We start from the raw sequence: 57,671 nt of genomic DNA, 5'->3' as shown, positions 1-57,671 counted from the left end.
TTATTACTACTTTTAATCAGCCTATTTCTTTTTACCGAATATCTTATACCAAAAACTTGATTTGATTTTTGTATTTTCTTGTTCAACATTTTTTAATTTTGTATCAAGATTTAGGATATCCCCCTTATACAAATTAATATCTTTATTAAGCAGTCTTATCTGTTCTTTAAGTTCTTTATTTTCGTCGATAACTAGCTCATACAATTTCTTAACATGATGCAGTTCTGTTATCGTTTGTTCCTTTTCTTTCTTTTCTTCTTCATACAACTTAGTTCTAAAATATTTTCCGGAAATAGGATCTACCAATAGTTCACCATAGATATATCCCGCATTGTCACCTTCTAATTTATTTTTTATATCAATAATCTGTTTTTCTTCATCTTCAGCATCACTAAAGTTTTCTCTAATCCGCCACTTATTGACAGTAAATTCAAAACATGCAAGTCCCTTCTGTTTCATTTGATTTATCTTTTTATTATCTACTGGATGAGTATCATTAATTTCAATCGCTAGCTGCCCTTCCCATTTTTGTACATAAATGGATGGTTCTGCGTGTTTAAAATGTACAAGTAAATCTACAATACGCCTACTTCCATTATCCATAATGACAGTTTCCTCTTGCAGTATTTCGTCAGGATATATTGTCAATGCTTCACCTTTCCATCTAATTTCAAGATGCTTGATTCTAGAAATACATTCTTTAAAAAATTCATGTCTATAGGACTCTTCACTTCCCTCTCCTCTATGTTCAAAATCCGCATTATAATATCGAAAGTAACTATTCTCAACTATCCCATGCTTTCCTGTTTGAAAAATCAACCTTACCTTGTTTTCGGATTTCTTACTTATACTAAATATTTTATCTTTATATTTTTCCCAAAGTACTGGACGATTTTGTTTCATATCTAAAGCATCCCAGATAGTAATTCTTTTATATTTTCCGTCTATTAGCAGATCTGCTCTTGTTTTCAAAAATAGTCATCTCCTTTTGTAAACTCTTCTTCACAATCATTACTATAATACATTTCTCTTCAATGAAAATCTCTTGTCAATATGTTCTATATTCATCTAACATCTTTTTTAATACCATTGCATTTTCATATTCCTCTTTAAAAGCATTCTCCCGATAATTATCAGGTAGTTCCATATATAGTAAATATACATCTTTCAAATACCCCTTCCCATTTGCCCATTTTGAAACCGCATACTTCGTAAAATTTTCTTTCTCTTTCGATGATGAAAACAACAATATGCATTCTTCAAATTTTTCTCGTGCATATTTTTCTCCGTCGTTTGTAAACATTTAAGCAAATTTTCTCTTAAGTTCATCGTATCACAATTCTTATAACCGAAATGTAAATCCGAAATAACTACCCAATGCACTAATCTCCACTTTCTTTCCTACATAGTTACCTCAAAACCACATTCTTCAAATTTAGCTCTAAGTCTTCTTTCAAAACCAACTACATCCTTCCTATTAATAATGACACATAAATTTTTCCTTGCTCTAGAACATCCTACATAAAACAATCTATACGCACTTAATGGACCATATACTAGATTTTCCCTAAGGCATTCCCTTGCTTTAGTCACACCTTTTTTACTAAAATATGTTGTAAAATTAGGTTGTAATAAGACATTAAAATATCCATTATCAGAATACTTATCTTCAAATTGTTTTAACTTTGCGTATATATCGTTCATATAAATATTATATTCATTGCTTTTCATATCTGTACATTTCATTCCAACCACTTCACTTATTTCTTGTATTAAATTTTTATACTCATAATAAAACTTTTCAAATTCGGACAAATTAACTTCTGTTGAACTCCATAGTTCAAAAAACTTAGTCATATTTACAACGGGATTACGGCTACTATTTGCTGCCAGAAATATAACCGTATCATGACTCTCTCCTTTTACCCCATGCTGTGTAGATATATGAGGTTCTTCAAGATATTTCACTAAATTATGAAATTCTTCCATTGATACTCCTATTACATCAGAATAGTCTTCTTCTCCAATAATTTCATCTAAGTATTCATCGTCAACAAAATCCATTTCTTTGATATCTATTAGAAATTCGGCAATGCTCTTTTCTCCATCTTCATATTGCATCATTACTTTTTCCAATAATTCTTTTACTTTCTTTTTATCACCATGTTGTTTTACTGTGTATTTTGAGACGTTTAAAATCTTTTTATTATTCTTAATGAGTCTTATGACATTTCCATATAGACCGCATCTATAAGCCACATCTATTCGCTCACATAAGAACAGCAAAGAAAAAAGATTATCTGGATTTTCCTCATCATAATTTGATAATATATCTACTGCTCCATATTTTCTACCAAAACCATACTTCTCCATACTTTGAACTGCTTCATATAGTTTTCCTGCGCCAATACTGTAAAACCGTTCCCTATTAAGCAAATACAAGACTAATGCTTTTGGATATTCTTGCTTTATCTTCATACATATTTCTTCTGGCGAAGACGAAATAATAACCTTTGGTAAAAAACTCATATTCTCATCTTTGTTCTTTCCATAAGGAATTTGCTCATATGATTCGTCATTATAAATATAATTTAAGATGGATACTATATATGGTGTTGTTCTATAATTTGTTTGCAAATTCATCTCCCGATTTAAACTCAAAAATTCTTGTTCAAAACTTCCATCATATGTCTTATATATCTGTTGCATTTTGTCGCCAAGCAAATATAGTTTTCCCTTTCCACCTTTCATAGCTTCGTAGAAAATATGCAAAACATCTGCTGATGTATCTTGATATTCGTCAATAAAAACAAGTTGATATTTATCTCTTATTTTTCTTTTTACGATAGGAAATTTTTCAACAACTGCTCTGGTAAATGTTATTAAATCATCATGAGATAAAGCCCCTCTATATAATGAATTATAGGGAGCCTCAGTATAAGAGATTTCTTGAATATTTCTATACACAGTCTCAGCATCAAGTTTCCCATATTTTTCTATATATCTCTGATTACCTTCTTGTATATTTTCTTTTCTCTCTATATTTTCAATTCTTTCTTGAATTTCATTTTTATAAATTTCCCAATAAAGTTCAATAACCTCCTTATGAGAAAAGAAACTACTTACAAAATAATTAATAAATGAATGTATTGTGCCAAAAAAAACATTCTTGCTATCTATATCCTTCCCCAATTCTTCTGCTGCTCGGTTGGTATATGTCACACATAAAATATTATCATTTGGATTTTCTCGTAAATGTCTTTCCACCATTCTTCTTATTGTTGTGGTCTTTCCGCTACCAGCCGGAGCATTTACTAAAAAAATATTATTCTTTATTCCATCAGCCATTTCAATCCCTCACTTATATAATTAGGTTCCATTTTTTCAACGAAACCATTTAATATTACTGAATACATAAAATCTGTTTTATTTCCCGATGTTGAATTCAATATATTTCGTAATGAAAATTCTGAATCTTTTTCGCCATTCAAATTATTAGGAACAGAATATTTTAATTTTGATTCCTTTTTCTTTTTTCCCCATTCACTTCGTCTCAATTTCATTGAAACATCAAAATCAAAGAACTTTCCCAACATGGCTTCTTCAAGGGTTCTGGAATATCCATCAACAGCAGCTTGATATGCAACATATATTAATCCATCATCTAGAATATTCTGCTTTTCCTCATACCATTTATATAGTTTTTCAACATTTGGATCGTCCGAATTAAACTCTTGATAAAAATTCTTTATTGTGGAATTAGTAATATCTGATTTTTTGATTTCATCTGGATTTATTAACTTTTTATTATAGTCTAAATCGGTTATAATAAGCGTTTTTATATTCAACAAATTAATTAACTTACGATAATTGTATGCATACGCACCTCCCACCTGAATATAGGCAATGTATTGTTGACTTAATTTTTTATACTTTGGCAGTGTCATTAATTTTTTTATTAATAATCTTTCCGTGTCTCCTTCATACAGAATTGCCTTATCTGCAAATACAATTTCCGAATATCCAATTTCAAAGAACCAGTCAAAAAAGTTTGCAAGTTCTTTATCTTCTGCATCGTCTGACTGTTTTAATGTTTCAACCAAAAGCGCTGGATTGTATAAATTACTTGTAAACGTTCCAATTTTTCGTATTACTCTCAAATGGGATATTCCAGCTACTCTTACCATTTCATTAGAATGAGTTGTTATAACTCCTTGCAATATCTTTTTTTGATAATACTCTAATAGGTATTTTATAAATACTTGTTGCATTTGAGGATGCATGTGAGATTCTGGTTCTTCAATAAAAAATATGTTTACTTTCAGAGGATCCATACTTTTTTCGTATTCTTGTAATTGGAGATGCATATAAATCATATTACTATATCCCAATCCCTGAGAAGCTTCCCCTAAAAAATAACCGTCAACATTATAAGTTGTTTTCGTAATACGTTGTAATAAATCACTTATATCCTCCTCTGAAACATTCATATCAAGCATCAGTTCTCCTGTCTGTCCCCCATTTGTTTGTTCCAATGCTGTAATAGTATCTTGTAAAGAGTTTAACGAAGTTTCCCTCACTCGTTCCTGTATTTCTTTCTCCTGTATTGGCTGGAGTAATTCATCTGGCAAATTTCCTATCAAATCATTCCATTTATCATCCATTTTGACCATCTTAATCATTTGTTTACTTAGCATATGTGAGTGATCATAGTCTTCATCATCTAATGGTCTGCTAGCCATAATAGATTTAATATTAAATAAATTCTTTAATTCCTTTGCGTCATCCATTTTACACTTATTGGCATATGAGCTATCGCAAAAATAACAAGTAGGCTTAATAGAGTTTATATATAGCTTCACCAATAATTCTTTCAAGTAACGTTTTTTTAAATCAATATTTGGATCTGTCAATTCCTTAAAACGCTTTTTTATTTTTTCAAAATTTTCCGCAATATTCTTTCCGAATATGTTCCTGCTTATTTCATAACAATAAATAAAATAGAACGAATGCTCATTTTCATCTAAATCCATAATATAATCTGCAAACAGCTTAATGTCATCTGTATTTATATCATAGTCCACCTGAATATATATTTCCGTGTTTTCCAATACTAACTTTTCCTCTTCTTCAGATTCAGGTAATATTTTATCAAGTAAATCTGTTTCTATCTCTTCTACATTTTTCTCATCACAAAAAAATTTTTCAAACAAAGGATATACTTTATCAATCCATTTTTTTATATTTTTTGCTGGAATATCTGTCTCTTTATATATTGTTTTTTCACTGGAAAGCACATTTTTTATCAATGTAATCAATGATGTTTTTCCACTATTATTAGCACCCGCCACAATAGTTACATCATTATCAAATTCAAGTTCAGCATGCTCGAATTGCCTGTAATTTTTTATAATCATTTTTTCTAGTTTCATTTGTATACCTCCAATATTTCTACGCACTCGAAAGATTTTTTAGTTTATTGCCTATGCTCTAACATAAAAAAGCAATAGACAGCACCCAAATCTACGAGAGACTATTTCTCGTTAGATTCAGATACTGTCTATTGCTCTTAAATAGAAACTTTATTAATTAACCACTACCTAATAAACAGCATCATCACACTACTCCCCCGCAAATTTTTCTTTCATCAATTGACTTCATTTTACAATATTTAGCTAAAAGTGTCTACCTATGTGATAAAATTTTTCAACTTATTTTTGATAAGTTTGGATTACATTTTCTTTTTGCAAAATGTAAAAATATATATCCCTTTCCTTTAACTAGCTAGATTATTTGAAATTCTTTCATCATCACTTTTCCTGCATTACTGATTTCATAATCTAGAATCTCCATAACTTCCTCCGTCCAAAGACTTGATTTTCATCTAATACTTCAAACAACTTCACAATATTATTTTTCATAATTCGTGTTGTTGCAGAATTTTCTAATACGGAATTAGTTTACCAAATAACACTTTTTGCTGAGTATTTGACACTTTTATAGTATCGTTTAACACTTTTTCTATTCCAACAGGCACTTTTTTGTCATTTAAAACAACACTCTTATTTTTTACCGTCATGTAAAACATAAAATCCTTCTGCTAAAATTCTGATACTAGCAATCCTTCTTTTTCCAATTTCCGATACATACGATCAACACCTTCTCCAAACTCCTTGATATACTTATATGCCTTACAAAACTCTGCAATTTTCGTATCTCTTGAAAAATAAGTGGTGAGGACATTTGCTTTTCTGAAACTTACAGAAACTTAAATTCTTTTCAATATTTTATATTTCCCCCTATTTTAAGCCCTTTTCACGTTCCCATTTCACGATTTAAGTATTTTTTGCAACTTAGCGAAACTTAATGAAACTTAAATTACGCCCAATGAGGTATATATTTCATATATCTCGGTGCCGTATTAGGATCTAATGGCTTAATCAGACCTTTTTCAATAGTATCCTTAATAACTCTTGATATTTTCACTTTATCTTTATCAGAAAGTCCAAAAATTTCCCTTATATCTGCATTACTAATTGCTGAAAAATTGACATATGCTAAGCATGCCTGCATATAGCATGTCCTAATTCTATCTTCTTTTGTAGTAATATTAAACGGAACCTTTGCAAATAGGACAACTTTTGTAAATTGATTATTTTGATTTTCTATTCTCGGTGCCAGCATCTCGTTATGACTTGTAGCCGCAACGATTTTGTCAAATCCACTTCCACGTTCTTCGCAAATACCACATTTATGCATAAACCCTGCCATATTCTCATTTCTCGATACCGGAACAGTATCAACAATACGCTCAATAGACACCAATGGCGAACCTGCATTAGAGAATTCAATTCTGTCACTAAAAATCTCAACCATAGGATTGGTTCCCCTCTGTTCCAGTGACTGGTGTATCATCGTATTTGCCAACAATTCACGAATCGCAATTTCTGGGAAACTCAGAACAGACTTTCTTGTAGATTCAACTATCACTTCTTCCTGTGGGATAATAGTCATAATATACTGTATAATATCTTCATATGCTATTGCATATCCACTAACAAATTAACGATTTAAAATCTTCATAGACTTCTGGTGCAATTCCAAATTTATTTTGAATAAAATCTACATCACACAACATTGTTTTCTTTCCTCTGTAACGCAGAACATTCACTGACTCATTGATTAACTGAAAATAATCACTGTCTCAAGATGAAATCAGACAGGAAATTTTTCTACTATATCTTATCACATAACTGGCAATCACATCATCCGTTTCATACCCAATGACCTCTGTGTGTTTGATTTTCATAAAGTCCAAAGCCTTATACACATATGGTAGTTGAGAGAAGGGATTTTCTTCCTCTGGAACATCTGTATAATCAATTCGATTTGCTTTGTACTCCTCCACAATATCTTTGCGGTCATTATGCTGCTCACTATCCAACAAATCCTCATTCAATCCCGGAACTCGTCCTAATGCATTTTTCGCTTCTAATATCATAAAAATCATATCGTCACGATATTTTTCTTCATACTTAATTATTTTCATCCTCAAATCCTTTTACCGTAAACCATTACTGAAAACCCAAGAATAAAACAATTCTTTTTTAGGTTTTACATAGTCATACTCCATTTTTATTGCCTTATGTTCAATTATCTCTAACGCTTCTATGAAAACCTGCTCAACTGTTTTTTCTGCAATATCCAGTTCAAACTCATTCACCAAGCATTTTCTTGCATTAATTTTTTGACTCATTTTCTCTAACAATTCAAAATCTATAAGTCCATTTCCTCTATTTTTCATCTGTTCATAATTTTGTCTATAATCACTGCAAACAAGTTTTATCGTAATATAATTAAATCCTTTGAACACCTCTGGAATATCTCTTGTTCTTAAATCGTCAAAGTCTAGGGCAACAATATTTCTTATGCCAAGTTCCCAGAACTTCTTCACTTGAGCCACACTGGACTCCCAACAAACCCGCTCTTCAAACAAACCCTCATCAACACCTTCAGGCACTCCGAACTCTGGAATCATACTCATTTCAACATACGCTCCCTTATAATGTTCATATAATTTCTTTGCTAGTGTTGTTTTTCCAATACCACTGGCTCCTATAATAAAGATAAAATCTCTCATATTAAAATCATCCTTTTTGTTCAAAAACTAAAACTAACTTTTGTAACATCTCTTCTGTAAGATTTTTTGTTGATGGAATATGGACAAAGACTACATGTCCATTCATCTTTTTGAACATATAAAAGTAGGCTTCATTACATAAATAATGCGTCGGATTGTGCGATACACTGTATAGGATTGCATTATTTTTCAAACTTTCTTCTATTCCATGTAACTGCATTTGCGTATAAAGTCGTTCTCCTTCTTTCTCTGCACATTTTTCTATACGAACCGAATCCTTTAATGCTTTATCCAATCCAAACATATAAACCTGTTCATATTCTCCCACCAGATTTTCAATATCCCTTTTTAATCCCTCAAAGGAGTTTGTCAGAAAATATTTTTCTCCTTGAAGATTCTGAACTAATTTGTTAGAAGAATTATGAATACCTTTAAATCCTACATATAATGTTTTCAAATAACCTACTCCAATCTCAACTTTTTTGCAAAATTTATCTGCTCCTTCTTCTTTTCAAAACCAATACTACTATAAAACTTGTGTAATTCTTCTTGTTCTTTTCCAGATGTAAGCCTGATAGCATCTGCACCAATATTCTTCGCCCATTCTTCAACCGAATCCATCAGTTTTGTTGCAATTCCATTGTGTCTATATTCCTCTAACACTGCCAATCCCATAGTGTTTACCATTGAATTTGCGTACAATAAATCATACTTTGTTGCATGAACATAACCAACCACTAAATGTTCTATTTCAGCCACAAAAATTTTTGGGTTACCATCACACAAAACTTTCTTTAATTAATATTGTGTCTTTTCTTCTGGATAGTCATATCCCATTGTATATTTATTGATTCTGCAAATAAATTCCGTATCTTTGTTCGTCGCCTCCCGAATGACATATTTCATTTCGCAATTTCCTTTTTCCTTATTTGTACCATAATTTTCATAAACTTCAAATCCTCTGAATTAGGATTGTCAATTCTAAAAGTACATCCGCAAACTTTTTCAAACTCTTTTCAAAAAATCACTTTCCGTGTACCACCACTACACGAACCGCAATTTCCACATAAATCTACATGTTTCCAGGCAAGTTCCTTAATTTCTTCATCCTCAGAAATTTCTTTCAACCATTTTGAATCCATATCATCTGACCATACAGTCCAATGATTTTCCGGTTCTTCTGGATCTTTTATTAAAATAAAACAGATACCTTCATTCTTATATTTTATCAAATAATAAATTTTATCTTTCCAATAGCCATTGTCCTTAACAAATATAAATTTTTCTTTTTCCAAATAATCAACAAAGTCTAGGGCGATTTTTTGTTCATCTAAAGACAATTTTTCACAGATATAATCTTCAATCTTTATTTCATTGATTTATTATTTCTCCCATTATATGTTAAATTTTCCTTTTCAAATATCCACATGTAAACGGGAAGAATTCAAATCCTTCTGGCAAATCTTGCAATCTCTTCCACAGTTTCATCAATCGTCAAATATGTATTATCTATGTAAAACTGAAATTTTCCCGCATTTTCTTTAAACCAATTATTATACTGAATCTGCCCTGTGATAAACTCATCACTTCCGCACATTCTCTCTGCCGGTCTGGCTTTTAACCGTCTCGTAATTTCATCATCAGAACAGGTCATCCCAATAAAGAACGTAGATGCTATTTCCGATGGAATATGAACCTTTCCATAGAAATCATAGGGATTCATACAAGTTACAAAAAGCAGATTTTTCTCGCCTGACATTCTTACTGCCTCGGCAATACAATCATCACTGAACTTTGCTTCATTTTCCGTTCCTGCATAATCCCACCAATTAATGCCAACTTCATCGGTGTCAATACAGGCATAATTTTCTAATAATTTTTTCTTATTGAGTTTCTCTTTTATTGTGGATTTTCCAACACCACATGCAGAACTTAGCACTATTAATTTCTTCATGATTTTCCTTTCAATTTCGCATTTACTTCACTAAAATATCTAACGTATGATTACTTAACCCTATCACATCACTTCTTTCGCATATAGAAAAATGGTATTTTAAATAGATCTCATATACTTCATCGGACCATTCCTCAATCCGCTCTTTGATATAGTTCGAAAACATATCTGTTCCAATAAACTTAATTCTAGTTAATTCACATTTTTCACTTAGTCTTTCAATATCTTCTACTCTAACTAATTCAAATAAATCAGCTGGTTTGGAAATACAAGCAAAATCGTCCGTCAACATATTATTTGACAAACTCTCCAGCATATTATTGCCATCGTCAGCAAATGCCCATTGGATTATCGTTGGTTCATTCATGCAGTAAGCCACGAAAATATATCCATCCTTCTTCAAAATCCTTTTTGCTTCGTTCAATACTTGTACTTTATCTTCTTCGTTGTATAAATGATACATTGGGCCCAAAATAAGTATCGCATCAAAGTAATTATTGTCATAGACTGATAAGTCTAAGGCATTTCCCTGTTTGATATCTATATGTTCATTATCCGTCAACTTAGATTTGAAAACTTCAATATTATGTTCTATTAATTCCATTGCCTGCACCTGATAGCCTTCACGTGACAATGCAATAGAATATCTTCCGGTTCCCGCTCCAACCTCAAGAACTTTTGCTCCCGGCTTTACATAATCATGTATGTATTTCATCGTAGTAATGAATTCAACCTTACCATGCTTTGATGACAATCTTCCATCTTCATCATATAAATTATAATATTGCTCCAAAAAATTATTTTCCATCATTCGTCTCCTGCATTTTTCAAAGTGATATTTTTTGTTTTTCAACATCATTTATTGTTTAATCTATTTCTTCCGATATATCTTATACCCCTTGCAAAATAATTCGACTACATTTTCTTTTCTCACAGATACCTTCCCTGTACTTCTTGTAGCATCTATAATAATTATTTCTTTTTTCTCATCATCCACAAACTCTTTGAAAAACATAACATGACTTCCTATTTTAGCTAATACATCTCCCTGCTGAATTTCATCAATGCTTTCAATTACATTTGCGTAATCAGGAATAATTCTCGTAGATATTTTTTTAGGCAACTCCCAACACACAGTCAACAAGCCAGAGCAATCTACTCCTACACAATCGTAGCTTACGTCTCTTGATTTATCTTCCGGTACATTTCCAACATATTTTCCTTCGGAAATTCCTTTTTTAAACTCCTCTATAGTAGAAGCTAATCCCCATCCGTATGCCACACCTATATTTTTTTGATTCGGTTTCCACCAACCACAGTTCAAAATTTTACCTTTCCAAGTGGTATCCGGTGTATCTACTTCTACACCATTAGAATCTGTCCCATGCTTTAAATTCTTTTCTGTTGCAATCCATTCGTAGTTAGCATATTCTAATGCTTTCTCAATAACTTTTTTACCCCATTCCATATAAATATCCTCCCGATAATAAAATCTTTTATTTTTGTATTTTCTTTCTTGCAATCAAAGCATTAGGAATTTCAATAATATCAAATCCCTTATTTACATACATTGATTCAGAACCACCACAATCGTTTATAGAAAACTCTCCTCGTGACGGATACCCTTCAATATAATCGTATCCATTTTTCTTTGCATACTGACAGGCACAATCCAGCAGTGCTTTTGCAATTCCTATCCTACGCATATCTGGCTCAACGGTAAAGCATACAATAGAAAGTATTTTATCCCTTTCATCAACACCATTCCAACTATATGGATCCGTTTCCCTGCTTAATCGAAAATAATTATCTTTTGTGTCTGCATTACAAAATCCAACAATTTGATTATCATAGACGGCTACAAAGCCATTCAAGATACCATTTTCTATCAATTCTTTTGCATAATCTCTTTTACGATACGGTCTTTCATTCTCCGGCATTAGACTCCGCTCCTGCTCATGCTTATCCGTCCAATGATGCCAGACGCAATAACAGCCTTTTTGAATGTTTCCATCAGAAAATGCTCTATGCTCAAAATAGTCAATGTAATCATCTGACATATCTTTTGTGAGTTTGCACACTTTGAAATTCATAAAAAATACCTCCTTGCTTGGATATTCATGTAACAAACTAATTCTTTCCATTCTCAAGAAATGATAGGTAATTCAAACCATTCCATATCCACTGCTTCAATTCTACCATACGCATCAATACATTCACACCCTAATTTTACCAATCTTGCATCTTCATTTCCCAGTTTTTCGCTTTAATAAAATTTTTCAAAAATTACCCATTTTTCCCCTTACTGTCCTTGGCAAGATACGCACTTTGTAAAGAAAAGTGCCTCTTGCTAGGGGAACAGCCCCTAATACCCCTGCTCCATACGGAAATATAGTGATATCCATATAGGAATAAATTTTCCACTATAAATTTTCCACTATAAATTTTCCACTATAAATTTTCCGCACGGATTCCATATGATTTTCCAATTTCCACTACTAATAAACTTTAACAACCATACGGTTAAACCATACAACAATGGATTTTCCGCTATTGGATTTCCGGATGGTTTCTATACAGAAATCTGAAATGCACTACATAAAAAGAAACAGCCAAAATTTCACCTTTGACTGCTTTCATTTCTTATTTTATCTTCATTTTCCTATGAGCAATTACTTACCAATTCTATTGTTTTTCGTCACGGAATTTTTTTGGGTAGTTGTCACTCACCCCGTTTTCCTTTCTTTTTAATTTATGAGGCTTTTACCTCATTTTTTGTTTTTTTTTTGTTTTTGATTTAACCATTCTTCTTCTAAAAAACTCCAGTCTTTTTTTTGCCATCGCTTCGGATGACTTTTCCTTGCCTCTTCATAGACCTTCTTCCTAATTGTCAGAAAAAAGGCATCCCCAAACAACTCTGGGAATGCCATTCATTCATGCATACATTTCTTAATGATTGCTCTGCAATCCTTAAGCTCGCGGCATTCATAGAATGCCCACTTAAATTTATACAAGCAATTCTCTTATCATCTTTGCGTTAAATTCAACTGAATCCACGTCATTTACTTCTATCTGATATAAAGCGTTTGCAGCTATATGTTCTGCTGCCTGCTCTAAATCTCTTATACCACTTGTATTCTTATAAATTTCAATAACTTCATCTAATGCTTCATCTGTCATAATGCATTCATTTTCCTTAAGACTCATACGTTTCAATACTTTTGGAAGTGCAAATTTAGAAAAAATAATCTTCTTTTCTTCTGATGTATAATCAGGAATATCTATAACTGCAAATCTTGACATTAATGGAGCACTAATCTGATCCTTTTCATTTGCTGTAGCAATAGGATAAACACCTACTGTAGGAATCATACATTCCATGTAATTGTCTGTGAAGCCTAAATTGTCAAGAAGCGTAAGCAATACATCTGCAGGATTTCCATTTCCTTTTCCTGATGATGCCTTATCTAACTCATTAATAATAAATACAAGATTAGACTCTCCTGCCATTGAAAATGCATCCATAATAATTCCCGGTTTCGCATTTGAATATATACGTGAACTTCCTGTAAGTTGTTCAGGGTCATTAATTGAGCTCATATCAAGTGTTGTCCATGGAAGTCTTAATATTCTTGCAACTGCATATGCAATCTGTGATTTTCCTGTTCCGGCAGGTCCTACTAATAAAAGTCCATATGCAGGAAGCGTATGTGTACGATTAATCTGAATTATTGTTTCCATAATTCTCTGTTTAACACGTTCCATACCATATAACTCTTCATCTAATATTCTACGTGCTTCATCAGGATCAATTGCTTCAAAATAATTATTCTTCCATTGAATATTCATCATTATTGAAAGTGCTCTTTGTGCATGATGTCTTTCCTCCTGAGATACCTCGCTTGAGCGTGCAACTGCAAGATTTCTTCTTGCCCATAATCTGATATTATCAGGTAATGTTCTTCCGGCGCAATTCATAAAATCAGTGATGCTTTGAATACTTGTAAGCTTCATGCTGTCTCCTTCTTCATCCATATCATCATCAATGACTTCTTCTGAAGGTGCATTACTTGCTAACAATCTGTCAATCATAAACTGAAGGAATCCGTCTTCTGCTGATAGTTTTGTACCACCACCTGATAAAGTTTCTCTAATCTTATATACTGCATAACCTTCTTCGTTATTTTCTCCCGAAAGACGAACATTAATATGATTTTCTCCTAACCATTTAAGCAAGCTTACAAATCTTGAATCTATCTTTAAAATATCAGCACTTACAATACCATCATCTTCGTTAAATTCAAATGAAGTTCTTTTACATGGATTTGTAAAAATTCCACTTGAATGATGGTTCCATTTCTTCTTACTATTATCAAGCACCATTATAGGTTTATCACCTGTTGGAACTGAATTGTTCGATTGAAATGTTGTGTATGTACATATTGCTTCTTTCTTATCTACAGGTGCGCTGCTAAAATCAAATACCGGCATTTGTTATCTCCTCTAACTTATTAAAATAAAGTAACTTACTTCTTAAAAATTGTTACTCTTCCTTTATTCCACAACGTATTTTACTATTTATTTTGCAAATGAACAACCATTGATATTATTTTTTGTGCTAATTTCTAAACATTTTATTTTTTTTACTTAATTCTAATTTTACACAACACTGCTACTTTTTAAATTTACAAGGCAGAATTAGTGCAGAAGGATTACTTATGTTTGGAATTGGTGGGCTTGCAATCGTATATTTTATTGCCCCTATTTTAGACAACATGCTTGCCAAAATACGACTACGTTATATTTCTATCATATTTGGAATTTTATTTGTCATTTGTTTAAGTGATGTCATTTATTCAAATTTTCATCCAAATATTGGTCACGGCATTACTGATTACACAAATTATAATTCCATTACAAACACGACGTTTTTTTGATGCGTGTTTGTATTCTCATTCTATATTATAAGTGTTATAATATGTCTATATTTATATTTGGAAACAATATTTATAAAATTCATATTTTACCAATGTTTCCTACTAACAGCCACCGTAAAAAAACGGAGCAATACAATACAGGAGGAATTTATAATGAACAACACTTATATTTCAGATTCAATAAAATATATCGGAGTTGATGATATTGATATTGATTTATTTGAAAGTCAATACATTGTACCTAACGGTGTTTCTTACAATTCTTATTTAATTCTTGATGAAAAAACTGCTGTTATGGACACTGTCGATGCGAGAAAAACTGATGAATGGTTTTCTAATCTTAACTCTCAATTAGCTGGAAGAAACGTCGATTATCTTATTATTTCACATTTAGAACCCGACCATTCTTCTAATATAAAAAATCTTATAGACAAATATCCTAATGTCAAATTAGTTCTTAGTGCTAAAGCATTTGCTATGTTGCCTCAGTTTTTTGATATTGAAAATCTCTCTGACCTTTGTTTAGTTGTTAAAGACGGAGATGAACTTGATTTAGGTTCTCATAAATTAAAATTTATTATGGCTCCAATGGTTCACTGGCCTGAGGTTATGGTTGAATACGAAGTAAGCGAAAAGATTCTTTTCTCTGCTGATGGATTCGGCAAATTTGGTGCTTTATCTGCTGATGAAGACTGGGCTTGTGAAGCAAGAAGATACTATTTTAATATTGTCGGCAAATACGGTGCACCCGTTCAGACATTACTAAAAAAAGCTTCTACTCTTGACATAAAAACCATTTGCCCATTGCATGGTCCAATACTTAATGCGAATTTAGATTACTATATTGGAAAATATCTTACATGGAGCAGTTATGAACCTGAAGATGAAGGTGTTCTTATCGCCTGTGCATCAATTCATGGTAATACAAAAATGGTTGCTGAAAAACTCGCAGATATTTTAAAAGAAAAGGGTTGCAAAAAAGTTGCATTTACTGACTTAGCAAGAGATGATATGGCTGAAGCAATTGAAGATGCTTTTCGATATGATAAGTTGGTTTTAGCTGCTGCTACATATGATGGTGGTGTATTTCCACCTATGGAAGATTTTCTTAACAGACTTGCTCACAAGAATTATCAAAAGCGTAAAATTGGAATCATTGAAAACGGGTCATGGGCTCCAATGGCTGGAAAGTCTATGAAATCTATTCTAGACGGAATGAAAGATTTAACCTATTGTGAAAATATGGTAACAATCAAATCAACTTTAAAAGATACAGACATCGCTTCTCTCGAAGCTTTAGCTAACGAACTCATATAACAATTTATGTTGTCGTGTTATTTATAATAATCTGTACTCTACGCTATATAATATGCTTAAACACAAAAACTTCCCGTGAAATTTGCTATATTTTTCTTCATTAAATATCAATAATAAAAAAATATCAAATTTTACGGGAAGTTTTCATGTTAAGTTTAGTTCATTTTTATTGATACATATCCTTATAATCATCAGGTAAAAATCTATGATAAATTATATGGAATCCTTCATCTTTAAAGCAGTAATAATAAGTATCATCTTTATCATCCTCAAAATATATAAGTGTATCGAATTCATTATCATCCATTTTTTCTATATGTACTTTCGATGATTTCTCAAGGAACAAATTTTCTATATCCTGCATATTTGTTTCATGCTTTCCAACCAATTCAATTAATCTTTTAATGAACTCATCTTCCTTAGTATTTTCATGTACATATTCTGCACCCTGTTCATTTATATAGAAACAAAATCTATCGTCCTTATTTGATACAATTACTTCTCCTAATGTTTCATTCGTATATTCTGACAGCTTTTTTAATCTTTCATCCATTTCATAAACATTATCTTGACTTGAAAAGATATTATTAAGTGAACTTAAAGGATAATACAACCTGATTTTTTCCTTTCGATATCCAAGTTTTGCCTGTTCTTCTTTTATTATATCTATAAGATTATTTTCTAATATTTTGTAACCGTTCATTTTTTCATTCCACTTTTTAATTAATTATCTATCATTCATATTTAAATACAATGATGCCAGGAGCAAAAGCCCCAAACTTTGATTCCAACAGATTGTTCCGTGCTATACTTAATTCATTTCAAATTTTAACTTCTATTTTCTCATTTTTCAACATATATTGACATAACTCTTAATATCTTTTATAGTTTAGATGTAACAAATTATCTATATGATGTATATTATATTAATACATTAACAAAAAATGGAGGGCTTATGAACCAATTTGAAACATCTACACAACCAAAGAAAAAGAAATTTATACCTGTAATTATTATTGCAGTTATACTTGTCACCATAATTGGTGGTTCTGTTTACGCTTCAAGAAGCGTTATTTCTAATATCTTTCAGGAAAAATTTGCTAAACCTGAAGATTATTATCACAGAGTTGAAAACAATAATATTAACAATGACATTGATAACAGTATTAAATCCTACTCTACTGCTTATAAATTAATAACTTCAAAAAAATACTCATCAACTGCATCTATACATTTAGATTTTAGTGACGAATTAAAAGATCAATTAGGAAAAATAAATTCTAAATTAAATCAGATTAATTCAGCAGAATTGACTTACAAATCTTCATTTGACAATTCAAAAGAAGCTGTTACCCTAGCTGCAAAAATCAATGATGCTAACCTTGTTTCAGGTAATGGTTTTATTGATTTTGACAATGCAAAAATATATGGTCAGATTCCTGAAATTTCTGACTCTTATTTAGATTTTTCTTCATATCTTAACTCTGAAGAATATGATATTAATATTGATTCATTAAAATCACTTGGTTCTTTTTCTGATTTATACCCTGAACCCGAAAAACTCGAATCTATATTAAAAAAATATTCAAATCTTTTTGTCAACTCAGTTAGTAATGTAGAAAAAACTAAAACAACTATAACTGCAAATAGTATAACTCAGGATTGTATAGGACTTACAGTTAAAATGAGTGGTCAGGAACTTTATGATTCTATTCATACTATATTAGAAACTGCTAAAGATGATAAAGATATACAATCTATCATTGATGATATGATTGATTACATTAAATCAATTGATTCTTCTTCAGACTTAAATGATGTCACTTCTAAATCATATTATGAAGATATTGATTCACTTATACAGGAACTTGAAGAATCAAAAGATGAATTTACAAAATATGAAGACTTATTAGATATGTTTGTTTATGTTGATAACAAAGGAAATATTATTGGACGTACAATAACTATTACAGCTGATAAAACATACACCATAGAATATAAACGTGCTATAAAAGCAACTTCTTTAGGAATTGAGTCAACTATTAAAGAAGGCGATAAGGTAGTATTTTTAGTTAAAGGAAAAGGTTCATCTACATTAACTGAATTTAGTGGAGATTTTGTAATTACTTTCCCAACTGAAGAGGTAACAATAAACGCAACAGTATCTAATGGTGATGTTTCTAAATTGTTAGATGGAACATTTAATGGTGATATAACTCTTACTACTACTTACAAAGATTTAGAAGACTATAAATTGAATTTATCAGTAAAAACATCTCTTTTAAGCAGTTTGGTTAAAGTTGAAGCCCTAGATAAAGAAAACAGTTGTGGTATATTAACACTTAAACAGGAATCTACAAACAAAGCTGATATCGATTTTCCTGATACTAATTCAACATTTATCGATGTTTCTGACTCAAATGCGCTAGATAACTATATTTCTAATTTTAACATTGAATCATTTATTAATGATTTTGCTTCAAGAGCAAATCTTGATATTTCATACTCAGATATAGTATCTGGCATTTTAGGTTATAATTCATCTTTAAAGAATAACTATAATGCATCTGATTATGATTTTTCAAATTTTGATGCATCTGATTATAATACTTCTGACTTTGATATATCGGACTACGACTCTTCAGATTTTGATTCGTCAGATTCCTATATTTCTGACTATACATCTGACCTTGATATTTATTAAAAATAACTATTTTCATTTGTTATTGTATCAGATGTGGCTTTAATTAATTGAGATTTATAATTTATTAATATTGAAAATCACTGTATTTAATGTTAAAATAATTTAACTAGTGCCTAATTGGACTATATAATAAATAATTTTACAAATTGTTAAATTATAAATTTATTTTACAAGGAGAATCAAATGCGCACAGCTATTATGACTGATACCAATAGTGGTATTACAACTGAAGAAGGAAAATCTTTAGGAATTTTTGTCATTCCTATGCCGATAATTATTGATGATAAAGTTTATTATGAAGGTATAAATATAACTGAGAAGGAATTCTATGAAGCTTTGACCGGTGGTAAAAATCTTTCCACATCTCAGCCTTCTCCCGGAGAAGTAATGGATATGTGGGACTCTATCCTTGAAAGTGGAGATTATGATCAGGTTGTATATATTCCTATGTCAAGCGGATTAAGCAATTCATGTTCTGCCGCTATGGGACTTGCTCTTGAATATGAAGATAAAGTATTTGTAGCAGATAACCACAGAATTTCCGTTACAATGAGAGAATCTGTTTTATCAGCAAAAGAACTTGCTGACGAAGGCAAATCAGGTGCTGAAATTAAAAAGGCTTTAGAAGATGATGCTTATAACTCAAGTATATATATTTCAGTTAATACGTTGGAATTTTTAAAGAAAGGTGGCCGTATCACTCCTGCTGCTGCAATGATTGGAACAATGCTTAATATTAAGCCTATCTTAACAATACAGGGTGAAAAGCTTGATTCATTTGCAAAAGCAAGAAGTATGAAAAAATGTCAGGATAAGATGCTTGAAGCTTTAAAGAGCGAAATTGCCGGTCGTTTTTCACATAATGATATGTCTCAATTAAAAGTTGGCGCCGCAGGTGCCGGATTATCAGAAGAAGAAATTGAAAACTGGCTTGGAATGGTAAAAGAAGCTTTTCCAAATGCAAAAGTTTTCTATGGACCTTTATCTGCAAGTATTGCATGTCATACCGGTCCCGGAGCTGTTGGAATTGGAATCAGTTTTTAAATCAACACTATTGTAATTAATTTAATTCAATAATAAAAAAGATAGATTTAGAAATTTCATATCGCTTCGTTTCATATTTAATTAAACGATTAATAAGCGATACGTTAATTCAAAAATCTATCTTTTTATTATTTTAATCTTTTTATTATTTTAATAATGAGCAACTTAACCTTTAACTATTAAAATAAACTCATATTTTTATCTTTCACTATTAAATAAACTTTTTTAATATTTCACAAATGAATTTAATTTTTTAATATTATAATTTGCTTTCAATCCATGCTTCTATTATTTCTTTAGGCTGGAATCCTGTTCTTGTAGCAATTTTTTCACCATTAATAAACATTGTTACGGCCGGAATATTTTCAACATCATATTTTTTAGGTGATTCCTGATTTATTGCAATATTAGCTCTATAAAAATCAACTTTTCCTGCATATTCATCAGCTGTTTCATTAATTATCTGTTCCATTATCTGGCATGATTCATTTCCTGTAACTGAAAAATTAACTATCGCTATTTTACTTGCTTCTACTTCGCTAAAATCATTGTTTTTAATTTTCTTTACCATTTTATTGTCTCCTTTGTAAATTTATAGTCTGTCCATCATTTCTGACGGAACATATGCCTCAACATAAATTCCATCATCTCTATATTCTTCTTTCAATAATTGTCCATATTTTCTTATAAGACCGGGCTTTCCGGCATCAGCATAAGAAAATACCCTTTCAATATGAACTCTCATTGATTTAAGAGCTTTACTTATGGCATTATTTAATTCCTCAATACCGACTTTATTTTTTATTGCTGCATTAACAATATAGTCAGCCTTAAAATCTCTTAAAATAGGCTTATTTTCAAGTCTATCCTGCTTGTTAAATACTGTAATTATAATTTTATCTTTTACGTCTAACTGTTCTAATGTTTCATACACAGCATGTATATGTTTATCCATCTGTGGATTTGAACTATCAATTACATGTATAATAATATCTGAATATTTTGCTTCCTCTAATGTACTTCTAAATGCATCTATTAAATGATGTGGAAGTTTTCGGATAAATCCAACTGTATCTGTCAACAAAATCTCCTGTCCGTCAGGAAGTTTATAATTTCTTGTTGTAGGATCAAGCGTAGCAAATAACTTATCTTCCTCTAAAACTTTTGCATCCGTAAGAGTATTTAATAATGTAGATTTACCTGCGTTTGTATATCCAACAATTGCTGCTACAGGCACAGGATTCTGAGATCTCTTAGCTCGTGTAACATTTCTATGTGCTTCCATATCTTTAACTTCTGCTTTTAACTGAGAAATTCTGTCCCTTATTAATCTTCTGTCAACTTCAAGTTTCTTTTCTCCGGGACCTCTTGTTCCGATTCCACCACCCTGTCTTGATAGATTTTTCATACCAATAAGTCTTGATGATCTGTATCTAAGCTGAGCAAGTTCTACCTGTATTTTTCCTTCTGCAGTTTTTGCCCTGCCTGCAAAAATATCTAATATAATTAAGGTTCTGTCCATAACTTTTACGTTAAGTTCATCTTCTAAATTTTTATATTGAGCAGGTGTTAACTCATCGTCACACACAATAGCTGTTGCCTGTGTCTCCCATATCAAATCTTTTAATTCTTCGACTTTTCCCTTACCTACATAAGTTCCCGGATGAACTGCCTCTCTATTTTGAATTGTTCTTCCAACTACCTGTGCACCTGCAGTGTTTACAAGTTCTTCTAACTCATCTAATGATTCATCCGCATCATTGCTATCATCTAATGATACAGCCACAAGAATAACTTTTTCAATTTCTTCTTTATTTTCAATTAATTTTGCCAAATACATCACCTCGTTTTATTGTTAGTTCTCACTTATCTTTGAAATTACATTTAATTTTTTCCATTTGCCACGTTTATATCTTACTAAACTTATTGTTCCGTTTAAGAACCATGTAAGTCCTGTTGCAAAAAATACACCATATCTTCCAAACATAGGCACCATCGTAAGTGGTCTTGCAAGGAATATTCTTCCGCACATTTCTACTATTCCTGTCATTAATGAGAACATTGCATCTCCTGCTCCATTTAATACATTACGCGTAGTATAAATTAATCCCAAAAATACCAAAAAGCAACTATCTATCCTAAGACCTACAGTACCTATTGCAATTACATCCGGACTCTTTCCAAATATAGATATTATCTGTGGTGCAAATCCCCAGAATATTGGTAATACAGCCAATGCAAATACTGTACTTATAATTGTACCAGAAAAAAATCCCTGTTTTACACGCTTTACATTTCCTGCTCCCATATTCTGTCCTGTAAATGTAGAAATGGCTGAACCTAATGACATAAATGGCTGCTGAACTAACTGTTCAATTCTTGCAACAACTGTAAATGCCGTTGTAAACGTTGCACCAAATCCATTTACTACTCCCTGTAAAACAATAAGAGAAACAGCTATCAATGCATTTTGCAATGCTACCGGAATTCCTAACTGTAAGCATTTATATAATATTGCTTTTTTTATCTTTAAGTTTTCTTTTGTAAGTCTGAAAAATGTTGTACATTTAACGGCATATATAATACATGCCACTGCTGATATCAATTGTGCAAATGCCGTAGCTACTGCAACGCCAACAACACCCCATTTAAATTGGAGTACAAAAAGTAAATCTAATACTACATTTATCAAGCTTGCTACAATTAAAAATGTAAGTGGTGTTTTTGTATCACCAAGCGCTCTTAAAATACTTGATACGCCATTATACATTCCTACACAAATAAAACCAATTGCAGTAACTTTTAAATATATAACTGCATCTTCTAATATTGCCGGATCAGTATTCATTAATACAAGTGCCGGTCTTGCAAGGAAGAATCCTACTAACGACATTAATACTGAGCAAATCGAAATTGCCCATATTGCGTTACCTATTGTATTCTTTACGTTTTCTTCATCTGATGAACCAAAGTATTGTGAAACTACAATCCCAATTCCTACTGATAATCCTAAAACAAGCGAAAAGAAAAAGAACTGTAATGAATTAGTTGTACCAATAGCTCCTAAAGCATTTTCACCAACAAAGTTTCCTACAACAATAGAATCTACCATATTGTAAAGTTGCTGAAATACATTACCTATCAACAAAGGAATTGTAAACTGAAGAAGTAATTTTGCCGGGTTTCCCTTTGTCATATCCTTAACTCTTTTATTTTCCATAGTTACTCCTTATTAGGTTTTTAACCTTTTCATTCTGTATAATTTATTTTTTAACCTTAAATAATTATAATCTGCTTTTATCTAATAGCTATAAATAACAGACTTCCTAAAACCCCACATATACTTCCTGTAATCGCTCCTACGATTACATCCTTTGGAAAATGAACACCTCCGATAACACGCAGCACAGCTATCATACAACTTATAACAAATAAACATATGCCTAATTCTAAGTTAGCATATATGAATGTAGTTGCTATAACAAACGCTGAAAATACGTGTCTGCTTGGAAATGAATTCCCTTCTTTTTCCTTTTTTATTATTGGTTCATAATTATATACCGTATAAGGACGCGGTGAATCAAATTTTTTTCTAAAATAAGATACACCTATAAATGAAACTGCCGTGACAGCAACAATCCTTATAACATCACATTCCTTAGTTATAATCATAAACGCAACAACTAAAATATAAATAATATAAACAACAGATGTTGAAAATAAATTAAGTTTTCTTACTATCTGCTCTCCATATTTATATTTTCTTATTTTGTTACTTATTTTTCTGTAATCATTTTCTGTCATAAATCACCTTATTGCTTTCTTGCAATTCTGTATTCATCACCATAAGAAAAATACGGACAGCTTGCCGTAGGATTCTGCAACTGTCTTGCATAATCATCTTCATCCATACTTACAACGCATCCATATTCTTCATATTCTTCATCATATACATAATTGCTACAAAATTCGCAACTATACTGACCCATTTTTTTCCTCCTAATTTTTAATATTATGATGTAAGTATGCAATGTTGCATTCTTTGTCACATAACATGATTTCTCGTAATACTACTCTTCATCAACATCATATATCACTATCTTTTACTTACATACTATAGGAGTTGCCAATTAAATTTGCAACTCCTATAATAACTAATTGATTTATTTTTACTTATAACTATCTGCTAACTTTTTAAATGCAGGTAATGCTCTTTCAATCTGCTCAGTCTGAACACAATATGATACTCTTACATATCCCGGCGTTCCAAAACTATCTGCAGGCACAAGTAACAATTCCTGCTCTTTTGCCTTTTCACAGAATGCCTTTGCATCATCTTCCATGGCTTTTACAAATAAATAGAAAGCTCCATCGGGATATACGCATTCAAATCCCATTTCCGTAAGACTGTTATATAATAAATCTCTGTTAGTTTTATATATCGAAATATCTGCTGTGTCATCAATACATCTTTCAATAACCTTCTGGAATAAACTTGGTGCACATACATATCCTAATACTCTTCCTGCTCCACATACAGCTGCATATGCATCCTTGCTGTCAACCATTTTGTTTGACACAACTATGTAACCAATTCTTTCTCCAGGTAATGATAATGCTTTACTGTATGAATAACATACAAATGTATTATCATAATAATTAATCATATATGGTACATCAATATCATCATATACTAATTCACGATATGGTTCATCAGTAATTAAGAAAATAGGATGTCCATATTCTTTTTCTTTTTTTCTAAGGATATCACACATTTTAACTATTGTTTCTTCTGAATACACAACACCTGACGGGTTGTTAGGTGAATTAACAATAACTGCTTTAGTCTTTTCATTTACTGCTGCTTCAAATTTTTCCATGTCAATCTGAAATGTTCCTTCTTCTCCCGGAACCTGTACAACCTTAGCACCTGACTCCTTAATAAAAATAGTATATTCAGGGAAGAACGGCGTAAATACGATACATTCTTCATCCTTTTCCATTATTGCATTCAATACGATTGTAAGAGATGCTGCTGCACCACAAGTCATATAGATATTATCTTTTGTTATATCTGTTCCAAATTTTTTATTTATATAATTAGCAATTGTATCTCTTACATGGGCATCCCCCTGTGCTGATGTGTAACCATGTGTAGCTACCGGATCGCCATTTTCAACAATATCAATAATTGCTTTCTTTACACTTTCCGGAGCAGGAACACTTGGATTACCAATACTGAAATCAAATACATTTTCTGCACCAATTTCCTGTTTACGTTTATTTCCATATTCAAATATTTCTCTTATTTCTGAACGAACTTTTCCTAAATGTACCATATCTTCTACAAACATATCTCTTCTCCTTTAAAATTAATTTTGTATTTTTATGCTGTCAGTACCAAAATATATCTTACAGATTATTTTTATAGTCATGCATCATTTACAAATTCTGTATTTTAAATTCACGCTCATGCTCACGTTTCTGGTCTCGTTTTGCAATGTCGTCTCTCTTATCGTATAATTTTTTACCTCTTGCCAAACCAATTTCCACTTTTACCAGACTTCCTTTAAAATAAACCTGCAAAGGTACTAATGTCAAACCTTTTTCTTTAATTTTACCAACAAGTTTATTTATTTCATATTTATGCATCATTAATTTCTTTGGCCTAAGCGGATCTTTATTGAAGATATTTCCCTTTTCATATGGGCTTATGTGCATTCCATAAATAATCAGTTCTCCGTCTTCAATACGGATAAATGACTCTTTAATGCTACATTTTCCCTGCCTTAAAGACTTAACTTCAGTACCATGAAGTACAATTCCGGTCTCATAAGTATCTTCAATAAAATAGTCATGGCGGGCCTTTTTATTATTTGCAATTAATCTATTCGCTGCCTTTGCCATATCTTCACCTTTCCATATTAACTTTACAACTTTTTCCATACAATTTTACATCATTTTATTACTAATTTCACTATAAATTTGTATATATTTGATTATGCCAGTACAAAATCTATTGTTTTTGTCATCTTATCTGTATGAACAACTCTTACCTTTACAGATTGTCCTAATTTGTATGTCTTTTTTGTATGTTCACCTACAAGAGAATATGTTGGTTCATCATATATATAATGGTCATCTTCCATATTGCTTACGTGAACCATTCCCTCTATTGTATTAGGCAACTCAACATACATTCCCCAGCCGGTAACACTTGAAATTACTCCTTCAAATTCTTCTCCGATATAACTTCTCATATATTCAACTTTCTTTAATTTTTCAGTATCTCTTTCCGCATCATCAGCACGTCTTTCATTTATACTGCAATTTTTAGTAATATCAGGCAAAATTGTATTGTAATGTCTTATATACTTTTCATTCAGTTTTCCATGAATGTTTTCTTTAATAATTCTGTGTATCTGTAAATCAGGATATCTTCGTATTGGAGATGTAAAATGGCAGTAATATTTTGCTGATAATCCAAAATGTCCTTTACATTCCGGAGTATATTCTGCTCTCTTCATTGAACGCAAAGTAATTCTGCTTATCAAAGCTTCTTCACTTGTTCCTTCCACACTTTCTAATAACTTCTGAAGTTCTTTTGGATGAATTTCATCTCCCATCATCTTTATATGATATCCAAAGTTATTTATAAATGTAGCAAGTTGTGTCATTTTCTCGACATCCGGCTTATCATGATTTCTATATACAAATGGGAGTTCCTGCCAATAATACTCTTCTGCAACCGTTTCATTTGCCATAAGCATAAAATCTTCTATAATTTTAGTTGCTGAATTTCTCTCATAGGGTTCAATGGAAATAACTCTTCCTTTATCGTCTAATTTAATTTTACATTCAGGGAATTCAAAATTAATTGCTCCTCTTCCATATCTTTTCTTTCGCAAAATATCAGACAATTCTTTCATTAACTTAAACATCGAAATGAAATCTTTATGTTTTTCACATGCCTCTTTTTCACCTATAAGTACATCCCTTACCTGTGTATAAGACATTCTTCTGTCTACATTAATTAATGTTTCCACTATTTCATGACTTATAATATTCCCATTTTCATCGATTTCCATAATACAACTAAGTGCAAGTCTGTCTTCTCCCTGATTTAATGAGCAAATACCATTAGACAATTTATGTGGAAGCATTGGAATTACCCTATCTACTAAATATACGCTTGTCGCTCTTTTTCTGGCTTCTTTATCTAACGGAGAATTTTCCGTAACATAATTACTTACGTCCGCAATATGAACTCCTAAAGTATAAACTCCATTTTTCTTAGAGATTGTGATAGCATCATCTAAATCTTTAGCATCTTCTCCATCTATTGTTACAGTCTGCCAGTTTCTAATATCTTTTCTTCCGTTCTTTTCTTCTTCTCTTACATAATCAGGTATGTTCTCTATCTGTTCCATTACATCTTCCGGAAACTCTGTAGGTATATCATAAGCTTTAACGATAGATAAAATATCTACTCCCGGGTCATTTACATGACCTATAATTTCAACTATTTTTCCTTCCGGCTTTCTTCCTTCCTTTCCATAATCAGTAATCTTGGCAACTACTTTATGTCCGTTAACAGCCCCCATAGATGCTTTGAGTGGAATATATATATCTTTTACAATTTTTTGATTATCCGGTAATACATATCCAAAGTTTTTGCTTTTTTCAAATAATCCAACAACTTCTGTTATTTCATGGGATATGATTTTTACAATTTTACCTTCTTTTCTTCTTTTTCTTGTTCCATCATTCTTAGTTTTGTCTTCAGGTAATACTGCAACTAAAACCGTATCATGGTGAAAAGCATTATTAACATTCGCAGCCGGAATAAAATAATCCTCTTCTTCACCCTCTACAGTAACAAATCCGTATCCTTTTTCATGTGCAGTAAATATACCTGTAACTAATGTTTCTTTTGCTATCGAATACTTTCCTCTTTTTGAAACAGATATCTTTCCTTCATTTATTAATTCATTTAAGACTATTTCTAATAATCCTCTATCTTCCTTTTTTACATTTAATATTATTGCTAATTCTTTTATTTTCATAGGAACATAGTTTTTATCATTCATTAAATCTAATATAATTTTCTTTCTTTCATTAATTAATTCCATGATTCCTCCTTACTCTATTATTATAAATTTGTAAAATACTTTCTGTTTATGCTTTTTATTTTTTTAATTAAATCTCATTTCAAATTTATTTCTATGATTATTTTAGCCATTTTTTGTTTTTATAATAAAAAGAAAGTGTTCCTAAAAGGAACACTTTAAAAATCATAATTATCCTAAAAATTTAAGAATTTCATATTAAGAACAATTGAAAGTACAAAGAATAAAACAATCATAACCTTTGTAATCTTTTCTAATTTTCCTTCCATTGAACGTCCTTTATTCTTTCCCCAGTATGATTCTGCTGCACCACTGATTGCTCCTGTAAGTCCAGCCTGCTTTCCTTCCTGAAGTAGTATTACTACTGTTATAACTACACAGATGATAATGTATATCACTGATAATACTCTTAATAATGTAATCATTTCGAACCTCCTATTAGTATGTATTGCCCCTCCCTTGGGTCAGCGGCTAGTCGTCGGAAACATTTATTGAAAATGAACTTCATTCATTTCGTTTCCTTCTATACCTATTCAAACGCGAATACATAAATATTATCATATTTGTATGCTATTATCAAGTAATTATTCCAATCTTTTCTAATTTTATCATCTAAATTTCTTCCTATTGCTGATTGCCTTCATTCACTAATTCCTGTAAATTACTGATTTCAGTTTCTATTTCTATATTTTCACTTTTGCTTTGTACTATCTCTGTATTTTGTTGTTCTTCTATGGATTCTGTTTCATCAGACTTGGTAGTCTCTATCGTTGTTTCCTGAATAGTTACATCTTCTGTTTCATTTTGTTTGCTATCTGCATTTTTCTTCTTTTTATCAGTCTTTTTATTTTTTGAGTCGTCACTTGCTTTTTTACTTTTACTTGAATTTATACTTTTACTTTTTGATTTTGCTGTACCTGTACTTACAGAAGCACTTTTTTCATTCGTCACTACATTACTCTCTGTATTTTTATTTCATTCTGTTTGTTTACTGCCACACTGACTGCAGTAGTTGTTTCCTCCTTTTTATTTTATCTTTTGTTTATTTCCTATTATTTTCTATTCATTTAGTAGGTATTGTCTTTCTCATCGTTTGTCAACTTTATTTCTATTTTTATTTATAATTTTTCTTCAATTCTCAATAACTGGTTATATTTTGCTGTTCTTTCACTTCTACATGGTGCCCCTGTTTTTATAAAACCTGTATTAAGCCCTACCGCCAAATCTGCAATAGTTGTATCTTCTGTTTCTCCTGAACGATGTGACATGATAGCTATATATCCATGACTTTGTGCCATTTGCACAGCTTTAATCGTTTCTGTTATACTTCCTATCTGATTTGGTTTTATCAATATTGCATTTGCACATTTCTCTTTTATTCCCTTTTTTAATCTCTCTACATTTGTAACAAATAAATCATCACCGACTAAGTGGATTTTTCTACCTAATTTCTCAGTAATCTTTTTCCATCCATCCCAATCTTCTTCATCTAATGGGTCTTCTATTGAAAATATCGGATATCTGTCAACAATATCACTCCACATATCTATTAATTCATCTGTTGTCAATTCGATTCCTTTTTTAGGTAATTTGTATTTTCCTGTAACTTCTGCTTTCCATTCTGAAGCTGCTACATCCAAAGATATTTTAAAGTCTTTTTCAGGAATATATCCTGCCTTTTTAACTGCTTCAATAATTAAATCAAGTACTTCCATTTCGTTATTTAAATCCGGTGCAAATCCACCTTCATCACCAACTGCAACAGATAAATTTTTGTCTTTTAATAATTTTTTCAGTGCATGGTAAACTTCTGCACACCATCTCAATCCTTCTTTAAATGTTGTCGCTCCAACAGGTAAAATCATAAATTCCTGCACGTCTATATTATTAGATGAATGAGCACCTCCGTTTAAAATATTCATCATGGGCATAGGCATTTTGCACGCACTTATGCCTCCTGTAAATTTGTAAGTAAAAATATTTAATGCTTTTGCACATGCATTTAAATTAGCCATCGAAACAGCCAATATTGCATTTGCACCTAATTTTGATTTATTATCTGTTCCGTCTTCACTTAACATCATTCTGTCAATTCTTCTTTGATTAAGTGCATTTTGTCCTATAAGCATTTCATTTATTATTGTATTTACGTTTGTTACAGCTTTTTTTACACCGGCTCCTAAATATCTATCTTCACCATCTCTAATCTCCGCTGCTTCAAATTTTCCTGTTGATGCACCGGACGGTACGGTTGCTCTTCCTGTAATCAAATCAGTTTTTGGATTTTCCCCTCTAACCGTAACTTCTGCTTCAACTGTAGGATTTCCACGTGAATCTAAAATTTCTCTTGCTTTTACATTTACAATCTTTAAATATTGTTCCATATTCTCTATCAGATGCATTTTTAGCACCCAATTTCTCCTATATTATTTAATGTTCCGTTAATATATAAAGATTTTTCAATCTACTATGCCTTACTATTTTCACGAAGCACTTACTATTTAGATAACGTTATATATGTCTTTTATATAAAACAAATTTATATACGTTCTTTGTATAAAACACTGTTATATACATTCTTTATACAAAAACAGGGAAACACTATTTTACTAGTGTTTCCCTGTTACTTATTTTTATTCAATTAAGTCAAAGAGTTCTACATTGACCTCTCTATTTATTATTTTACAAGTAATGATTTTCCTGTCATTTCTTTTGGCTGTTCCATTCCCATTAATTCGATTAATGTAGGAACGATGTCTGCTAAGCATCCACCTTCTCTTAATTTATACTTAGGATCAGCATTTACTAAGATAAATGGTACAGGATTTGTTGTGTGAGCTGTAAATGGTTCGCCTGTTTCATAATCAACTAACTGCTCAGCATTTCCGTGGTCAGCACAGATAAACATCTGTCCATCAACTTCCTTAATAGCTTCTACTGCTCTGCCTACACATTCATCTACTGCTTCAATAGCCTTAATAGCTGCTGATTCAACACCTGTGTGTCCTACCATGTCAGGATTTGCAAAGTTAATGATAATAACATCATATTTCTGTCCTTTAATTGCGTCTACAAGCTTATCACATACTTCATAAGCACTCATTTCAGGCTTAAGGTCATATGTTGCTACTTCTTTAGGTGAATTTACTAAAATTCTATCTTCTCCCTTATTTGGTTCTTCTACACCACCATTAAAGAAGAATGTAACATGAGCATATTTTTCTGTTTCAGCAATTCTAGCCTGAGTCATGTTATGTGCAGCTAAATATTCACCAAATGTATTTCTAATTTCAACTTTCTTAAATGCGATTAATTTGTTAGGAATTGTAACATCATATTCTGTAAAGCATACAAATACTAAATCTAATCTTTTTCCTCTATCAAATCCATCAAAATCATCTGCACAGAATGCTCTTGTAATCTGACGTGCTCTGTCTGGTCTGAAGTTACAGAAAATAACAGAATCTTTGTCATTTACTGTTGCTACAGGAGCATCATTTTCCATAATTACTGTAGGAATAACAAATTCATCTGTCTTATCTACTGCGTATGAATCTGCAACTGCCTGTACAGGGTCTGTAGCTTTATTTCCTTCTCCCTTTGTAATAGCATCATATGCCTTAACAACTCTATCCCAGTTATTATCTCTATCCATTGCATAGTAACGTCCTGAAATTGAAGCAATCTTTCCAACACCAATTTCAGCCATCTTATCTACTAATTCCTGAACATAATCTTTTCCTGATGCAGGAGGTGTATCTCTACCATCTAAGAATGCATGTACATATACCTTTTCAAGACCAAATTTCTTAGCCATTTCAATTGTTCCATAAATATGTGTATTATGGCTGTGTACACCACCGTCTGATAATAATCCAAAGATGTGTAATGCACTGTTGTTTTTCTTGCAATTTTCCATTGCCTTAACTAACTCTTCATTCTTAAAGAAATCTCCATCCTGAATTTCTTTTGTGATTCTTGTTAATTCCTGGTATACAATTCTTCCTGCACCCATATTTAAATGACCTACTTCAGAATTTCCCATCTGTCCGTCAGGAAGGCCTACTGCCATTCCACTTGCATAACCTTTTACAAAAGGATATTCTGCCATAAGCTTGTCCATTACAGGCTTTTTAGCTTCTGCAACAGCATTTGCTTTTGCATTTTCATTTAATCCATATCCGTCTAAAATCATTAAAACTGTTGGTTTTTTGCTCATTTTTCTCTCCTTAAATTAAACTTTATTTTTCTATTCCCCATGAAATTTCCTGCTTCTTCAAATTAATTGCCACTGCATTCTCACGGGTTCTTTCGCTATTTCCTCTGAAATACAAAATATCGTATCCTTTGAAAATAACATTCATATCATAACCACAGTTACTAACTGTGTTGGTTAACATTTCCTCAGTCTGTTCTTTTGTAATATTAGTCTTTACTTTTGAGTAGCTGCTTGCAGAGCCTACATTCTGCTGCACACAAAAATATATTGGATTTCTCTTAACATTAGAGAATGTATTATTTTTTACATGTATGCCTTCTATTCCGCCACCTGAAATAGCATGTGCTCCACTACTATAAGCTTTCTTACTCTTTAATCCAATTTTGTTAAAAGTATTATTTTCAATGGTTGCATTCTTCCAGTTAAGTATAAATACACCATTGTCAAAAATATTTTTAAATGTATTATTAGTTATTACTACATTTTCGTGATAAACATTTTCACCATTCTTCTGTGAATACTTATGTGTACCAACACCACGTGTAACTCCATCAAATACATTGTTTGTTATTGTTATATTTTTATTATCTGTTCTATCCTGTGCAACCCACACTGCATTAAGACCATGTGTTTCAGGGTCCGGAGTATCAAGATTAATAGCCTCTTTCATATAATTTTTAGCCCTTGTACTTGCTTTAGAACCTTTAAATGTACAATTTTCAATAACAACATTCTCTACACCTGTTATTTCAAGGAAATGTCCTCCATTCTGATTTTTAAATGTTATTCCTGAAACTTTTACATTTTTATTGTGGGATATTACAATTGTTCCTCCACCTTCAACAAAATTATTGTCAATTGTAGCATTCCCTTTACCTGTTATTGAAATGTTCTTTGCACCACTTACTTTTTTACATGACCCTTTTATCTTGCTTTTTGATGGTGGACATAATGAAAATACATTATTTGATGGTGGATATCCTGCTCCACCGGTTTGATATATATTTTTTAATACAACTCCATTCTTCAACACAACCTGAACATTTGATGGAATATATACAGAATTAGACATTTCGTATGTGCCTTTTTTTATAATAAATTTACCACCGCCTGCTTTTTCTAATTGCTTCATATAATAATTAAAAGCCACTGTATACTTCGTATATTTGTTATAATTAGAATACTTTTTTATTTCTGAAGGAATTGACTTTGTTGTCATTGTTATTGTTTTCTTAGCATATACATTCTTTGCCTGTATATGGGTTACTCCTGTTACACATAGCATAACTGCCAATGTAGACACTAATCTTATAATTATTTTATTTTTTTTCTTCATATTCATATTCCTAACGAATTTTTTGTCTGATATTAAACAAAAGAATTTTAATTTTAAAACTTACTCCTTAAATTTAATATCTGATAATAGTTAATTGTTATTAAATACTCAATCTGTTCTTCAATAAAGGGCTGATGCAATTTTGTTGCAACAACCCTTATTTAAAATCTTATTTATTATAGAAAACAATCTTTCCAAATTCTGCTTTAAGGCTTGCACCACCAACTAAACCACCATCTATGTCAGGTTTAGCAAGTAATTCTGCTGCATTTCCAGCATTCATTGAACCGCCATACTGAATTCTGATAGCTGCTGCTGTTGCATCATCATATACTTCTGCGATACATTCTCTGATTGCTGCACAAATTTCTTCTGCCTGATCAGATGTAGCTGTCTTACCTGTTCCAATAGCCCAGATTGGTTCGTAAGCGATAACTGCTTCCTTAGCCTGGTCTGCTGTTACATTTAAGAATGCGATCTTAATCTGCTGACGGATGAAATCAACTGCAACACCCTGTTCTCTCTGTTCAAGAGTTTCACCACAGCAAATAATAGGTGTAATACCATGTTCAAAAGCTTTTAATACTTTCTTATTTACTGTTGCATCTGTTTCTGCGAAATATTCTCTTCTTTCTGAATGTCCAATGATAACATACTTAACTCCAACATCTGTTAACATGTTAGGAGCTATTTCTCCTGTATATGCACCACTTTCTTCAAAATACATATTTTCAGCACCGATGTTGATGTTTGAACCCTTTGCTGCTTCCATAGCCGGTACTATTGAAATAGCTGGTACACAAAATACTACATCTACATCTTCATTAGCTACTAAAGGTTTTAATTCATTGATTAAAGCAACTGCCTCACTAGGAGTTTTGTTCATTTTCCAGTTACCTGCGATAATTTTCTTTCTCATAATTATATAATCTCCTCTATATTTAAGACATATCAGTTAAAAGCATATTAAGCCTTTAACTGCTGATGATGCCTTATATAATATTGTATATCCTACTTATCGTTTGCTGCTGCAACACCTGGTAATTCCTTACCTTCGAGGAATTCAAGAGAAGCTCCACCACCTGTTGAAATATGTGACATCTTATCACCAAATCCTAACTGGTTAGCTGCCGCTGCTGAATCACCACCACCGATGATTGTTGTAGCATCTTTAAGATCTGCCATAGCTTTAGCAATTGCAATTGTACCATTAGCAAAGTTAGGCATTTCGAAACATCCCATTGGTCCGTTCCATACAACTGTCTTAGCTCCTTTAATAGCATTAGCAAATAATTCTGCTGTCTTTGGTCCGATATCTAAACCTTCCATATCAGCTGGGATTTCTCCACGTCCTACAACCTTGAAGTTGCAGTCATTTGAGAAGTTATCTCCAACTACTGTATCGACAGGGATTAATAACTTAACACCCTTTTCTTCAGCTTTCTTCATCATGTTTACAGCATATTCTTTGTAATCTTCTTCAAGAAGTGATTTACCTACTTCTTCACCAAGACCAGCCATGAATGTGTATGCCATACCACCACCGATGATTAATGTATCAACCTTTTCAAGAAGGTTTTCAATAACTGAAATCTTTGATGAAACTTTTGCTCCACCAAGGATAGCTACGAATGGTCTTTCCGGATTGTTAACTGCGTTTCCAAGGAAATCGATTTCCTTCTGCATTAAGTATCCTACAACTGCTGTGTCAACAAATTTTGTTACACCAACGTTTGAACAATGTGCTCTGTGAGCTGTTCCGAACGCATCATTTACAAATACATCACAAAGTGAAGCTAATTCTTTGCTGAATTCTTCTCCGTTCTTTGTTTCTTCTGCACGATAACGTGTGTTTTCAAGAAGAATAACATCTCCGTCTTTCATTGCTTCAACTGCAGCCTTAGCATTTGGTCCTACTACTTCAGGATCTGCTGCGAATTTAACTTCCTGTCCTAATAATTCTGAAAGTCTTACTGCAACTGGTGCTAATGATAATTCCGGCTTTGGTTCTCCCTTTGGCTTTCCAAGATGTGAGCAAAGGATTACCTTTCCACCATCAGCTATTAATTTCTTTATTGTTGGCAAAGCTGCTACTAAACGGTTTTCGTCTGTGATTTTTCCATCCTGTAATGGTACGTTGAAGTCACAACGAACTAACACTCTCTGTCCTTTTACATTGATATCATCTACTGATTTCTTATTAAGCATTATATGTGCTCCTTTCATTTAAGCGCGTCATGCGCGTAGTCTCATAAATCCCGGAATCAGTATAAACTTTATTCCAAGATTATATGCGCCCATGAAATGTACATCCATATAGATGTGACATTCATATTATCAGCGCAATATAAAAGGGTCCGGTCCAATTAAGACCGGACCCTTATGGATCTTATTTAAAGATTTCTTATTTATTATGCTAATTCTGAGAAGTATTTGATTGTTCTAACCATCTGGCTTGTGTATGAGTTTTCATTGTCATACCATGAAACAACCTGTACTTCATAAGTATCATCATCAACCTTTGATACCATTGTCTGTGTAGCATCAAATAATGAACCATATCTCATTCCAACGATATCGCTTGATACGATTTCGTCTTCATTGTATCCGTAAGATTCGTTTGAAGCTGCCTTCATAGCTGCATTGATACCTTCAACTGTGATATCTTTTCCTTTAACTACAGCTGTAAGAACTGTTGTAGAACCTGTTGGAACTGGAACTCTCTGTGCAGAACCGATTAATTTTCCGTTTAATTCTGGAATAACTAATCCGATAGCTTTAGCAGCACCTGTTGAGTTAGGTACGATATTAACTGCTGCAGCTCTTGATCTTCTTAAATCACCTTTTCTCTGTGGTCCGTCAAGAGTCATCTGGTCACCTGTGTAAGCATGAATTGTTAACATGATACCACTCTGGATTGGAGCGTACTTGTTAAGTGCATCAGCCATAGGTGCTAAGCAGTTTGTTGTACATGAAGCAGCTGAAATGATTGTATCATCTGCCTTTAATGTTTCGTGGTTTGTATTGTAAACGATTGTTGGAAGATCGTTTCCAGCTGGAGCTGAAATAACAACCTTACGAGCACCAGCATCGATATGAGCCTGTGCTTTAGCCTTAGATGTATAGAAACCTGTACATTCTAATACTACGTCTACTTTTAATTCGCCCCAAGGACACTTTGAAGCATCAGCTTCTGCGTAAATCTTGATTTCTTTTCCATCAACGATGATTGAATCATCTGTAGCTGAAACTGTTTCAGCCTTGTCATATTTACCCTGTGATGAATCATACTTTAATAAGTGAGCTAACATCTTAGGACTTGTTAAGTCATTGATAGCTACTACTTCATAACCTTCTGCTCCAAACATCTGTCTGAAAGCAAGACGTCCGATACGTCCAAAACCGTTAATTGCAACTTTAACTGACATTTAATTGTCCTCCTATTAAATAAGATATATTTTGTTAATTAATATTAACCTATTGATTATTCTACATAAATACTTTCCAAATATCAAGAAGTTTTTTGCATTTTTCTCATATTTTGTTAATTTTTTGACAAATAAAACGTTTTTACTTTTATCTTCTCATTAATATAGTAATTTTCAGCAAAATTTGTTATATTCTACTCATAATTTTTTTCTTTGCTAATTTGTAATTATTTCAGATTCAGGTATAAATATATATAACAAACGATAGGAAGTTTTTCGCAATTTTGCGAGCATAGTGTAAATAAAAAAGTAATGTTTGAGCCTTTAGGCGAGTTTTACTTTTTTATTTATTATAAACGGCGCAGCAAAATAAGAAAAACAACGTGTTTGGAATATATATTTATACCTGAATCTGAAACATTAACAAGTTGCAATACATATTACATAAGGAGAATATACGTTATGTTATCTGATTTTCATGTACATTCTAAATTTTCTGCTGATTCAGATGAGAATTTGGAAAATATAATAAACAAAGCCATAAGTTTAAATATGAAAGATATTTGCATCACTGACCACCAGGACTGGTTCTGGCCTGTTCCGGGTGAATCATTTGATATAGATACCGATTCATATTTTAATGAATTAAACATATTAAAAGATAAATACTCTTCAAAAATCAATCTTCATATTGGAGTTGAGCTTGGCATTACATGCGACAACTACAAAAAAAATGCTGATTTTTTACAATCATATCCATTTGAATATGTCATTGGCTCCTGTCATATTGTAGACAACATGGACCCATATTATTCTGAATTTTGGGAAAATCGTAATGAAGCTGATGCTTTCAGGACTTATTTTTCAACTTTACTTGATGCATTAAAATTGTTTAATTCATTCAATACATTAGGCCATTTAGACTACATAGTCAGATATGCGCCAAATAAAGATAAAAACTATAATTGTAGTGATTATTTCAACATTGTCGAACAGATATTTAAAGAAATAATTCATAAAAATATTGCTTTAGAAATTAATACCGGTGCACTTGCAAAAGGAATGGATTTTGTAAATCCCCACTTTGATATGCTTTCATTTTATAAAGATCTTGGTGGAAAACTTGTGGCTGTAGGCTCCGATGCCCATGTTGCTGATAATATAGGATATGGTTTTGACAAAGCCGCACAACTTATAGAACATTTTAATTTTAAAAATATTAATGAATAACTAAAAAAACTACAAAACTTCATTTAACAATCTGAAGTTTTGTAGTTTTTTCATTTTTATTATAAAGATTAATTTATCCTATTTTACTATTCCATGTTCAAGGAAAAACTGTTTCCATCTTGGCACACATGAAGGCATAAGATGAACTCCATCACTTGTGTATTTAGGGTCAAGAGCCCCTGTATCTTTTTTATCAAACACTTCGTTTTCATCAAGCCATATTATGTCGTATCCGTTTGTAAGTTCCTTAAGTTTCTTATTTCTTTTATCTATTTCCTTATTTTTTATATAAGTTTCTTCTTTGTCTTTCTTTTTTGTCACATGCATAATACTTTGAATAAATATTATTGCATCAGGCTGTTTTTCTCTAATAGTATTTATTACTTTACCATATTGCTCAGCAAATGTATCTGCTGTTCCTGTTCCAATTTCATTTATTCCAAGCATTATATAAATTTTTTCAAATTTATTTTTTTCAAGGGCTTTTTTTACAGTTATTTTTTTCTTTCCTGATTTAACGATTTTTTCATCTAAAATCTTCCATACGGACACACCCTGTTCTGCGTAAAATACTGTTTTATCCCAATTTGCATACAAAGATATTGTCTGTGTTCTTGAATCTCCTATAAATAAGGCTCCATCCAAATATGATTCATCTACAGTTACAAAATCACGATGCTGTTTTTCCTCTGTAACGGCTTCTGTCTGAGTTTCTCCCGATTCATCCGTAACTATCCGGATTTCTCCGGTATCACTTTGGATTACTTTTTTTCCTTTATTCTCTTTACTTTCCTGTTCCGCTATCTTTTTAGTTTCGTTGTATTTTATTATGTCTTTTGTTCCCAGAAATATTCCAAAAATCACAACAGATACAACCATCACAATCAAGAATCCATATTTATCAAATATAGCCTTTTTATCCATCTGTTTTCTCCTGTTAAAATATAAATATTAACTTAAACCTTAATCCGCTAAGAGGTTATTATCATTTTTAAAATCTAAAGTACAAAAACGGATTGCTTGCCGCTGTACTCATTCTATACACACATACCCAGAATATTATAATCAAAATTACTGACGCTACTTTTGTTCTTCTATATTTTTCAAATATCTTCATTGGAATACTTAAACTAAAGATAACTGCAAATACAAAGAATATTCCGTAATGTTTTATCGCATCAACATAATCTAATTTGTTTACAAATTCTGTGCTTACATGTGAAATCATTGGGAATAATTTTGCAAAATATAATTTTATGTCTCCCATTTTATCAAGTGCAAATATCATCCAGCTCATCGGAATTATAAATATTATATATAAATGTCCAAGTGCAGGATATTTATCTAATATATTTTTTAATCCAAGCTTTTCTATTGTCAATAATACAAAGAACAACAATCCCCAACATACGAAATTCCAGCTTGCTCCATGCCACAATCCCGTAAGTCCCCATACCACAAACATATTAAATATTGTTCTTGCAAATCCTTTTCTATTACCACCAAGCGGAATATAAACATAATCTCTAAACCAGCTTCCAAGAGTAATATGCCATCTTCTCCAAAATTCAGTAACGGATGTTGATATATATGGATTGTTAAAGTTTCTTGGAATTTTAAATCCCAACATTTTTCCAAGACCTATTGCCATAAGTGAATATCCATAAAAATCAAAGTAAATCTGGAATGTATATGCAAACATCGCAATCCATGCCATTGGAGTTGATATGCTTGCAATTCCGTAAGTCTTGATTGACTCCCAGCACATTCCCATTATATTTGCCAAAAGCATTTTTGATGCAAGACCCATAATAAAAATTCTTATTCCATCCTGCAATAAAAGTAATGATACTTTTCTTTTTCTTATCTGTTTAGCAATGTCCTTATATACAACAATCGGTCCTGCGATAAGTTGCGGAAACATACAAAGATAAACTCCTAAGTTAATATAGTTCTTTTCTGCTTTTGTTTTCTTTGTATAAACATCAATAACATAAGATGCTATCTGGAATGTGTAAAAACTAATTCCAAGTGGTAATGTAAGACTTGTTTCTATTCCCGTAAAAAAAGTAAAATATTTAAACACAAATAAAAACAGGAAGTTATATACTAAAGCTACGATTAATGTTATTTTGTCATAATTATTTTTTTCTTCTCCATTATGTTCAAGTATCTGATTATCATATTGAAATTTTCTGATAAAAATAGCTGCAAAATAATTTACTGTCAGCGATAATAAAATTAATGGAACATATTTCATTTCACCGACTGCATAAAATATTAAGCTTGCGATAAATAAACATATATTTTTAAACTTCATTGGTACTAAAAAATATATCAATATCACTATCGGTAAAAAATAAAATATAAACTGATTACTGCAAAATAACATCTCTTCCTCCGCCTGTGTCATACACAATTATTTTATAACTGTGACTTTATATAATTATAAATATTTTCGTAAGTTTCTTCTGTATAATGAAGTCCATCCTGAGTTTCAAATCCGATGGCATTCAAATAACTGTTTGTGTCTATTACAATGACATTTTCATCTAATCTGTCTATGATTTCCTGATTAAAATAATCTATGTCATCATTCTTAATGTGATAACCACTATATGTCTCCTGTTCTTCATCTACAGGATTTACAAGCATATAATAAATCTGACAATCAAATGTCTGTGACATTTCATTTATTTTATCTACGTATTTGTCGATGTTTACTAAGTCATTAACTCCTAATCCTATAATTAATGCTGTATTATCATCAATCTCATACTTTATATTATTCATCTGGTTTATCAAATAGTCGTATCCTTCACCAACTTCACAAATAAACACATCTTCATCTGTCGCATTTGCTTTTTCCATTCCCTTATATCTGGAATCTCCTACAAACAAATATTTTCCATATTCTCTTTTTGTTCTTGTAGTTTCATTTTCACTATCATGTCTGTTTGCTTTTCTATACTTACTTTTGTAAGTTTGTGCCTCAGGTACATTTTCATGTATATTATCTGCTAATGATTTAATCATTTTAGATTCAAGCCCAAATCCTGCTCCTTCTACACAAATAATAATAGCTGCTATGATAGCAATCATTATCGTGCCTAAAACTATACTTGTCCTATTGTTTTTCTTATTATTCATCATTTTCATATTATCTTTCCTCTTACTAACCAGCATTATTGTAATCTGCCTTTTCTTTAAGTAATGTTATTTAAGGCCAATAATTTTCGTAATAGCCATAGCCATTCTATCATATAAACAACAAAAAACAACAGATTTTGACAAAGTTAATCTTTATTTAATAAATTTCGGACTTATGTAATATTTAGGTAACAAAGTTATTACATTTTTCTCTGTTTCATTATATTTATTTGATATTTTATGATATAGTTTTACTGTTTTATTTCATAGTTTTACTGTTTTATTTCATAATTTTACTGTTTTATTTCATAATTTTACTGTTGAAATTCAAAGATTATTGAATACATATAAAAACATCCCCACAAACTTATTTTATAACAATGATGTTTATGCGGATGCTTTTACTTTTATATAATTCATTAGTTTTCTACTGTTCTCTTTGCAGTTTTATTAACTTTTTCATTATTTCTACTGTCCTGTCAATTTCATCTCTTGTATTTTCATGTGATATAGTTATTCTTACTGTTCCATAAGCATACTCTTTCTGAACATTTATAGCCATAATAACCTGCGACGGTTTTCCTCCTGCCGCCGCACAGGCCGAGCCTGCTGAAATACAAATGCCTTCATTTCCCATATCTTCAACCAATTTAGCAGCGTTTATATTTTTAAAACTAAAATTTGCGTTTCCGGGAAGCCTTTTAAATTTATGTCCGTTAAGTTTTACATCATCAATTTCATTCATAACACGATTTATGAGATAATTACGCAAATACTGTTCTTTTTGCATTCTATAACTCATGTTCTTAATCGACTGAATTGCTGCCTGCTCCATTCCAGCAATTCCTGCTACATTTTCAGTTCCTGAACGCTTTCCATTTTCCTGTCCCCCACCCCATATAAGTGGTTCAAAATCATCTATATTTCTTACATAGAGAAACCCAACACCTTTAGGTCCGTTAAATTTGTGTGCACTTACGCTCATCAAGTCAATATTCATCCTTGCAACATTTATCGGAACATGCCCAAATGCCTGTACGGCATCTGTATGAAAAGTTATTCCATATGCTCTTGCTAAACGCCCTATCTTTGCTATCGGTTCTATTGTTCCTATTTCATTATTTGCAAACATGACCGATATAAGCCTTGTATTTTCCTTTATAGATTTTTCTAATTCATCAATATTTATTTCTCCATCCGGATTTACATTTAGGTAGGTTACTTCTGCACCTTTTTTTCTAGCGTATTCACAGGTATTTAATATTGCATGATGTTCAATTTTTGTTGTAATAATATGCGAATTTTCAATATCCTTTATTTTAAGCACAGCACTATTATCTGATTCAGTTCCTCCTGATGTAAATATGATATTTTCAGGATTTGCATTAATCATTCCTGCCATCCTTATTCTTGCTCTTTCGACGATACTTCCTGCCCTATCTCCAAAAGGATAATTTGCAGATGGATTTCCATACTCATCTTCTAAAAGCGGAACCATCGCTTCTTTTGCTTCTTTACATACTGCCGTAGTTGCAGCGTTATCTAAATATATCAAAATTTCACCCTCTCATTAATCATTTTTAAGTACTTTGCATCATATTATGAACTAATAAATTTTCTGCTTTATTTTTCTTTATAGTAAAAAGCAGAATGGAGAATTTTATGTCAAAACAGACTACTATTATTTTAGGAACCATTATGCTTACATTTTCCGGGATTGCAAGCAGAGTTATTGGTTTCTTATATAGAATATTCTTATCTAACTTAATTGGTGCTAAAGGGCTTGGCCTTTTTCAAATGATTTTTCCCGTACTTGCTTTCTTTATTTCTTTTTCATGCGGTGGAATACAAACTGCTGTATCAAGATTTGTTGCTGAAAGTAAAGATTTAAAAAAGAGTTATTCAATATTTACGGCAAGTATTATCATGTCTGAATTTCTTGCTGTTATCGCCTCGTTTATTATGTATTTTTTTTCTAATGTTTTGGCTTCTTTTTTAGGCGAACCAAATTGTGCCATACTTTTAAAATATGCTTCCTATACTATACCTATGACTGTACTACATGCATGTACCGTGGGTTTTTATCTTGGTTTAAAAAAGCCTCTTATCCCATCAATAGCTCAGGTTTTAGAACAGGTATTCAAATTGGCTTCCTTGTTTATTTTTTATGTTATTTTTACATCTAAAGGGTATGCCCTAACACCTAAAGTTGCTGTCTTTTCTCTTATTTTATCTGAAATTGCAGGAACCGTTTACTGCATATTGGTTGTCTCAAATTATGGAATTTCATTCTTTTCAAAAGATAATTTTTCAAATATTTTTTCAAAAATGAAAATGCTCTTTAACGTTTCGTATATCCTTACGCTTAACAGAATTTTACTGACTTTCTTTCAAAGTGCGGAAGCTATACTAATTCCGTTTATGCTTGTTAAATACGGCCTAAGTTCTAATTCAGCTATTACCTTATATGGAATTCTTGCAGGAATAACTTTGCCTGTAATTACATTTCCATCAGCTATTAGCAATTCTATTGCAATGATGATTATGCCTACAATTGCTGACGCAAATGTTTCAGGGAACAAAGAAAAAATAAAAATTACAACAAATTTCACAATATGGTTTTCTTTAGTTACAGGTATTTTTTGTATTGGCTTTTTTATTTTTTTCGGAGATTTTATTGGGAAAGATATATTTGGTCATGCAAGTGCCGGTTCTTATATTAAAACACTTTCATGGTTATGTCCTTTAATGTACATGTCCATATCTTTTGGCTCTATTTTGCATGGTCTTGGAAAAACTACTGCTGCGTTTATTCATAATATGGCCGCCATAATTATAAGATTATTATTTTTACTTCTACTTGTTCCTTTTTATGGAATAAAAGCTTATTTCTGGGGAATGCTCTTAAGCGAATTGATAACTGTTTCACTTCATTTACGCTATATTTCTAAAGAAGTTGCTGTTAATTTTTCTCCTGTTGCAAACATAATAAAACCTGTCATCTGGCTAACCTTAAGCCTGACAACAGGTTATATTTTTATACATATTTTTAGTGGTTCATCAACTTCCCACTCTTTAATTTTTAATTATGGCTCGCAATTTTTGTGTGCAATAATTATTAGCCTTATATTTTTTTCATTTGCCTATAAACAATGGCAAAAGTTTAAGAATTTACTGAACTAAACTGATTGTTGTAAAGTTCATAATAAAATCCTTTATTTGCAAGCAGCTGATTATGATTTCCCTGCTCTATAATCTTTCCATCATTCATGACAAGTATTGTATCTGCTTCTTTGATAGTTGAAAGTCTATGCGCAACAATAAAAGTTGTTCTTCCTTTCATCATCTTAGCAAATGCTTTCTGGATTCGTATTTCCGTTCTTGTATCAATAGATGATGTAGCTTCATCTAAAATAAGCATTGGTGGAAGGCAAAGCATAACTCTTGCTATACACAGTAACTGTTTCTGTCCCTGTGAAAGATTTCCGCCATCATCACCAATTACAGTATCATATCCATTTGGAAGTCTCTTTATAAAGCTATGCGCATGAGATAACTTGGCTGCTTCTATTACTTCTTCTAATGTTGCATCCTCTTTTCCCATTGCTATATTATCTCTTATCGTACCATTCTTAAGCCATGTTTCCTGTAGCACCATTCCATAAGATTTTCTAAGACTTTTTCTTGTTATATCTTTTATATTATGGCTATCCATCGTGATTTTTCCACTGTTAACGTCGTAGAATCTCATTAAAAGATTAATTATAGTTGTCTTTCCACATCCTGTCGGTCCTACAATGGCAATCATTTTACCCGGTTCGACACATAAATTTAAATCTTCAATTAATTTCTTATCAGGTGTATATGAGAAATTAACATGGTCTAATTCAACACTTCCTGATACATTTTCAATATCTATTGCATCTTTATTTTCAATTTCCGCTTCTTCTTCAAGAAGGGCAAATACTCTTCCCGCACAGGCAATCGCATTTTGAAGTTCCGTAACAACGCCTGAAATTTCATTAAATGGTTTAGTATATTGATTTGCATAACTTAAAATACATTGTAAATTACCTACTGTAATTCCTCCTGTTATTGCAATAATACCACCTGAAATTGCTACTCCTGCATATACAAGACTGTTAACAAATCTTGTTGACGGATTTGTAATTGATGAGAAAAATGTACCCTTTAAATAATATTTTCTTAAATCCTCATTAATTTCATCAAACTGTTCTACAACTTCATCTTCTCTTCCAAAAGCCCTTACAATTTTTCCGTTTCCAATTATTTCATCAATCAGTGCCGTCTGCTTAGCTCTTGTTTCTGACTGTTTCTTAAACATTGAATAAGTTCTTGTTGCAATAAATTTAGCTACAAATAAAGAAACAGGTGTTACTAAAACTACAACCAATGTAATTTTAATGCTTATTGTAAGCATGAATACCAATGTTAATACAATTGTAACCATTCCTGTAAATAACTGTGAAAATCCCATAAGCAATCCATCTGCTAACTGATCTACATCTGTGATTATTTTACTTACTGTTTCTCCATTAGAATGACTATCAATATATTTAAGTGGCAATTTCTGTAAGTGTTCAAATGTCTCTTCTCTAATATCTCTTACTACATTATAAGTAATTTTATTATTACAGTTATTCATTATCCACTGTGCAAATGCAGCTATTAAAGTAAACGCGGCTATTTTAACAGCTATAAGTCCAATCTCTGTAAAGTCTACCTTTCCCCTACCTAAAATAAGGTCTGTAGCATTTCCTAACTGAATTGGTACATACAATGAAAGAGCAACATACACTAGTGCAAAAAATAGTGAACCGCCAAGTAAATACCAATATTTTTTTATATGCTTTATTACTTTTTCCAAAGCCTGCTTTTGAGTCAATGTCTTTTCTTTCATCTTACATTTCCTCCTTTTCCGGCTTTTTAAATTGTGATTCATATATTTCCTTATATACCTCACAATTTTCTAATAATTCCTTATGGGTTCCAATTCCCATAACATTTCCATCATCAAGCACAACAATCTGATCTGCATCCATAATTGATGCTGTTCTTTGAGATACGATAAATACTGTCATATCTTTTAGCTTTGCTATCTCTTTTCTCAAATTAGCGTCAGTTGTATAATCAAGTGCTGATGAACTGTCATCTAATATAAGAATTTCCGGCTTTCTTACTAAAGCCCTTGCAATTGTAAGTCTCTGTCTCTGTCCACCTGAGAAATTTCGTCCATTTTGTTCTACAACAGAATCTATTCCATTTTCTTTCTGCATAACAAAATCATAGCTTTGTGCCTGCTTTAACGCTTCCATCAAATCATTTTCTGTTGCACTCTCATTTCCCCATAAAAGATTACTTCTAATTGTTCCTTTAAATAAAACTGCTTTTTGTGGAACAATTCCTATTTTATTTCTAAGACCTTCTTCAGTGTATTCCTTAACATTTGTTCCATTTACTAAGACTTCACCCTTAGTTGCATCATAAAATCTTGGAATCATATTTATAAGAGACGTTTTACCTGAGCCTGTTCCGCCTATTACACCTATAGTCTGTCCTTTTAGAACCTTTAAATTAAGTCCTTCTATTGTATTTTCACTAGAACCTGCATACATAAGTGAAACATCTTTAAATTCGACTTCAATTTCTTTATTCTTTCCTTCTGTTTCATTTCCAAATTTCATTGAAGATTCAACTTTCATAACATCTTCAATTCTATTTGCACAGGCAAACGCTTTCGTCAGATTAATAATAAGATTTGCAAGTTTTATCAATTCTATTAAAATCTGTGACATATAATTGATAAGTGCTACAACCATTCCCTGTGTAAGATATCCGGCATCTACTCTTATTCCCCCTACATAAATAATTCCAATCATGGCAAAATTTACTACCACGAATGTGAGTGGATTCATAACTGCGGATATTTTTCCAACAAAAATCTGAAATTTATTTAATGCATCATTACTTTCATTGTAACTATCAATTTCATTCTGTTCTTTATTAAATGCTCTGATTACTCTTGTTCCGGATAGATTTTCCCTTGTTTCAGATAAAATTTTATCCAAACCATTCTGAACTTTTTTATACATTGGGATTGTTGCAAGCATAATTCCAAATACAATTACTGCAAGAATGGGAATCGCTACAACAAATACAAGTGCTGCCTTAACATCTACCGTAAATGCCATAATTGTTGCGCCAAACACAATAAACGGAGACCTTAGGAACAATCTTAAAAACATATTAACCTGAGACTGAACCTGATTCAAATCACTTGTCAATCTTGTAATAAGTGTAGATGAGCCTAATCTGTCAATCTCATCATAGGAAAATGTCTGAATGTGTTTAAACAATGCATGTCTTACTTCTGTTCCAAATCCTGCCGCTGCCTTTGCTGCGAAATACTGTGCCGTTAAAGAGCATGTAAGTCCAATTATAGCAAGTAAAAGTAAAGCTCCTCCCATTTTCAGAACATAAATATTATCCCCTTTAGCAATACCATTATCTATTATTTTCGCCACTACTAAAGGCACAAATAATTCAAACGATGCTTCTAACATCTTAAAGAGGGGAGCAAACACTGATTCTTTCTTATAATTCTTTAAATACTTTAATAAACTTTTCATTTAAATTTCTCCCATTTTTTAAATGCTATTCTTATTATGTAAAAATATTATGGCAGGTATACTTATTTGCACACCTGCCATAGCATTTTATCACATTATAGTAGAAAAATGTTAATCAATTTCAACGCTTCCCATATCACATTCTATACTTATCATCTTTTCTGCACCATTATCTTTATTTCCATCACTTGAAAAATCAGATTTGTCGATACAATTTTCAACATACAAATCAGCCATATTTATATCCCACTGATAATTATATGCACTAGTTCCATCATTCAATGTCATTTCTGCATTTCCCATAGAGCAGACAATCTTTGCCGCACCATTTATCACTCCTTCTATATCTAAATCTCCCATAGATATATCTGTATTCATCGTATCTGTTGATAAGTTGTCAATTGATAATTCTCCCATATTCACAGTAATGTCTGTAGATGCTGATTGCAGGCTATCAATTGATGTACTTCCTGCATCATTATTAATTGTTGCATATACAGCTGATATATTTTCAATATCTGCTTCTCCTGCTGAAAGACTATAATTAAAATTGCTATATGATTTTCCTCTTGGCAAGTAAACTGTTACATCTCGTTCACCTTTTTTCCATTTTTTCTTGTATTGTATTAAAACATTTAGTGAATCTCCTTCATTTAAATAATAAACTTCCATTATATCTGCATCATAAGAAAATCCTATCTGTTCTTTGTTCCATTCTTCAATATCATATGACGCTGTTGATAAATCAAGTCTTAAATTATTAACTGATAACATGTCAATTGTATCACTGTTGTTTTGTAATTTTGTCATTCCTGTAGTATCGTTCTTTTCTATCTTAACCTTAGCCTTCGCAAAAGTTTTCCCTATCTCTTCTTTAACAATATTACTTCCACCTTTCGAGATTCCAGCCACTATACACACGATTCCTAGTACAACAATAATAGCACCAACAACTGCCGTAATTTTTATTAATTTTTTCATACATTAAACTCCTTTCTGCCTGTTATTTTATGAATTAATTCTGCAACCTGTTTAAATAACCATGGCAAAAATTTAATACAAAACAACGCTTCCGGTATTACTAACAATATTGCTACACCAAATAAAATTAATCCTATTCCCATAAGCAATACTGATGTTGCAAATCCATACCCTGAAACTATTGCAACTACAATCAATGATATTCCTGCTACTCCTAACCCAATTATAGTTCCGCCAAGACCAAAAACAATTCCTATAATAACTCCTAATATTCCACTCCATATTGGAAATGTAACTGCCGCAATTATGATAGCAACAATTATTTTAATTGCTCTTTCATCATTTTTCTTATTGTATTGTCCTGCATTATTATATTCATATTGTGCTGTATTTTGAGAATTATTATATGAATACTGTCCTGCATTTTGACTATTATTATAGCTATTGCCAGTATTTTGCTTTGTATTGTATGAACCACTTGTATTATCTCTATTATAAGTTCCACCTATATTAATATTTTCACTGGTTATATTCTCTCCGCTATTAATGCTTTTCTTTAATCTCATCGCTATCTGTTCAGGTGTTCCTACACTTTCAGGTACAACCATATCTTCCGTGATTCCTGCATCATCAAAATATTCTTTATAATAACTTAAAGCATCATATCTATCATTAAAAGAAACATCTGATAACATTCTTTCTAACGTTTCCATAAAAACTTTTCTAGTCATTTTCATTACCTCCTGATTTTTCATTTTCAAATAAATCCGTTATCTTTTTAGAATAATTACCCCATTCAGTTACATACATATTAAGCTGGCTTCTTCCTGTATCAGTAATTTTATAATATCTTCTATTTCTTCCATCTATGGCTTTATCATACAATTCAAAATAACCTTCTTTTTGTAATCGTCTAAGCACCGGATACAACGTTGATTCAGATACGCTAAGAACACTTCTAACATCCTGGGTTATCTTATATCCATAAGTTCCATCCTTTTCCTTCGATACAACGGCTAATACTATTGCATCCAATAAAGCAGCTCCTGTATTAAATATCATAGATACTCCTCCATATTATTTCTTTTTTTATATTATATGTCGTATAGTATTGTATGTCAACTACATATTATGTGATACAAAATAACCAGGAATAAAATTTTTCAGTTTTTTTCCAAAAAATGCAATCATTTGTTAAATGTATTATAACTAAAAACTCGCAACTCTAATTTAATGTAATTATATAATTCACAGTTTCTATAACAATAATAAAAGCGTAGCTGTTGTTCCAACCTACAATTGTCAGATTTATGTCTAACCTTTTTAGATTTGGTACAAACCACTACGCTATAATTTCTTTATTTATTAAATTTACAAATTTCTATATTTACCAAGGAACTCTTTTGTTCTCTGATTTTCTGATGCAAATACCTCACTCGGTGTTCCATCTTCTACTATAACACCATGTTCCATAAATATAATTCTGTTTGAAACTTCCTTTGCAAATGACATTTCATGTGTAACTATAACCATTGTCATATGTTCATCTGCTAATTCTTTTATGACTTTAAGAATTTCCTGTGTTAACTCAGGATCAAGGGCTGATGTTGGTTCATCAAAAAACAAAATATCCGGTTTCATTGCAAGTGCTCTTACAATAGAAACTCTTTGCTGCTGACCACCTGATAACTGACATGGATAAGAATCTTTCTTATCTGCTATACCCATTTTTTCAAGCAATTCCATCGCAGTCTTTTCAACTTCTGACCTATCTCTTTTTTGTACATGAATTGGTGCATCAATAACATTTTTCCATACTGAATAATGTGGAAAAAGATTGAAATTCTGAAATACAAGCCCAAATGAATCTCTGATTTTCTTTAATTCATTTTTCTTTGCATACATTACTTTGCCATTCTGTGTATCAGCCATCACATCATTATTATATGTTATTTTTCCACCATCAATTTTTTCTAAATTAACTGCACATCTTAATAATGTTGACTTTCCTGAACCTGACGGTCCAATGATAGACAATACTTCACCTTTATTAACTGAAAGGGAAATGTCTTTTAACACTTCTAAATCACCAAAGTGTTTTTGAATATTATTCATTTCTAAAACGCTCATATTCCCCTCCTATTTGTAATAATTTAATTTCTTTTCTGCAAAGTTCATTACCCATGCAACTACACTATTAAAAATAAAATAGAACACACCTGCAATAATAAATGGTGTAAAGCTTGTATTAGATGATGCAATCTGCTTTGCTACTGTAAACATTTCCAAATAAGCAATTGAGAATGCAAGTGAAGTATCCTTTACAAGACATATTACTTCATTTGTAATTGATGGAAGAATTCTTTTAATAACCTGCGGTAAAATTATTTTAAAGAATGTCTGTGCCTTATTATATCCAAGTAATCTTGCTGCCTCATATTGTCCAACAGGCATTGATTCAATACCTGAACGATATATTTCTGCAAAATAAGCTGCATAATTTAAGGCAAATGCAACTATTATGGCAATAAATCTGTAACTTCTTGGTATACGAATATGAAGTAAATAATTAGGTCCAAAATAAATTGCCATTACCTGCAACATCAATGGAGTTCCTCTCATTATTGCTATGTACACTGTTACTATATATCTTATTATTCTGTTTTTTGCCATTCTGCCAAATGCAATAACCAAACCAAGCGGTAATGAAAACAGAAGGGTTAGAAAAAATATTTTTAATGTTTCTACCATACCTTCTGACATCTTAGATATCATCATATCCAATGGCATTTTTGCTGCTAACAACATCATTCCTGTTTGTAAAGTCATTATTTCCTCCAGATTATCTTAGATTATTCTCCTAAGCAAATCATATCATCAATTCCATATTTTTCAGCAAGTTTTGTTACTGTTCCGTCTTCATACAACTTCTTAATATCTGCATTCACCTTATCTCTAAGTTCAGTATTGCCTTTCTTAAATCCAATTGCATACTGTTCAGAATTCAATTTCTCATCAAGGATTTCATATCCATCATCTCTTGATTCAATCTGATACTTAGCAACACCTATATCCATTGCAACTGCATCTACTGTTCCTGCCTGTAATTCAGCAAATGCTGTATTGTAATCTGCATATTCCTGTAAATCTGCAAATGTCTTAGCTAAATCTTCCTGATCCCCACCTTCTTTTAATAAACCAAGTGCTGCACTTCCTGCCTGAACACCTACATATTTATCTTTAAGGTCAGCTAACTTCTTAATTCCTGAATCTTTAGCAACAATCATAACCTGTTCATTATTTACATATGGGTCTGACCATGTATAATCATCTTCTCTTCCATTCATTGTAAATCCATTCCAAATACAATCAATGTTTCCATTATTTAACTCTAAGTCCTTTGAATCCCAGTCGATAGGAGTCTTTACAAGTTCCCATCCTTCAATATCACATACAGCCTGTGCAAGTTCAATGTCAAATCCTGTATATTCACCATTGTCATCCATATATCCATAAGGTGGATATTCAGCGTCAAATCCTACTGTAAAAGTTGTTTTTCCACTATCACTCTTGCTACCATTATCTTTACTTCCATTATCCTTGCTTCCACATGCAGTCATTGAAAATACCATTGCACATGATAAAGCTAATGCTACTAATTTTCTCATAATTTCCTCCTAAATTAAAGATGTTTTCTTTCATTTATTGTTTTACTACTTTATCAAACTAAAGTGTACCACGTAATGCTATCAAATTGCAGGGAAAAAGTCAACTTATTTATTTGAATACATAATTCAAGTTAAATAATAATTTTCTTTAAAAAATCCATATTATCATCAATAATATATTCATCATTCAGTTTATTCTTTAGAAGATTGATTGCTATGAGCAATTCTTTAAAAAAATTTTTTCTTTTTAGTATCCTTAAATCCAATATATTTGAATTCTTTTCCATCATCCAAATACAAACTGTCATATATTTTTTTGAATATTGATAAATTTAGTTTCAATATCACTATCTCCTATTAAATATGGTGATAAATCATACCCCATATCTGCCCAATCTGCATTAGCAGTCGTTGCATCTTTAATATTTATTATTTTGTATCCATCAAGTGTTATTTTATTTCCAAGTTCATCACTTAATTTAACATAATCAATTGTCTTACTACCACTCTGGTCTCACTTAATCCACCCTCAACAATCTTCTTTACTTCATCCGCACCTTTTCCTTCCTTAAATAAATCGAATGCTTCGTCTCCGTAACTGTTTATAAGGTTTACTGCCTTTTTGGCTTCTGCAGGTTCAAGGTTGTCGATTATCTTTGCAAGGTCGTCTCCATACTTCCCTGCAAGGTTCAGACCATCCTGTCCGAATTTCTGCAGTATGGCTGCCGTTCTTTGATGGTATCTAAATCTACTTCCCTAACACGCTGATATAAACGCACCCTTTCGCAACATTTTTTCTTGTTGCTAGGCGTGCGTTTATATCAGCATATTGGAACTAAATATTCTATCTTGATTTTTCAATATCCTTTCTTATACCAAGCTCGGCAAAATTTTGCTAGTATCTATTAATTAACATCATGGATTCTTAATTGCTTCTGGGCAACTATGATGATTAATTAATAGACATGCATGAGTTATAGGTTGTTGGGAATCCGAAAGTACAACCATAATCAAAATTATTTAGTTGCATATCTTTTTACTTTACACAAAAAATATTCACAAGCTTCCGTTTCTGTTTCAAATATTTTTAGTCCACTTTTCTTTCCTCGTTCGCTATAATAAACCTGCCATTTATCATCCTTTACAATACATAGTTTTTCATTAGGTAATCCACCCGTCATTATAGAATACAAATCACTTGATATTCCCAAATGCAATAATTCACGTTCTAATTCTATTATTGTCACTACTTAATCCTCCTTAATATGTCTGCATCTAGTAATTCATCTACTGTGTCAGATAATAAATATTGTATGCCACCACCTCCCATCATAGCAGACAAGTGGATGGTAACCATTGCTTTGATAATGGAAGTTAAATGCTCGACCTTACTGTCTGTCATATGCATCAAGAAGGGTGTAGTCCAAATCCAGAATAACAGCCTGTGGCATCTGGATACTGTAAATTTTTTTGCGAAGTGCTCTGCCAATCACGAGAAACCAGTTTAAGGTATCTTCATCCATACGGTTAAAGAATCTTGATACCGTAGGCTGTGATGCAAGGGCATCTTTTTCAAGTACAGACTTGAATACAGGATCATTGGTAAGTTCATCAGAATCATCATCTTCAAAATAACCGGCAATTATCATATCTATCATCTGGAGCATGTTTTCCTATTCTGTATGATATCTGAATAATGCAGAATCATTTGTCTTGAAAGTTTTTCTTAAAGCTTATTAAAACTAAGTTTGCTTACGAATTTCTTAATAAGAAGTAAGCCTGCATCGGAGGAGAGATCTCCTCCATAAAAATTTATTTTAATTTGTCTATTGCTTTCTAATGACAAGGTGTTTACAATAATCATAAAGGGCTCTTTGGGGTTATTTTTTAAGTATAGACACCATAATTTTACCACAAATGGATGCTCTTTTTTCATTCACTTGATAGGTGAAATGCGATATTCAGTTAAAATATAGCAACTATATGGCTTTCAGCCACTTTCACGGCTATGCCATGAATAATCTAGGTTAAATTATACATATTCCATATTTTTTTTCATAATACTTATTAAAATTCATAATATTATTCCAAGGATTACTCTTCTTCATTCCATTCTCAAATTCAACTGATTCTCGCAGTTTATTTTCCTCTTTATGAATCTTCTCCTGTAATTTTTTTGATACATCCTCTTTATCAATTAGAAAAGTTGCTTTTCCTTTTTCTTCTTGAAAAATACATGAATCAAAATATAACACAGCAATATAAACATCACTCGCATTCCCCTTGATTAAGTCATTAAGGGCATTATTGAATATTTTTTCAATATCTCTAATATTACCGTTTTGCTTGTAAAAGCAATTTATAAGCACAGAATTTACGTCTGTTGGAAATATATCTGATGTAAATTCGGAAACAACTACTTCATATTCTCCCTCTCCGCGTAATAATTTTACTACCTCATCTTTCTCTATTGCATTACTTATCAACTCTTTATATTCCATCCTTATTCTCCTTTAATCAACATCAATCCTTGTTATAGTTGTATCTTTAAGAGGTATTGTATTTGTTATAGCCTCTGGAACTCCTCCAGAAGTCTTTCCTCCTGGAATCCAATGAATATTTGCTCCCGTTTCATTTCCACTCGGAATACGTATATTCAACTCAGGAGTATTAGGAGCATCAATTCTGATTAAACCACCACCATCACTAAAATATCCCTCTGGAAAGCCCAATTCTTTTTCTATAATTGATATGTTTCCATTTGCTCTCTCTATTACATCATCACAATAATTCTTTGGCATAACAAATAAACTATTATCGTCTGGTACACCAACAAAACCATTAATTTCAGAATATCGCTTATATGCCCATTCTGTTTGAATAACAGATACTCCATCATTAAATTGAGCTAAATGTGCCTCAATATACTCTTGACTTAAATAGCTAGAAGGGTCTGGTCTACTACCTTTAGGTGTATTTACAATTTTCTCTATTTGTGATTGCGTTAGTCCAGAATCTAAACCACTCTCGCTTAATCCACCCTCAACAACCTTCTTTACCTCATCAAAGCTCTTCCCTTCCTTAAACATTTCCAGTGCTTCATCACCATAACTGTTTATAAGGCTTACTGCTTTTTTAGCTTCTGTCGGTTCCAGATTGTCAATTATTCTCGTCTTTACAACAAACGCATTCTAAAACGAATATTTTCCTTTCGAATGCGCTTGTCGTAATTACTTAATTTACCTTAAATTGCTCTTATTATTACAATTTTAAATTTTCCTTTACTATTTTAATCTCTGCTTCATTTTTGTTTATCCATTTTTGATATACATACTTTTCAATACACTTCATTCCTAATCTTTTCCACTCCCTGCAATCACCTCCCGTAGCTTCTATAGATAACTTATCTTCTGTTTTCTCAACAACTTGAAATTCAAAGCCTTTATAAAATGCCATTGTCCTTATTATGAAATATTCAGTTATTTCAGGGCTATTTACAAATTTCATACATACTATTTTATCTTCAATATATTTAATATTAAACGGTTTACACGGTTCAAAACCATTTTTTACATCCTCTATGTCTGTTGAACGTAACACTATTTTTCCTTTTTCAATTTTCCCTGCCGAATATTCTTTTCCTAAATAAATTGCAAATTCTCCATCTTTCATCAATATAGCCACCTCACTCTTTCTTTATTTAACTGGTATAAATTTATTATCTGCCTTACTATATATAGCCTTAAGTATTTCAGTTCCGTCTCTTTTTATCTCGAATAATTTAGCACCACCCTCAATATTCAATCGTCCTTCACATATGAATTCCGGTATTATCTCTCCATTTTCTGCCTTTGTAAACCCATTTCCAGTAAAAGGCGGATCTACAGTTACTGTTTATAAGGCTTCCTTCTTTAGCTTCTGTCGGCTCCAGATTGCTGATTATTCTTGCAAGGTCACCTCCATACTTTTAAAATAATACGCAGTTATAGTTTTTATAATTTATAAAATATACACTTTAGCAATTTTATGAAATTCAATATCACTTTTAAAATTTGCTTTTATTTTTTCATAAAACAACTTTATATTTCTTAATTGCTCACAATAATTGTAAAAAACAATATATCCGCTTATTTTTGATACATTTTTTACTATATATTTGCCTCCAAATTTTACATCTATATTTTCATTGTTGTTTAAAATTGAGATTTTTTTAATGTCCTCAATTCCTATAGAATAGATATCGTCACTAAACCATAATCTAATACTGCATATTACTTCATCAAATTTATTTTTTTCTGCATAATTGCAAATATATTTTCTTTTTGATTCATCCATAGGATCATATGCTTTTTTGTATAAAACCGCCGCATATATTATTGCGGTCTCTATATCCGCTTCAATCACTAATTTTTTCTCATCTCTATGTACATCCAAAACATCATATTTATTATTAACATTTGCTTTTTTTATTTCAATATGATCTTCCGGATATATTTGCTTGCAATTATATAATATAATTTTATCTCTTATATTTTTTATAACACATTCTTTATCATTTAATAATGATTCAAACTCATTATTCAATCTCAATTCTTCCATCCTTAACACTCTCCGTATATTCTCATCTTTACAACAAACGCATTCCAAAACAAATATTTTCATTTCGAATGCGCTTGTCATAATTACTTAATTTATCTTAAATTGCTCTTATTATTACAATTTAAAATTTTTCTTTACTATTTTAATCTCTGCTTCATTTTTGTTTATCCATTTCTGATATACAT

At 31.6% G+C, this 57,671-nt stretch carries 57 protein-coding genes and 1 pseudogene; 5 read left to right on the top strand and 53 right to left on the bottom strand.

The window, feature by feature from the left end:
* Positions 1-21: 21 nt before the first annotated feature.
* The 17 genes from DWW96_RS03555 to DWW96_RS03485 form a co-directional block, all read right to left on the bottom strand.
* Positions 22-972, bottom strand: coding sequence for a hypothetical protein (locus tag DWW96_RS03555; RefSeq protein ID WP_117909136.1), 951 nt, complete (start codon positions 970-972; stop codon positions 22-24).
* A 76-nt stretch (positions 973-1,048) separates the two neighbouring features.
* Complete coding sequence (locus tag DWW96_RS03550) at positions 1,049-1,303, bottom strand: hypothetical protein (RefSeq protein WP_117909134.1); 255 nt, start codon at positions 1,301-1,303, stop codon at positions 1,049-1,051.
* Between the two features lie 98 nt (positions 1,304-1,401).
* Positions 1,402-3,348, bottom strand: coding sequence for a UvrD-helicase domain-containing protein (locus DWW96_RS03545; RefSeq protein ID WP_117909132.1), 1,947 nt, complete (start codon positions 3,346-3,348; stop codon positions 1,402-1,404).
* Positions 3,333-5,432, bottom strand: coding sequence for an AAA family ATPase (locus DWW96_RS03540; RefSeq protein ID WP_117909131.1), 2,100 nt, complete (start codon positions 5,430-5,432; stop codon positions 3,333-3,335). Before DWW96_RS03540 ends, DWW96_RS03545 begins: the two co-directional genes overlap by 16 nt.
* 512 nt (positions 5,433-5,944) lie before the next feature.
* Positions 5,945-6,088: a hypothetical protein gene (locus tag DWW96_RS13950; RefSeq protein ID WP_158562643.1), complete on the bottom strand. Its 144-nt coding sequence runs from the start codon at positions 6,086-6,088 to the stop codon at positions 5,945-5,947.
* A 290-nt stretch (positions 6,089-6,378) separates the two neighbouring features.
* Positions 6,379-7,014 (bottom strand): ATP-binding protein, encoded by a 636-nt coding sequence (locus tag DWW96_RS03535; protein ID WP_117909129.1) that lies wholly within the window; start codon positions 7,012-7,014, stop codon positions 6,379-6,381.
* Between the two features lie 190 nt (positions 7,015-7,204).
* Positions 7,205-7,549, bottom strand: coding sequence for a hypothetical protein (locus tag DWW96_RS03530; protein ID WP_117909126.1), 345 nt, complete (start codon positions 7,547-7,549; stop codon positions 7,205-7,207).
* A gap of 12 nt (positions 7,550-7,561) precedes the next feature.
* Complete coding sequence (locus DWW96_RS03525; protein WP_117909125.1) at positions 7,562-8,140, bottom strand: hypothetical protein; 579 nt, start codon at positions 8,138-8,140, stop codon at positions 7,562-7,564.
* 7 nt (positions 8,141-8,147) lie between these two features.
* Positions 8,148-8,597: a hypothetical protein gene (locus DWW96_RS03520; protein WP_117909123.1), complete on the bottom strand. Its 450-nt coding sequence runs from the start codon at positions 8,595-8,597 to the stop codon at positions 8,148-8,150.
* Positions 8,598-8,602: 5 nt separating this feature from the next.
* The gene (locus tag DWW96_RS03515) at positions 8,603-8,926 is read right to left on the bottom strand and encodes a GNAT family N-acetyltransferase (RefSeq protein WP_117909121.1); all 324 of its coding nucleotides are present in this window, start codon (positions 8,924-8,926) and stop codon (positions 8,603-8,605) included.
* A gap of 230 nt (positions 8,927-9,156) precedes the next feature.
* On the bottom strand, positions 9,157-9,480 hold the full coding sequence (locus DWW96_RS03510) for a hypothetical protein (RefSeq protein ID WP_117909119.1): 324 nt from the start codon (positions 9,478-9,480) through the stop codon (positions 9,157-9,159).
* Positions 9,481-9,584: 104 nt separating this feature from the next.
* Positions 9,585-10,094 carry a hypothetical protein gene (locus tag DWW96_RS03505; protein ID WP_117909117.1) on the bottom strand — a complete coding sequence of 170 codons (510 nt, stop codon included), beginning with the start codon at positions 10,092-10,094 and terminating at the stop codon, positions 9,585-9,587.
* A 22-nt stretch (positions 10,095-10,116) separates the two neighbouring features.
* Positions 10,117-10,902 carry a class I SAM-dependent methyltransferase gene (locus DWW96_RS03500; protein ID WP_117909115.1) on the bottom strand — a complete coding sequence of 262 codons (786 nt, stop codon included), beginning with the start codon at positions 10,900-10,902 and terminating at the stop codon, positions 10,117-10,119.
* A gap of 63 nt (positions 10,903-10,965) precedes the next feature.
* A complete protein-coding gene (locus DWW96_RS03495; protein ID WP_022089309.1) occupies positions 10,966-11,562 on the bottom strand; it encodes a hypothetical protein in 597 nt (198 codons plus the stop codon).
* A gap of 28 nt (positions 11,563-11,590) precedes the next feature.
* A complete protein-coding gene (locus tag DWW96_RS03490; RefSeq protein WP_243003012.1) occupies positions 11,591-12,187 on the bottom strand; it encodes a GNAT family N-acetyltransferase in 597 nt (198 codons plus the stop codon).
* A gap of 675 nt (positions 12,188-12,862) precedes the next feature.
* Positions 12,863-13,024 carry a hypothetical protein gene (locus tag DWW96_RS13945; protein WP_158562641.1) on the bottom strand — a complete coding sequence of 54 codons (162 nt, stop codon included), beginning with the start codon at positions 13,022-13,024 and terminating at the stop codon, positions 12,863-12,865.
* A gap of 76 nt (positions 13,025-13,100) precedes the next feature.
* Positions 13,101-14,585 (bottom strand): AAA family ATPase, encoded by a 1,485-nt coding sequence (locus DWW96_RS03485; RefSeq protein ID WP_117909111.1) that lies wholly within the window; start codon positions 14,583-14,585, stop codon positions 13,101-13,103.
* A 599-nt stretch (positions 14,586-15,184) separates the two neighbouring features.
* Here DWW96_RS03485 and DWW96_RS03475 point away from each other — a divergent pair.
* Entirely contained in the window at positions 15,185-16,348 is a 1,164-nt protein-coding gene (locus DWW96_RS03475) for an MBL fold metallo-hydrolase (protein WP_117909107.1), read from the top strand.
* A 166-nt stretch (positions 16,349-16,514) separates the two neighbouring features.
* Here the strand turns inward: DWW96_RS03475 and DWW96_RS03470 are convergent, their stop codons facing one another.
* Positions 16,515-17,051, bottom strand: coding sequence for a DUF3877 family protein (locus DWW96_RS03470; RefSeq protein WP_117909105.1), 537 nt, complete (start codon positions 17,049-17,051; stop codon positions 16,515-16,517).
* A gap of 252 nt (positions 17,052-17,303) precedes the next feature.
* Between DWW96_RS03470 and DWW96_RS03465 the strand changes: the two genes are divergently transcribed.
* Together DWW96_RS03465 and DWW96_RS03460 are read left to right on the top strand one after the other, a co-directional pair.
* The gene (locus DWW96_RS03465) at positions 17,304-19,052 is read left to right on the top strand and encodes a hypothetical protein (RefSeq protein ID WP_117909103.1); all 1,749 of its coding nucleotides are present in this window, start codon (positions 17,304-17,306) and stop codon (positions 19,050-19,052) included.
* 183 nt (positions 19,053-19,235) lie between these two features.
* A complete protein-coding gene (locus DWW96_RS03460) occupies positions 19,236-20,096 on the top strand; it encodes a DegV family protein (protein WP_117909101.1) in 861 nt (286 codons plus the stop codon).
* 259 nt (positions 20,097-20,355) lie between these two features.
* Here DWW96_RS03460 and DWW96_RS03455 read toward each other — a convergent pair whose 3' ends face one another.
* The 16 genes from DWW96_RS03455 to gap form a co-directional block, all read right to left on the bottom strand.
* On the bottom strand, positions 20,356-20,667 hold the full coding sequence (locus tag DWW96_RS03455) for a thioredoxin family protein (RefSeq protein WP_117909099.1): 312 nt from the start codon (positions 20,665-20,667) through the stop codon (positions 20,356-20,358).
* A gap of 21 nt (positions 20,668-20,688) precedes the next feature.
* Positions 20,689-21,930 carry a GTPase HflX gene (hflX, locus tag DWW96_RS03450; RefSeq protein WP_243003011.1) on the bottom strand — a complete coding sequence of 414 codons (1,242 nt, stop codon included), beginning with the start codon at positions 21,928-21,930 and terminating at the stop codon, positions 20,689-20,691.
* Between the two features lie 21 nt (positions 21,931-21,951).
* Positions 21,952-23,316: an MATE family efflux transporter gene (locus DWW96_RS03445; RefSeq protein WP_243003010.1), complete on the bottom strand. Its 1,365-nt coding sequence runs from the start codon at positions 23,314-23,316 to the stop codon at positions 21,952-21,954.
* 77 nt (positions 23,317-23,393) lie between these two features.
* Positions 23,394-23,900, bottom strand: a complete 507-nt coding sequence (locus DWW96_RS03440; RefSeq protein ID WP_117909095.1) for a phosphatase PAP2 family protein — start codon at positions 23,898-23,900, stop codon at positions 23,394-23,396.
* Positions 23,901-23,908: 8 nt separating this feature from the next.
* Positions 23,909-24,085, bottom strand: coding sequence for a DUF6472 family protein (locus DWW96_RS14200; RefSeq protein WP_022089298.1), 177 nt, complete (start codon positions 24,083-24,085; stop codon positions 23,909-23,911).
* Positions 24,086-24,265: 180 nt separating this feature from the next.
* Positions 24,266-25,450 carry a pyridoxal phosphate-dependent aminotransferase gene (locus DWW96_RS03435; protein ID WP_117909093.1) on the bottom strand — a complete coding sequence of 395 codons (1,185 nt, stop codon included), beginning with the start codon at positions 25,448-25,450 and terminating at the stop codon, positions 24,266-24,268.
* A gap of 88 nt (positions 25,451-25,538) precedes the next feature.
* Positions 25,539-26,003 carry an SsrA-binding protein SmpB gene (gene smpB, locus DWW96_RS03430; protein WP_117909504.1) on the bottom strand — a complete coding sequence of 155 codons (465 nt, stop codon included), beginning with the start codon at positions 26,001-26,003 and terminating at the stop codon, positions 25,539-25,541.
* Between the two features lie 92 nt (positions 26,004-26,095).
* A complete protein-coding gene (gene rnr / locus DWW96_RS03425; protein WP_022089295.1) occupies positions 26,096-28,228 on the bottom strand; it encodes a ribonuclease R in 2,133 nt (710 codons plus the stop codon).
* A 173-nt stretch (positions 28,229-28,401) separates the two neighbouring features.
* The gene (gene secG, locus DWW96_RS03420) at positions 28,402-28,650 is read right to left on the bottom strand and encodes a preprotein translocase subunit SecG (protein ID WP_022089294.1); all 249 of its coding nucleotides are present in this window, start codon (positions 28,648-28,650) and stop codon (positions 28,402-28,404) included.
* Between the two features lie 199 nt (positions 28,651-28,849).
* The gene (locus tag DWW96_RS03415; protein ID WP_117909091.1) at positions 28,850-29,176 is read right to left on the bottom strand and encodes a hypothetical protein; all 327 of its coding nucleotides are present in this window, start codon (positions 29,174-29,176) and stop codon (positions 28,850-28,852) included.
* Between the two features lie 167 nt (positions 29,177-29,343).
* The gene (eno, locus tag DWW96_RS03410; protein WP_243003020.1) at positions 29,344-30,627 is read right to left on the bottom strand and encodes a phosphopyruvate hydratase; all 1,284 of its coding nucleotides are present in this window, start codon (positions 30,625-30,627) and stop codon (positions 29,344-29,346) included.
* 275 nt (positions 30,628-30,902) lie between these two features.
* Complete coding sequence (gene gpmI / locus DWW96_RS03405) at positions 30,903-32,444, bottom strand: 2,3-bisphosphoglycerate-independent phosphoglycerate mutase (RefSeq protein WP_022089291.1); 1,542 nt, start codon at positions 32,442-32,444, stop codon at positions 30,903-30,905.
* A gap of 22 nt (positions 32,445-32,466) precedes the next feature.
* Positions 32,467-33,780: a right-handed parallel beta-helix repeat-containing protein gene (locus DWW96_RS03400; RefSeq protein ID WP_158562640.1), complete on the bottom strand. Its 1,314-nt coding sequence runs from the start codon at positions 33,778-33,780 to the stop codon at positions 32,467-32,469.
* Between the two features lie 169 nt (positions 33,781-33,949).
* A complete protein-coding gene (tpiA, locus tag DWW96_RS03395) occupies positions 33,950-34,702 on the bottom strand; it encodes a triose-phosphate isomerase (RefSeq protein ID WP_117909085.1) in 753 nt (250 codons plus the stop codon).
* 89 nt (positions 34,703-34,791) lie between these two features.
* Positions 34,792-35,988 (bottom strand): phosphoglycerate kinase, encoded by a 1,197-nt coding sequence (locus tag DWW96_RS03390; RefSeq protein ID WP_117909084.1) that lies wholly within the window; start codon positions 35,986-35,988, stop codon positions 34,792-34,794.
* 203 nt (positions 35,989-36,191) lie between these two features.
* Positions 36,192-37,208, bottom strand: coding sequence for a type I glyceraldehyde-3-phosphate dehydrogenase (gene gap, locus DWW96_RS03385; RefSeq protein WP_022089287.1), 1,017 nt, complete (start codon positions 37,206-37,208; stop codon positions 36,192-36,194).
* A gap of 462 nt (positions 37,209-37,670) precedes the next feature.
* Between gap and DWW96_RS03380 the strand changes: the two genes are divergently transcribed.
* Positions 37,671-38,438 (top strand): histidinol-phosphatase HisJ family protein, encoded by a 768-nt coding sequence (locus tag DWW96_RS03380; RefSeq protein WP_158562639.1) that lies wholly within the window; start codon positions 37,671-37,673, stop codon positions 38,436-38,438.
* Between the two features lie 78 nt (positions 38,439-38,516).
* Here DWW96_RS03380 and DWW96_RS03375 read toward each other — a convergent pair whose 3' ends face one another.
* The 4 genes from DWW96_RS03375 to DWW96_RS03360 all read right to left on the bottom strand — a co-directional run bounded on the left by DWW96_RS03375 (position 38,517) and on the right by DWW96_RS03360 (position 43,143).
* A complete protein-coding gene (locus DWW96_RS03375; RefSeq protein ID WP_117909080.1) occupies positions 38,517-39,362 on the bottom strand; it encodes a GDSL-type esterase/lipase family protein in 846 nt (281 codons plus the stop codon).
* 67 nt (positions 39,363-39,429) lie between these two features.
* Entirely contained in the window at positions 39,430-40,758 is a 1,329-nt protein-coding gene (locus DWW96_RS03370; protein ID WP_243003009.1) for an MBOAT family O-acyltransferase, read from the bottom strand.
* A 104-nt stretch (positions 40,759-40,862) separates the two neighbouring features.
* Positions 40,863-41,597, bottom strand: a complete 735-nt coding sequence (locus tag DWW96_RS03365) for a hypothetical protein (RefSeq protein ID WP_158574536.1) — start codon at positions 41,595-41,597, stop codon at positions 40,863-40,865.
* A 418-nt stretch (positions 41,598-42,015) separates the two neighbouring features.
* Complete coding sequence (locus tag DWW96_RS03360; protein ID WP_117909076.1) at positions 42,016-43,143, bottom strand: cysteine desulfurase family protein; 1,128 nt, start codon at positions 43,141-43,143, stop codon at positions 42,016-42,018.
* Between the two features lie 107 nt (positions 43,144-43,250).
* On the opposite strand from DWW96_RS03360, the gene DWW96_RS03355 reads away from it, so the two are divergent.
* Complete coding sequence (locus DWW96_RS03355) at positions 43,251-44,771, top strand: oligosaccharide flippase family protein (protein WP_158562638.1); 1,521 nt, start codon at positions 43,251-43,253, stop codon at positions 44,769-44,771.
* Here DWW96_RS03355 and DWW96_RS03350 read toward each other — a convergent pair.
* The 15 genes and pseudogenes from DWW96_RS03350 to DWW96_RS03285 form a co-directional block, all read right to left on the bottom strand.
* Positions 44,752-46,509 (bottom strand): ABC transporter ATP-binding protein, encoded by a 1,758-nt coding sequence (locus DWW96_RS03350; protein ID WP_117909072.1) that lies wholly within the window; start codon positions 46,507-46,509, stop codon positions 44,752-44,754. The two genes, DWW96_RS03355 and DWW96_RS03350, sit on opposite strands and share 20 nt — an antisense overlap.
* Position 46,510: 1 nt before the next feature.
* Positions 46,511-48,238 (bottom strand): ABC transporter ATP-binding protein, encoded by a 1,728-nt coding sequence (locus DWW96_RS03345; protein ID WP_117909070.1) that lies wholly within the window; start codon positions 48,236-48,238, stop codon positions 46,511-46,513.
* Positions 48,239-48,349: 111 nt separating this feature from the next.
* Positions 48,350-49,219 carry a DUF4097 family beta strand repeat-containing protein gene (locus DWW96_RS03340; RefSeq protein ID WP_117909068.1) on the bottom strand — a complete coding sequence of 290 codons (870 nt, stop codon included), beginning with the start codon at positions 49,217-49,219 and terminating at the stop codon, positions 48,350-48,352.
* Positions 49,216-49,950 carry a hypothetical protein gene (locus DWW96_RS03335; RefSeq protein WP_022089277.1) on the bottom strand — a complete coding sequence of 245 codons (735 nt, stop codon included), beginning with the start codon at positions 49,948-49,950 and terminating at the stop codon, positions 49,216-49,218. The genes DWW96_RS03340 and DWW96_RS03335 overlap by 4 nt, the downstream gene beginning before the upstream one ends.
* On the bottom strand, positions 49,943-50,281 hold the full coding sequence (locus tag DWW96_RS03330) for a PadR family transcriptional regulator (RefSeq protein ID WP_117909066.1): 339 nt from the start codon (positions 50,279-50,281) through the stop codon (positions 49,943-49,945). The genes DWW96_RS03335 and DWW96_RS03330 overlap by 8 nt, the downstream gene beginning before the upstream one ends.
* Positions 50,282-50,590: 309 nt before the next feature.
* A complete protein-coding gene (locus DWW96_RS03325; RefSeq protein ID WP_117909064.1) occupies positions 50,591-51,349 on the bottom strand; it encodes an amino acid ABC transporter ATP-binding protein in 759 nt (252 codons plus the stop codon).
* A 9-nt stretch (positions 51,350-51,358) separates the two neighbouring features.
* The gene (locus DWW96_RS03320; protein ID WP_117909502.1) at positions 51,359-52,009 is read right to left on the bottom strand and encodes an amino acid ABC transporter permease; all 651 of its coding nucleotides are present in this window, start codon (positions 52,007-52,009) and stop codon (positions 51,359-51,361) included.
* A gap of 62 nt (positions 52,010-52,071) precedes the next feature.
* Positions 52,072-52,887, bottom strand: coding sequence for an amino acid ABC transporter substrate-binding protein (locus tag DWW96_RS03315; RefSeq protein WP_117909062.1), 816 nt, complete (start codon positions 52,885-52,887; stop codon positions 52,072-52,074).
* A 1,016-nt stretch (positions 52,888-53,903) separates the two neighbouring features.
* Positions 53,904-54,134 carry a hypothetical protein gene (locus DWW96_RS03310; protein WP_117909060.1) on the bottom strand — a complete coding sequence of 77 codons (231 nt, stop codon included), beginning with the start codon at positions 54,132-54,134 and terminating at the stop codon, positions 53,904-53,906.
* Positions 54,134-54,289, bottom strand: a complete 156-nt coding sequence (locus DWW96_RS14195; RefSeq protein WP_199522674.1) for a hypothetical protein — start codon at positions 54,287-54,289, stop codon at positions 54,134-54,136. Before DWW96_RS14195 ends, DWW96_RS03310 begins: the two co-directional genes overlap by 1 nt.
* A pseudogene (locus DWW96_RS03305) lies at positions 54,213-54,751 on the bottom strand (transposase); the annotation flags it as partial. The pseudogene DWW96_RS03305 and the gene DWW96_RS14195, both read right to left, overlap by 77 nt.
* A gap of 163 nt (positions 54,752-54,914) precedes the next feature.
* Entirely contained in the window at positions 54,915-55,388 is a 474-nt protein-coding gene (locus tag DWW96_RS03300; RefSeq protein WP_117909057.1) for a hypothetical protein, read from the bottom strand.
* A gap of 12 nt (positions 55,389-55,400) precedes the next feature.
* Positions 55,401-55,976: a hypothetical protein gene (locus tag DWW96_RS03295; protein ID WP_117909055.1), complete on the bottom strand. Its 576-nt coding sequence runs from the start codon at positions 55,974-55,976 to the stop codon at positions 55,401-55,403.
* A 172-nt stretch (positions 55,977-56,148) separates the two neighbouring features.
* Positions 56,149-56,559 carry a hypothetical protein gene (locus tag DWW96_RS03290; RefSeq protein ID WP_117909053.1) on the bottom strand — a complete coding sequence of 137 codons (411 nt, stop codon included), beginning with the start codon at positions 56,557-56,559 and terminating at the stop codon, positions 56,149-56,151.
* Positions 56,560-56,886: 327 nt separating this feature from the next.
* Entirely contained in the window at positions 56,887-57,486 is a 600-nt protein-coding gene (locus tag DWW96_RS03285; protein WP_117909051.1) for a hypothetical protein, read from the bottom strand.
* Between the last annotated feature and the right edge of the window lie 185 nt (positions 57,487-57,671).

Source organism: Eubacterium sp. AF17-7, assembly GCF_003461285.1.
Classification (GTDB): Bacteria; Bacillota; Clostridia; order Lachnospirales; family Lachnospiraceae; genus Eubacterium_U; species Eubacterium_U album.
The sequence above is the reverse complement of the archived record's forward strand: the minus strand, read 5'-3'. Positions and strand labels throughout refer to the sequence as shown.

Coding starts and splice junctions, on each gene's coding strand:
- DWW96_RS03550 (WP_117909134.1), bottom strand. CDS start 1,303: ATGTTTACAAACGACGGAGAAAAATATGCACGAGAAAAATTTGAAGAA.
- DWW96_RS03545 (WP_117909132.1), bottom strand. CDS start 3,348: ATGGCTGATGGAATAAAGAATAATATTTTTTTAGTAAATGCTCCGGCT.
- DWW96_RS03540 (WP_117909131.1), bottom strand. CDS start 5,432: ATGAAACTAGAAAAAATGATTATAAAAAATTACAGGCAATTCGAGCAT.
- DWW96_RS13950 (WP_158562643.1), bottom strand. CDS start 6,088: ATGTTTTACATGACGGTAAAAAATAAGAGTGTTGTTTTAAATGACAAA.
- DWW96_RS03535 (WP_117909129.1), bottom strand. CDS start 7,014: ATGACTATTATCCCACAGGAAGAAGTGATAGTTGAATCTACAAGAAAG.
- DWW96_RS03530 (WP_117909126.1), bottom strand. CDS start 7,549: ATGAAAATAATTAAGTATGAAGAAAAATATCGTGACGATATGATTTTT.
- DWW96_RS03525 (WP_117909125.1), bottom strand. CDS start 8,140: ATGAGAGATTTTATCTTTATTATAGGAGCCAGTGGTATTGGAAAAACA.
- DWW96_RS03505 (WP_117909117.1), bottom strand. CDS start 10,094: ATGAAGAAATTAATAGTGCTAAGTTCTGCATGTGGTGTTGGAAAATCC.
- DWW96_RS03500 (WP_117909115.1), bottom strand. CDS start 10,902: ATGGAAAATAATTTTTTGGAGCAATATTATAATTTATATGATGAAGAT.
- DWW96_RS03495 (WP_022089309.1), bottom strand. CDS start 11,562: ATGGAATGGGGTAAAAAAGTTATTGAGAAAGCATTAGAATATGCTAAC.
- DWW96_RS03490 (WP_243003012.1), bottom strand. CDS start 12,187: ATGAATTTCAAAGTGTGCAAACTCACAAAAGATATGTCAGATGATTAC.
- DWW96_RS13945 (WP_158562641.1), bottom strand. CDS start 13,024: ATGGCATTCCCAGAGTTGTTTGGGGATGCCTTTTTTCTGACAATTAGG.
- DWW96_RS03485 (WP_117909111.1), bottom strand. CDS start 14,585: ATGCCGGTATTTGATTTTAGCAGCGCACCTGTAGATAAGAAAGAAGCA.
- DWW96_RS03475 (WP_117909107.1), top strand. CDS start 15,185: ATGAACAACACTTATATTTCAGATTCAATAAAATATATCGGAGTTGAT.
- DWW96_RS03470 (WP_117909105.1), bottom strand. CDS start 17,051: ATGAACGGTTACAAAATATTAGAAAATAATCTTATAGATATAATAAAA.
- DWW96_RS03465 (WP_117909103.1), top strand. CDS start 17,304: ATGAACCAATTTGAAACATCTACACAACCAAAGAAAAAGAAATTTATA.
- DWW96_RS03460 (WP_117909101.1), top strand. CDS start 19,236: ATGCGCACAGCTATTATGACTGATACCAATAGTGGTATTACAACTGAA.
- DWW96_RS03455 (WP_117909099.1), bottom strand. CDS start 20,667: ATGGTAAAGAAAATTAAAAACAATGATTTTAGCGAAGTAGAAGCAAGT.
- DWW96_RS03445 (WP_243003010.1), bottom strand. CDS start 23,316: ATGGAAAATAAAAGAGTTAAGGATATGACAAAGGGAAACCCGGCAAAA.
- DWW96_RS03440 (WP_117909095.1), bottom strand. CDS start 23,900: ATGACAGAAAATGATTACAGAAAAATAAGTAACAAAATAAGAAAATAT.
- DWW96_RS14200 (WP_022089298.1), bottom strand. CDS start 24,085: ATGGGTCAGTATAGTTGCGAATTTTGTAGCAATTATGTATATGATGAA.
- DWW96_RS03435 (WP_117909093.1), bottom strand. CDS start 25,450: ATGTTTGTAGAAGATATGGTACATTTAGGAAAAGTTCGTTCAGAAATA.
- smpB (WP_117909504.1), bottom strand. CDS start 26,003: ATGGCAAAGGCAGCGAATAGATTAATTGCAAATAATAAAAAGGCCCGC.
- rnr (WP_022089295.1), bottom strand. CDS start 28,228: ATGGAATTAATTAATGAAAGAAAGAAAATTATATTAGATTTAATGAAT.
- secG (WP_022089294.1), bottom strand. CDS start 28,650: ATGATTACATTATTAAGAGTATTATCAGTGATATACATTATCATCTGT.
- eno (WP_243003020.1), bottom strand. CDS start 30,627: ATGCATCTGATAGAGAATATGGAACAATATTTAAAGATTGTAAATGTA.
- gpmI (WP_022089291.1), bottom strand. CDS start 32,444: ATGAGCAAAAAACCAACAGTTTTAATGATTTTAGACGGATATGGATTA.
- DWW96_RS03400 (WP_158562640.1), bottom strand. CDS start 33,780: ATGAAGAAAAAAAATAAAATAATTATAAGATTAGTGTCTACATTGGCA.
- DWW96_RS03390 (WP_117909084.1), bottom strand. CDS start 35,988: ATGCTTAATAAGAAATCAGTAGATGATATCAATGTAAAAGGACAGAGA.
- gap (WP_022089287.1), bottom strand. CDS start 37,208: ATGTCAGTTAAAGTTGCAATTAACGGTTTTGGACGTATCGGACGTCTT.
- DWW96_RS03380 (WP_158562639.1), top strand. CDS start 37,671: ATGTTATCTGATTTTCATGTACATTCTAAATTTTCTGCTGATTCAGAT.
- DWW96_RS03375 (WP_117909080.1), bottom strand. CDS start 39,362: ATGGATAAAAAGGCTATATTTGATAAATATGGATTCTTGATTGTGATG.
- DWW96_RS03370 (WP_243003009.1), bottom strand. CDS start 40,758: ATGAAGTTTAAAAATATATGTTTATTTATCGCAAGCTTAATATTTTAT.
- DWW96_RS03365 (WP_158574536.1), bottom strand. CDS start 41,597: ATGAAAATGATGAATAATAAGAAAAACAATAGGACAAGTATAGTTTTA.
- DWW96_RS03355 (WP_158562638.1), top strand. CDS start 43,251: ATGTCAAAACAGACTACTATTATTTTAGGAACCATTATGCTTACATTT.
- DWW96_RS03350 (WP_117909072.1), bottom strand. CDS start 46,509: ATGAAAGAAAAGACATTGACTCAAAAGCAGGCTTTGGAAAAAGTAATA.
- DWW96_RS03345 (WP_117909070.1), bottom strand. CDS start 48,238: ATGAAAAGTTTATTAAAGTATTTAAAGAATTATAAGAAAGAATCAGTG.
- DWW96_RS03340 (WP_117909068.1), bottom strand. CDS start 49,219: ATGAAAAAATTAATAAAAATTACGGCAGTTGTTGGTGCTATTATTGTT.
- DWW96_RS03335 (WP_022089277.1), bottom strand. CDS start 49,950: ATGACTAGAAAAGTTTTTATGGAAACGTTAGAAAGAATGTTATCAGAT.
- DWW96_RS03330 (WP_117909066.1), bottom strand. CDS start 50,281: ATGATATTTAATACAGGAGCTGCTTTATTGGATGCAATAGTATTAGCC.
- DWW96_RS03325 (WP_117909064.1), bottom strand. CDS start 51,349: ATGAGCGTTTTAGAAATGAATAATATTCAAAAACACTTTGGTGATTTA.
- DWW96_RS03320 (WP_117909502.1), bottom strand. CDS start 52,009: ATGCCATTGGATATGATGATATCTAAGATGTCAGAAGGTATGGTAGAA.
- DWW96_RS03315 (WP_117909062.1), bottom strand. CDS start 52,887: ATGAGAAAATTAGTAGCATTAGCTTTATCATGTGCAATGGTATTTTCA.
- DWW96_RS14195 (WP_199522674.1), bottom strand. CDS start 54,289: ATGACAGACAGTAAGGTCGAGCATTTAACTTCCATTATCAAAGCAATG.
- DWW96_RS03300 (WP_117909057.1), bottom strand. CDS start 55,388: ATGGAATATAAAGAGTTGATAAGTAATGCAATAGAGAAAGATGAGGTA.
- DWW96_RS03295 (WP_117909055.1), bottom strand. CDS start 55,976: ATGTTTAAGGAAGGGAAGAGCTTTGATGAGGTAAAGAAGGTTGTTGAG.
- DWW96_RS03290 (WP_117909053.1), bottom strand. CDS start 56,559: ATGAAAGATGGAGAATTTGCAATTTATTTAGGAAAAGAATATTCGGCA.
- DWW96_RS03285 (WP_117909051.1), bottom strand. CDS start 57,486: ATGGAAGAATTGAGATTGAATAATGAGTTTGAATCATTATTAAATGAT.